Raw genomic sequence first — 57,671 nt, forward strand, 5'->3', positions numbered from 1 at the left:
GGACTGCTTCTTTCTTTTTTTCTCTTTTTCTGTAGTTGCACCTACGACGTAATCGATGGTAACTCCCTCCTATCAAGTACGTATCTGAATACCTGCTCAGACACTCCCTAGTTGTTGTGCGGCTTGCTTTTACAAATTCATCTTATCAGAAAGCGCTTTCTCTTCGGAATGCCTCAAAATTAATCTCATAGCCACAATCTAAACTACTTTGTTATCGCTTACATTTTTTTGGCTGCTATTGCTTCTTCTTTTATTATTTTCGTTTTATGATAGAATGAAGCATCCAACCAGTTGATATTCCCTGAAAGCGAGGGTGTTATTGTGATAAGAAATGTTACGATGAAGCGGTTCATTTATTTTTTCAGCTTCTTCCTCCTTATTACGTTGAGCTTGTTCTATGTGATGAATAAGCTTAGCTCCAATACCGTTGAACAAAGCCTGATCAATGCTTCGAAAGGGCAAGTCCAATATACGAACAGTATCATTGAAGGCATTATTGCAGAAGCCAGCTTATACGGCACCCAATTCGCTGCCGATCATGATGTGCGCATTTATAAAAATCAAATACTGGAGCTTGACAACTACAATTATCAAATGAAAAAGAACAATATTCATGATCGCCTGGAGGATGTGCTCATTTCCAGTCAAGCCGTCAATTCAATCGGCATTTACTGGAAGGGCGACGGGACTTATATTACAACCTCGAACGATGCAGCGACTAAATCGATCTTTCAGGCCGTCAATGAGCGCGGCTGGCAGGTTATCGATCAATCGCTTTATTACTTTGCCGTTTATCCTTATATTCAGCAAGCCGGAGAAAGCAGTGTGCCGGAGTACATTGTCGGCGTTCAGTTGAAAACAGACTATATGAAAAACGTGCTGCTTAATGCGACCAATGGTGAAAACTCCAATGCATACCTTTGGGTGAACAAGGAGCAGCTATGGAGCAACCAAAAGGTTCATGAAAAAATAGCAGAGCTTGTGGAGCAAAATGTAGCGGAAAACAGCGAGACCGATATATTAAAATTTGATTATCATGCGCGATCGGGCGACTACTATATACTCGCCAAATATATTCCGCTCATCGATTCATATCTGGTTTCCTATACGCGAGCAAGCGATGTATTGCAGCCGCTTGAGCAAAATCGCCAGCTATTCGTTGTTAGCATCGCGGCAATTGTCATTTTGGGTCTGTACGTAATTTATATGTTTTACCGCAATTTTTACCGCAACGTTCATTTGCTGCAAAAAAAGTTTCATCATGTCGAAGAGGGTAACTACGGCACGCGCATTACCCATAAAACAAAAAATGAGTTTTCGAATTTATTCAATAGCTTTAACGGCATGGTCGCGAAAATTCAAGGGCTGTTCGCCTCGCTAAAAATTGAGACGGAGCTGCGCCACAATGCAGAATTGAAGCAATTGCAGGCGCAAATTAACCCGCATTTTTTATACAACAGTCTGTTCTTTATTACGACCGTAGCCAAAACCTCGCCTGATGCCGTTGTGCAAATGAGCAAGCATCTCGCGCAATATTATCGCTATATGACGAAGCTGGATAAGGACGAAGTTACGCTGCAAACCGAGCTTAAGCTGGCCGAGCATTATTTGGCGATAATGGCGCTTAGCAAGCAGCTTACATATCAGATTAAGCTGCCGCCTGAGCTGGAAAGCTTCATGATCAAGCCGCTAATGATCCAGCCAATCGTAGAAAATGCGATTCAACACGGGATTGAAGAACGGCAAGGCGCGCATCGTGTGACGATTGATGTAAAGCGCGTTGAGGCGGGTATTTTAATCACCGTTGCCGATGATGGCAAAGGGCTTGAGCCGCAGCAGCTTAGCCTGCTGGAGGGCAGAATTAATTATTCGACTGCCAGCGAGGGCTCACGAGGAATCGGCTTGTGGAACGTCAATCAGCGCCTTAAAAATATGTACAGCAAGGGCAGCTGCATCCGCTTTAGCAATAATGAATGGGGCGGCTTAACCGTAGAGGTTTTCATTGCATTGCAGTCAGAAGGAGGGCAACAGGATGAAGCTGTTAATCGTGGATGATGGACAATATGTAGTCGAATATCTTAAGCATTTGCTTGATTGGAGAAGCTTTGGAATCGAGCATGTGCTAACGAGCACCAACTCGATTGAAGCAAAGCACATTCTTGATGATAATGGCATCGATATTTTAATAACCGATATCCGGATGCCTGAGGTTTCTGGCATTGATTTGCTCGAGCATATCCATCAGTCAAAGCTGAAAACAAAGGTGATCTTTTTATCTGGTTATTCACAGTTCGACTATGCGCAAAAAGCAATTCGCCTCGGCATTTTGGATTATTTGCTTAAGCCGGTCGATAAAGAGGATATGGAAAAGGCGATTGCACAGGCGATAAAATCAATCGAGGCTATGCCGAAAGCAGCTGCTGTAAACTGGCAGCAATTCGACGGACTTGGTTTCTTGCTATCCCTGCTTTGTGAAACAATAGCCAAAGAAATGGCTTTCGAGCAATGTACCGGTTCACTGGACGCAAGCTCCTTCTGCTTCTTCAAGATCGCTGATTATAAAGAAATTGATGAAGCGACCATTCGTGACTATAACGGTGGGTTGAGCTGCTTTATTTGGCGCACTGACCAGCTGCTCGCTGGATTAGTGCGACATGAGGATTGTAAAGCGATTGCCGAGCGCATCGCAAATATCAAGCTCTCCGATGAGTTCCAGCTTTCACATACCAATCGCGTTCGGCATCAATTTTATTTATTTTTTCATAACGAGAATATGGGCTTTGCAGATTATGCCTCAATCCAGGACACAATACAGCTGCCAAGCATGCTCGAATCGGAAGGCTTGCGTAAAGCGATTATGAAAAGATATGCTCAGCTGGACAATAACAAGCTTAAGCTGCTATTCCTGATGGAGCTGATCGCCTCTCTGTACAAGAGCGACAGTGCGCTTTATGAGCTTAATAGTATAGATTGGATATTTAACGAGCTGCAACAGCCAGACGAAGTGCTGCAACAGATTTTGACTGCTATGAGCCAGCATGAAAAATGTAAAAAGCTATCCAATGAGCATACGATTCGCATGATTCACGATTATGTCGAAGCCCATCTCGGTGATGGATTAAGCTTGGAGGAGTTGGGCGAGCATGTCCATCTTCACCCCGTTTATTTATCCAAGCTGTATAAGCAGGAAACAGGAGAAAATTTGTCCGCCTATATCTCCATGAAGCGGCTGGAGAAGGCTTCACGACTTTTAATCGAGTCAAATCTGCATGTAGTAGATATTTCTCAAATGGTCGGCTACAAAAAAACACAGTATTTTATTAAGCTGTTCAAGGAAAAGTATGGTGTTACGCCGCAGCAGTATCGGAGGCAGCAGTTTAACGGCTAGGTTCTAAACTGGACTTTGATGACGTTGTGTTGCGTTGTAGCGTAGTCGGCGGCGAATATGGCGCGCTAGCGAAAACTGGGGTGCTCACGTAGCAACGTTCTACGCTGTACTCCTCGTTTTCTACTAGCGTGCCCTCTTCTTGGTCCTGCTATTTAAGCAGCTCCAAACTGATCAATTACCTTAAAAGTGCCAAACCTGACTGTTAGTATTGATTCGTCGATCCCATCTAATATTTGCTCTTTATGTTTTTCATACATTTCTTCAGATATGAGCAGTTCAATTCTGTTGTTTTCTGCAAACACCAACTGCACGCCCAAATCGCTTCTTTGCATTAATAGATCTTGAAACTCCCTAATTTCAGCCGCGCTATATTTAACATACTCAATTTTGGCTTCAGGATTCATTTCTTTGATTAGCTTCTCATCATTAGATCCTTTATGTTTCAATAAATATACATTCTCTCCTTTTTCATTTATGTAGATGCCGCCGAAATTGCTATTTGTTTCGGTCAAAATAGAGGCCAGTTTTTCAAGTTCTCCCATACCTTCGAGCTCATTTGCAATCCTTTCTTCTTCCTTAAATGGTTCTTCCACTTTCTCGGTTACTTTAGCCTCTTGATTGCTCAAGTTCTTCACATAAAGAAATCCACACATACCTGCTAGTATGACTGTTGAAGCTGCCAACAACGCCAGCTTTACGTTTAGTTTGCTTTTCATTTTCACACTCCGTTCTAAATTGTTTCGATACTTGTATAAACGCATGCAGCACTGGAAAATGTTGCATTTACATTGGTAAAACGAAAAAGAAGCAGACCATCATTTAGCTGATAGCCTGCTTCTTTTTTAGTTAAGGTGTCGCCCTAATAACTCTTCCGAACAAAGACATTCTTCATGGTTAACCTTCTATCTTCTAGTTCATCATCCGACTCGTCGGTTGCCCACTGGACAGCACGGCTTCAACCGCTTCCTGGATTTCCTCATAGCTGGTGCAGCGACAGATATTCGACTGCAGCCATTCGCGCACCGTAGCTTTGTCGGCTTTGGGGTGTAGGTGCGCAAGGGCGTGGCTGTTCATAATGAAGCCGGGCGTGCAGTAGCCGCATTGAAATGCAAATTTCTCTACAAACGCCCTCTGTACCGGTGAATCTTGCAGTCCTTCGATCGTCTCCACCGTTTTGTCCGCCGCCTCGACGGCAAGCATCAAGCACGACTTCATTGGCAAGCCGTCTACCGTGACCGTGCATGCCCCACAATCACCGTGGCGACAGCCGGGCTTGACGCCAGTGAGGCCGAGGTTTTCCCGCAGCACATCCAACAACAGCTCTGCCGGACGAACGTCTGCACTTCTTATTTCTCCGTTCACGTTCAATCGAAGCTTCATCACACTAACCTCATTTCCCCCAATGTTCCCTTCCATTAACCATTTGTGTCATTCAAGCTTGTATATGCTCAAGCTGCTCTAGCAGTTCAGGCTTCCATGTTTGCAAGTAAATCCTCAAGCGTCACCTGCCAGACAAGCCGGCGGTAGTTAGCGGACGCCAGCATATCGCTGCGGATCGGGGCAGGCAGACGGTCTTCAGCCTGACGAATCCTCTCCCCCACCGGAAGCTCGTGCTGATTTAATATTTTTTCAATTTCTTCCGAACGAAAAGGAAAGTCGCAAAGTCCGCTGAATGCGAAACGGCTGCCTGACTCAGTTGTGAGAGTGGCCACGGTTATGATAGGGTAGCCAATGGCAGACTGTTTCCGCTTCTTTACACTTGTATATGGCCGTAACCGATAGCTCGTATTCACTTTGAATTGAACGAGAAATTCGCCTTTAGCGAGCTGCATCGATCGTTGAAAAAGTTGGGCAATCGGCAATCGGCGAGCACCTGAGACGCCGGCGACAATAACATCGCTATCGGCAAGCAACAGCGGAAGGATTGCTTCCTTATAGATCAGCTCGCTGCATACGTTTCCGCCAAGTGTTATTTTGTTTCTTGATGTGCGGTCGGCAATACCGCTTCCCGTCGCCCCCAGCAAAGGAAAGATTTCCGAATCGTGAATTTCCGACAACGTAAGCGCAGAGCCCAATGTCATTTCCTGCTCCTCCACAGCGAGTGCTCTGCACTCCGGGATGCCCTTCAGATCGATAACGGCTTCGGTATAGATCTGATTCAGCCGGGCGAAGGTAGCGATCTCCGTGCCGCCCGACCAGTAGAGCGGCCACTTCCCTTTTTGGTCCAGCCTCATGTACAGGGCAACTGCTTCCTCAATCGTCGCTGGTCGGTAATAGTTGAAATCGAACGGTATCATACGCTGCCTCCATCCTTGGCTCTCCAGATTGTCTCAGGGAAGAGCGGCAGTACGTTCATCCGCACTCCTGCAGCTCGCGAAACAGCACTTGCAAGTGCTGCCGGGATCGAGATCAAACCGTACTCTCCCAGGGAACGGGCTCCGAACGGTGCATCCAGACACGGACTTTCGATAAATTCGACAATGTATTCCGGATTCTCCCCATAACGCAGCACAGAGTATGTTCGCAGCGTCGTATTGAGGAGTATGCCTTCATCGGTATAATCAAAGCCTTCATGGCTGGCGTAGCTGAGTCCCATCGCCATCGCCCCCATAACTTGCCCGAACGCTCCTTTCGGATTCAGTACCTTGCCCGCATCATTGACCGAGATTGCCTTGACAATCCGGTACGAATAGTCTCGTGTATCCATCTCGATTTCTACCGCCTGAGCACCAACATTCCATTCCGGTCCCAATTGCCCTTCGCCGGTTGCCGGGTCAAGCGGACTCATCCAGCGCTGAATGAAGTGGCCCCGTCCAATGATCTGTCCACCGATCGAGTTGCCGTTCGGATACCGGTAGCCGTAGCAAATGTCCTTGTATGGAATTTGAACTCGCGGGTCTGCCCTGACAAACACTTTCTCGTCACCGAGCTCCAGATCGTCAGGATCGGCGCGCAGCACAGTCGCAGCGATCGCAATTAATTGCTTGCTCGCATCATCTGCTGCCTTCAGTGCAGCTCGCCCTGCAAAGAACGTACTGCGGCTCGCAACCGTCTCCCAATGCTCAGGTGTGTCCAACGTGTTGACCTTGAATTTGACATGTACGCGGTCGACGCTCATGCGGAGCCGTTCCGCCACCATTTGAGCGAGCACCGTCTTTGAACCAGTACCAAGCTCGACGACACCCGTCTCCAGATTGACGCTTCCATCCTGATTAAACAATAGAATGACGCCGGATACGGCATTGGAGGCGAACGAGGAATTTTTCCAGAAGCAGGCGATGCCTTTGGCCCGTACGGTGTGGTCGTTAAGCTGCTGTACCTTCCAATCCTCCCAGCCGGACAGCTCGCGCATCCGCTCCAGACATGTTCGGAGGTCGCCCAGGTTGCTGGAATTAAGCATATTGCGCGTCGGTGTAGTATCACCCGGAACGATAGCGTTGCGCATGCGCAGCTCCCATGGGTCCATACCAAGCTCGTCGGCCAACGCATCGATCCCCCGCTCTATGGCGAACGTCATCTCGGTGTGTCCAAATCCGCGAAAAGCTGCGGGAAATACATGGTTCGTGTACACCGTCAAGCACTCGCAGTGCAGATTCTCTACGCTGTAAGGCCCCGTGCAGTCCGAAGCAGCTGAAAGCGCGATTGCACTCGACTTATCGTTGTAAGCTCCGCCATCAAAATGATAGACGATTTGCACTGCTTTAATTTTCCCGTCATGCGTGCTCCCCAGCTTGACTTTCGCCTGCAGGCCAATACGTACCGGCGATGTCGTAATGTCCTGTTCGCGCGTGTTAACGAGCTTGACCTTGCGCCCGCCAACTGCACGAGATGCTAAATAGACGATTGGTTCTAACTGAACCGATGACTTCCCTCCGTAGGCGCCGCCCACGAATAATGTGCGTACAATAACCCTGCCCGGTTCAAGGCCAAAATACCTTGCCATATACTTTTTAACAGCAAATGGAGCCTGCGACGACGTATCGATGAAGACACGCCCGTCTGGCATAATTTGTACGACTGCGCTGCGAGTCTCCATCGCCGCATGATCAGATGGTCCGAACGATACGGTGTTCTCTACAATCTTCTCGCACTCTGCCAACCCTCGTTCGATATCTCCTTTGATCACGTGAACGATGCTGGCTATATTCGTCCCAGGCACCGACACGACATCCTCGCTTTTTTCATACTCTTTCAATCTTTCATGAAGAATTGGCGCATCTGGATGCAGAGCCTCCGCAGGAGAATTGACAACAGGCAATGGCTCGTATTGGACCTGGACTAGATTGGCCGCCCACTGGGCCTGGGCCTCGGTTTCGGCGACAACAACGGCGACAGGCTCGCCGTAATAGCGTACCCGATCTCGCGCAAGGATCGGTCGGTCGCGGATTTCCTCGCCGACCAGCACTTCGCTTGCATCGCCAGTCAGAACTGCGAGAACACCCGGCGCGTTTTGGGCCGCGCTCGCATCAAGCGAGACAATCCGCGCATGCGCATATGGGCTGACCGCGAGCCTGGCATGAAGAATACTCGGTTCAATCCGGTCTGCCGTGTAAGTTGCGGCTCCCGTTACTTTGTCGAGAGATTCCTTCCTCGGCACACTTTTTCCGACTATTTCCACCTTGAACCCTCCAAACTGCTTTGTTTTTACGATTTGATTATCCAATTTGCCGCATTTTTTCTGCTTAGGTCGTGCTTCTCCAGCGCCAGGCTTTTAATCATACGACTTATTTATTCGATCATCAGGAGTCTTTACTAAATGTGCCTGCATCAGCCGCTGCAGCTTGTACAGATCGTCTGGAGTATCGACATCGCCAAATACAGCAGCTGAGTTGACATCGACCAACTTTCCGCGCCATGCCGCATCAGTCAGAAGCTTGCGTGCTCCCGCATCTCCAATCAGTGACTCTACTGCAGGGAACATCGCTGCACTAAGTAAAGCAGGCGGGTGAGGAGTACCGTTACAACTGCAGGCCACATAGTCGAGCGAACGATCCCGCGCAAATTCTTCTGCCAAGCTCCCCAACAGTTCTGACGTTATAAAAGGCTGATCGGCCAGCACAACCAACACAGCATCCGTTTTTGCTGCTCCCTTAAGCGCCTGCGCGAGTCCATAGCGCAGCGAATAAGCCATTCCCTGATCGGCGTCCGCATACGTAGCAATGCACAGCTTCGCCCGCCATTCATGTACATGCGTCTGGGAAGCCCAAGCCAGGTCATCGTCCTCCCGGACGACGGCGACGATCTCAGCAATTTCCCGACAGTGGAGCATAGCCTCCAGAGCGAACAACCCAAGCGCCTTACCTGCGGCAAGCTCCAAAGATAGCTTGTGTCTCCCCATCCTTCGGCTCTGTCCGGCAGCCAAGTAAATGCCTGTCAAGCGCATATGCACCATCCGCTCCTTTCCTGATCAAGCTGCGGCTGCGGACAGCAATGAGCTCAGCCACAATACTAACCGCGATCTCCTCAGGCCCTTCGCCCCCTATAGCCAGCCCGACCGGCGCATGCACGAACGATGGCCTGGGCAAGCCTTCGAACAGATGGGCGATTCGCTTGCGCGATCCGATCACACCAAGATAGATTGGCTCAATCGCCAGCAACAGCTCTAACATTTCCCGGTCTTTGCGAAGCTGATGGCTGCAGACGATAGCATAATCCGAAGATTGAATGCAAAGCGCAGCCACAATGTCCGCAGCCGATCCAACCGCCAGCTCAGCGTTAGGGAATCGCGCCGCATTTACAAGCTCTTCTCGCCAATCCGCTACTGCCATCCGGAAGCCGATACGACCTGCTAGTCTATACAGTGGATCAAGATCCTGCCCTGCTCCGAACAGCAGCAGACGCGGCTTGGGCAAAAACGTTTGCTCAAAGACAAGCTCTTCATCCTCGTGTCCGTTTTGAATGTTAGCCAACCCGTCAATCGACTTCAAATCGTAGCGCATGCCGTCGCCAAAACCGTAGCGGAGTAAACGAACCGTTTCACCTTTCTCAATCAAACTGTACGCAGTTCCTAACAGCTCTCGCAACAGCCCTGCAATCGGCTCAAGCAGAATACGCAGCTTGCCGCCACAGCCGATGGCATCTCCCCAGACAGCATCCTCTTCGGGAACCATATTATAGGTAATGATTTCGTAATCACCGCTCTTGAGTAAAGAAGACACTCTTAGCTGCAGATCAGTTTCGAGACAGCCTGGGCTCAAGCTGCCGATAGTCGCTCCACCTTCTGTAAGCAGCATCATTGCCCCCGTTTTGCGGTAGGCATGCCCCTCCACACCGACAATAGTCGCCAGCACTGTCGGCTCTGCCGAGGTTGAAGCCAAGCGCAGCACATCGTAAGCATCCATGTCTCGTTTTTCTCCTTATGTAAATTGTCAGATCTAATCGCATTGCTTATCAATATAGTATGAATTACCTTGGGAATCATGACTGTTAGTTACGACGGCAGGCTGCCATACTGCTTATTCAGCCCATGGAACTCTAGTTTAAAACGAAAAAGAAGCAGACCATCATTTAGCTGATAGCCTGCTTCTGCAACTTGCTTCGCTATTTCATATAGCGAAGCTATTTATTTCAATTACGACTGAACTTTAATAACTTTGCCTGTTGCTTGTGATTCAAATGCGTCAAGAATAACCTTCAGGGACGCTCTGCCTTCCTCGCCAGTTACGGCAGGCTCAGTATCATTGATGATAGAGTCTACAAATTTTTCAACGACAAAGCTTGAAAGCTGCTTCTCATTAGTGGAAATTTCGCCAGTTTGGTACTTGTTGATAGTGCCATCGCGCAGCTCGACAATAACTTGATCTACAGGATCAGTACCGATGCGCATTACGCCGTTTTCGCACCAAAGCACCGTGCTGTTATCCTCGCCCTTGTAGTACGTCCAGCTTGCTACAAGCGTACCAATTGCGCCAGATTGCATGCGAAGGATGCATGAAGCGTTGTCGTCGCTTTCTGTATCTTTCTTGTCGAGTGTGCCTACAAATGCTGCAACCTCGGAAACCTCATCGTCAAGCAGCCAGCGAATCAAATCTGATTTGTGAACGCCCAGATCGCCCATTGCGCCCATAATCGCTTCTTCCTTGCGGAAAAACCAGCTGTCAGCACCGTCAATGCTCCAAGCATCAGGGCCTGGATGTCCAAAGGAGGTGCGGAATGTCAATACTTTGCCCATTACACCCGTTTGCAAAATTTCTTTCGCTTTTTGATGCGGAGGCATAAAGCGCTGGTTGTGGCCAACCATCAGCTTTACATTGTTTGCTTTTGCTGCTTCGATCATGGCAGCTGCTTCTTCGTCAGTAACAGCCATTGGCTTTTCAACCAAAACATGCGCGCCTGCTTTTGCTGATTCAATTGTTTGTTCAGCGTGCAAGTAGTTTGGCGTACAAACGCTTACTGCATCCGGCTTTACAGCAGCCAGCATTTCCTTATAGTCGGCAAACGCTTGACCGCCGTGCTCGTTTGCATACTGCTGAGCACGCTCAATAACAGGGTCAACAAAAGCAACTAGCTCAACATTCGAATTTTCTGCATACTCTGGAATATGACGATGCTTTGCGATTGATCCGCATCCAATTACAGCAACTCTTAGCTTAGACATTAAATGATCTCTCCCTTTAATTATAAGTTCAACTTAAACATGAATTAAAATTGATTCAAGTAGTTCTGCTTCAGCCAATTCAAGCTTGTTTCAACAGCTTCAAGTGGCGGGTTGGTGCAGGAATCCTGCTCCACAATGATCCAATCGACATCTGCATCTGATGCTGCCTGAATGATGTCATTAAGCGCCAGGGAGCCTTCTCCCAATTCAACAGTGTCGATTGTTTTGCCAGGATCGCGGCTTTCCTTAAGGTAATCCTTAAGATGTACGATTGGCAGGCGTCCAGCGTATTTGGCAATATAGGCAACAGGGTCAATTCCTGAAAATTGAACCCAGCCAATATCCATCTCTACCTTCAAATTCTCAGCAGGAATGCGCTCGAACATCGCCTCAAATACCATTTGTCCGTCGATTTTAGTTGAGAATTCAAAGTCGTGGTTATGATACAGCAGTTCAATTCCTTGCTCTGTGCACGCTTTGCCGATTGCAGCCAAATCTACCAAATGCTGCTGCCAGGCCTCAGCACTGCGCAGCTCTTCCGGAAGCCATGGACAAACCGCATACTTGGAGCCAATCGTTTTCAAGTAATCAATTTCAGCCTGCAAATTGTCCTTCAAGCTGCTAAGCTGAATATGGCAGCCAATCGCTTTCAAGCCAAGCTCATCCAATAGCTCCTTCATGCGCGCTGCAGGAATATCGCCGTAATGAAAAAATTCCACACCTTCATAGCCTAATCCTGCTACATGACGCAGTGTTCCTTCAAAATCAGCCGCAAGCTGATCTCGGACCGTAAACAATTGCAGACCAATGCCCATTCTTTTCATTGCACCCGCGCTCCTTTATATCATCCTATATTTTGTTTGATTTTGCTTAACTGAATATAAGTATAGCGCATACATTGTTGAAAAAATATTATTTGAATTAGCATAATCTTATGCGATTTTGTCATCTCTGTATATTTAACTCTTCTTTTCTACTAAAAAAGCCAGCCAACCATTGCAGCAGCGGAAATACAACAAAATAAATAAACAGCAGCCTGAACATTTGAAATATCGTAACAACTGTCGCGTCAACCTTTAGTGCAGCTGCAATAAGGCTCATCTGATCCATTCCGCCCGCCGCTGTGCTTAAAAAACTGGTTACGATATCAAGTCCTAGCATGCGGCTAAGCAACATCGCACAGCAATAGCTGAAAGCTAGTAAAATGATTGAGCTTGTCAGCCCCGTAACGACAACCTTCCACGGCAGCTTGATCATATCCGGCTTAAGCATAAGGCCAATGTAAGCACCGATTGCCAGTTGGGCAGCATGCAGCAGGCTGTCTGGCACCGCAATCGGCTGAATGCCTGCGACATTGACAGCAATTCCTACTAATACTGGCGCTAAAAAATAGGCAACCGGGAATTTCAGCTTCTCCCCAATAACTGCAGCACCATAGGCCAGCAGCAAATAAACAGCAAGCAGCCACAAAGGAGTCGCTTCTATCTCAACTGGAGCAACATTAAGCTTGCCGCTAACGATAAACGGTACAATACTGACAATAGATAGCACGCGAATAATTTGAAAATAAGTAACCGAACCGAGCTCTATTCCTTTATGTTCCTCAGCAAAGGCAACCGATTGTGAAAGTCCGCCGGGAATACTGGCAGTCAAAGCGGTCATAAATGCCATGCCGGTCAGCTTCATCGTGATAAGAGCAAGTAGAATGCAAAATAATAGCAAAATAACATTGAGCAGCAGCATATAGAGCAAATAATGCCCCATGTTGGCAAATGCTGAAAGCGTAAAGGAGCTGCCGATCGCGGCGCCTAAAATGATGAGCGCAATATTTCTAAATGGTTTCGGCCAGCTCCATGACGTAGAAATAGTGAGCTGCGACAGCATGACCGAAAAAATAGGGCCTAGCAGCCAAGGCATAGGCAAATGCAGAAGGCTGAACAGTAATACGCCCAAGCTGGCTGATGCAAGCACCTTTAATGTAGAATACAATTGTGAAGTCACTTCCTTGCTATTTACGGTCTGTTTTTTTTCAGTATACCAGCTTAGCACCATTGTTTACCATCCAAGTAAAAAAAGGAGTTGCTCAAAAAGTCAGTGAAAGCTGACAATCTGAGCAAACCCCTCTCATTTGCTTGTGCTTGTTTATTGCTGCGGAGCAATGCACTCCTCCGCTAAAACCTTTAATAGCCGGTCGCGCTTACTTCACACGTTTATTTCAAACTCTTACGCAAGAGTGATGGTAAAGCTTGCATCGCCAACTGCGCCTAGTGAAATAACGCCGTCTTGAACTTGAGCGTCAATGCCCGCTACTGCTGCTGCAGATGCCTCGCCTTTAACTGCAATCGAAAGCGGCTTGCTTGCTCCTTTTAGCGTTACTGCAATGGTATTGCCAGTGCGCGCAGCTTCAACAGTAAGTGCTGCCTCGCCTTTTTCATTGCGCACTACCGTTTGTGCCGATGCGCCATCCTGCAAATTATGAAGCTGAAGCTGTACGCCATCAGCAAAGTCATAGTCAGGACGCTGATCATTGGCGCCGATTGGCAGAATGGTGTTTTCGCGAACGAACAACGGCAGACTCATAAAGTCATGCGTTTCAGTTCTCCAAGTTCCGCCTTGTACAGTTTCGCCTGTTAGCAAGCTGTTCCATTTTCCTGCTGGCAAGTAGTACGTAACCTCGCCTTCCTCGCTGAACACTGGCGCAACAAGCAAGGAGTCTCCCAGCATATATTGACGGTCCAATTGCTCTACCGCTGGATCGCCATGGAATTCAAGCACCATTGCTCGCATCGCTGGTACGCCATGCTCATGCGCTTGAACCGCAGTATTGTACAGGTATGGCATAAGCTTGCTTTTTAGCTTCGTAAATTTGCGTGTTACATCGACTGCCTCTTGATCATAATCCCAAGGCACTCGGTAAGATTTTGAACCGTGCAGACGGCTGTGGCTGGATAGCAAACCGAACTGCAGCCAGCGCTTGAACACATGGCTAGGTGCTGTATTTTCAAAGCCGCCGATATCATGGCTCCAGAAGCCGAAGCCTGACAAGCCTAGTGACAGCCCGCCGCGCAAGCTTTCTGCCATCGACTCATAATCCGCGTAGCAATCTCCGCCCCAGTGAACCGGGAACTGCTGACCGCCTGCTGTAGCAGAACGAGCGAATACCGCAGCTTCATTTTTGCCAAGCTTTTCTTCCAGGACGCCAAATACGCATTTATTGTATAGCTGGGTGTAGTAGTTATGCATTTTGTACGGATCAGAGCCATCAAAGTATACAACGTCTGTTGGAATACGCTCGCCGAAGTCCGTTTTGAAGCTGTCAACGCCCATATCAACCAGCTCGCGCAAATAAGACGCATACCATTCGCAGGCTGCTGGATTCGTAAAGTCAACCAGCGCCATGCCTGGCTGCCACAAATCCCATTGCCATACGTCGCCGTTTGGCTTTTTCACAAGATAACCGTTGGCTTTGCCTTCCTCAAACAAACGAGAGCGCTGGGCAATGTACGGATTAATCCATACGCAAATTCTTAAGCCGCGCTCCTTAAGACGAGCAAGCATGCCTTCCGGATCAGGGAATACAGATTCGTCCCATTTGAAGTCAGTCCAATGGAATTCCTTCATCCAGAAGCAATCGAAGTGGAATACATGCAGCGGCAAATCGCGCTCAACCATTCCATCTACGAAGGAGTTGACCGTTTGCTCATCATAATTTGTTGTAAAGGAGGTGCTGAGCCATAGACCAAACGTCCATGCTGGCGGCAGCGCTGGACGGCCAGTAAGCTGCGTATAGCGGTCAAGCACGCCTTTTAGATCCGGACCGTCGATGATGAAATATTCAAGAGATTCGCCAACTACGCTAAATTGAACCTTCTTCACTTTCTCAGAAGCTACCTCAAGCGAAACAAGCTCTGGCTGATTAATAAATACGCCGTAGCCTTTATTCGTCAAGTAGAACGGTATGTTTTTATAAGCTTGCTCGGAGCTTGTACCTCCGTCTTGATTCCAAATATCCACGGTTTGGCCATTTTTCACAAAAGCAGTAAAGCGCTCGCCCAAGCCGTAAACCCATTCGCCTACGCCAAGATCAAGCTCCTCGCGCACATAGGCGCGCTCTTTGCCTTCTGTAATATAAGCCATAGATTTTTGCTGGCTGCCTGTCAGACGTTTGCCATCCCGCAGGAAATCTACCTTCCATTCTGGACCTTTGGCGATGCGAACAGTCAAATTGCCGCTAGTCAAAGAGGCATATTGATCTGTTTCTTCAATAACAGCATGGCTTTCAGCAGAAGCAGCCAGCTCAAAGTGAGGGCCAACATCTTGTACGCCTGCATGGTGGATAATTTTAACGCCAATTACACCAGGAAGCGGAGAGTGAAACTGAATCGTTAAAAGCATCGTATCGAGCATATTGGCACGAGTCAAAATTGGTCGTGGTGCTGCATACGCTGTCAAAACGCCATCTTTCGCGATAAAATCATGTGCCTGAACAGCTCCTTGAACATTGAATTGCTCATGGATTAGCCAGTTTCCGTTTTGGAATTTCATCGTTTTCGCACAACCTTTCTATGTTCATTATTAATTTGGACAGTATAAAATGTGTTATACTTGCATTATAGTGAGCTTTTTTTATTTAATCTAACAAAATAATGCTTGAATATAGCACGATTTTGATGTTTGTAAAGGATGAAGCCAGTTATGGATCTAACAATTAAAACTAGTCTGAAAGAAAACCGCCAGCATGGCAGTCACTCGTTTCCACTCGCATCCTATTGGATCGATCAAAATATAGCAGGAGCGCCTGCACTTGAATGTCATTGGCATGATGAGGTTGAGTTTTTTTATGTAATCGAAGGGGAAGTGCTGTTCCAGCTGAACACCGATTACTTTCCTGTGAAGGCTGGAGAAGCCGTATTTATTGAGAGCGGTGAAATTCACGCGGGACATGCTTATCATGATGCGACATGCATGTATGGCGCGGTCGTTTTTGACAAGCAGCTGCTGTCCAGCTCCAGCTTTGACCATATTCAAGCCACTTTTATCGCACCATTTCTTGATCGTTCACGTACCTTTCCTGCTCATATTACAGGAGAGACACGCTGGGGAAAGCAATTACTGTTTCAGCTAAGAGAGCTGCTGTCGATTTGCGATCAGCAGGAATTCGGCTTTGAGCTTGCTGCCAAGCAGCAGCTGCTTGCAATGCTTCATACGATTATGACGCAAGGCAAGTCTGCTAACAGGAGTGCAAAGGCTAGTCAAAACAGTACAAAGGCGCTGCGGCTGAAGAAAGCGATCAGCTATATGCAGTCCAACTACAATCAGCCTTTGAAAATTTCGCAAATCGCCCAGCAAATCCCGATGAGTGAAGGACAATTTTGTCGTTTTTTCAAAAGCATGACTCGTCAAACACCAATCGAATATTTAAATTCATACCGTATTCGGCGCGCGGGCGAGCTTTTGCTTGATCCAAGCCATAAAATTTCTTCAGTCGCGCTTGATGTCGGCTTTGATCATATGAGCTATTTTGTTAAAGTATTTCGTCAGCAAATGAATTGCACACCTTCAGAATTTCGCAAACGAATGCTGCAAGGAAGTTCGGACTAGGGCGTGTCTGAGAACCCGCCCAGACAGCCCTTAACATTTAATGAGAAAATTTTCATGCAATTCAGCTAATTTTTATTTTATATTCGCTTAATGTTTTATATTTTTTAAGGTAATCTTAAGGTTAGGTGTTTACACTATAGCCATACTAACGTAGTGTTGGAGGGTGATTACATGACAACTACACTTGTATTCCAAAATAAAGCAATTCCTGTATATATGAGTGAACAAAATAAAAAAGCAATGCGCAAGCTGGAAGCAATCCTGAATCGCAAATGGGAAACCGGCAAGCAAGCACTTAAGCAGTGCCTGGCTACCTTGATCAGTATTGAAATTGTCGGCTCAGAAGCAACGCTTCATGCGCTGACTGAGCATCACAGCCTGACGATTTCGCTGTACTAGGCTTAAAGTGAATTGCTCTATACTTACGATTATCTCGCAATTTTTGACCCCACATATGAGGAGCTTTGTTCGCCACAGCTCAGGCGAACAAAGCTCCTTTTGGTATAGGTTGTTTAAAAATTGGACTTTGATGACGTTGCGTTGCTTCGTCGCGGATTCGACGGCGAATCTTGAACCTAGCGATGGATTATGCTTCCGAAGTATGTTTCCTGCGGAAACATTTTAGGTGCTCACGTAGGACTGTCTACGCTGCGCTCCTCGTTTTCTACTAGCGTCCATGCTTCTTGGTCCTGAAAGCCGAGTATTTTAAACTTTTATTGGAATGTTTTGTTCAAAAACTTAATGCTTTAATTGGATGACGTTGGTCTGCTCTGTGGCTCGTGCCTGTTTCCCCATATGAATATGATTGTCCCGAGACATGCAAATAGGGAGGCACAGATCAGTATTACGTCGATGTTGAGCCAGCTTGTTAAGGATGTGCCGAGGATTGGACCGATTGAGCCGCGAATGCCGAAGGCCATAAGATGTATACCAAATACAACTGCTTCACGACCCGGTGCTATCTTAAATATAAAGGCCATAATGCCAATGTCCCAAATCGCCTCGCCAACGCCTTGCATCGCGTTGCCAAGCAGTACAGCAGGATATGTTCCCCATAGGCTGTACAGCGCCGGTACGATCGCGTAAGCTCCTATTCCGGCCATTAAGGTGTACTTAATATCAAAGCGGTCAATCATTATGCCTCCCAGCCAAAAGGTGAGCAGCAGCGCTACATAGTAAGCAACGCGCGCATAGCCGATTTCGACATTGCTAAGCGCTAATATATCGACTTGAATGATCTGGTACAGCGGTACAGACACCATGTTGCCGAAGCCCGAAAGCGTTGTGCCAATAAGGAAAAAGGCGAGCAAGCGATTGTTTTTTACAAGCTGCAGCTGTTCAAGGAACTGCTGCTTGCGCCCTACCTTGGCGACTTCTCTGATCGCAGCATTGCGATTGGAGCCTTGCTTCGACACTTTAATCGAATTGAATATGCTAACCGAAATAAAACCTGCAATTGCAGCTGCAATAAGCGGACCGCGAGGCCCCATTACATCCGTCCAGCTTCCTACCAAATAAGCAAGCGGAATCATCAGCACGCCCATGCCGACACGGACGTAGCCCATTAAGCGACCGCGCAGGTTAGACGGGTATATGCGTGATACCAAAGCTGCATAAGCAGGCGCCTGAATGCCCATCAGCAGCTGAAATACGACAGCAGTAACCACATACACATTAGGGTCTGGAAATATCGCTGGCAAAAGCAGCAGCAAGCGCCCAACCATATTCGGGAAAATCGTAAATGGTTTGGGATTATCGCTTTTTTCAATCCATGACGCCCATAACGGAGAAAATACAAGTCCAATCGCTGGTGCTGCGGACAATATCCCTACCTGCAAATTGGATGCTCCTTGCTGAATCGCAAACACAATGTAAAACTGATTCATGACTACGTTAAACAAGCTGAAAAATAAAGTTGCAATAAAGTCAACTCTAACATTCCACCATACACGCGGAGGCATATGCATGCCTAAAGCATAATGATGATGTGGTTTATTACTGTGCGCCATCGTATCGTTACCTTCTTTTACTTGATGTAACATTTGCATACTGTCCGAGAAGTAACATACTATATCTACTGCTGTTTGTATAGAGGATAAATTTTTGGTAGACGAAAAACAGACCTCTGCACCGTGGTGCTGGAGGTCTGTTTGGTTAACAATCAGTATTTCATTAATTCAGCTATTCACCAAGCAAAATTTTCGCATAAGGCGATTCAATTGGAATCATAATGACAGGCTCGTTGCTCATCGTTACAACATAGCTTTCAAGCGTGCGATAGAAATTATAAAATTGCGGGTCTTTACCATACGCTTCATTGTAAATTCGCGCCGCTTCCTGCTCGCCCTCGGCTACTATTTTCTTGGCGTCTGCCTCTGCTTGCGCAATCAGCTCAAGCGCTGTACGATCGGCCTTGGAAGTAATTTTGCGCGATTCCTCATCACCCTCGGACAAGTAACGTGCTGCAATCGACTCGCGGTCTGAAATCATGCGATTATAGACGCTTTCCTTGTTGCTTTCTGGCAAGTCAGTGCGTTTGATTCGTACATCAACAATTTTAATGCCGTAATCATCCCGCTCCAGCGCTTTCGCAACATCTGCAGTTATTTCTTCGTTCAAATCGCCGCGCGCTGTATTCTCGCTAATAATTTCATCATAGTTTACTTCGGACAGCTTACGACGTACTGCGTTATATACTGCTTCATCGATCCGGCGTGTACCTGCAGTTACGGTATGATTCGTTTTAATAAACTTCTCTGGATTTTCAATGCGCCACACCGTGTAATTGTCAACAAAGATAATCTTTTTATCCTTGGTCATAATTTGAGTCGGCACATTTTCATAAGTCATCTGATATTTAGGCAATGTTGCAACGTTGTCGATAAATGGAAGCTTAACATACAAGCCAGGCTCACGCTTCGCTTCCATCGCTTCGCCAAAGCGCAAAATAATTTTATATTCGCCTTCCTTAACAACAAATAATGAACTTGAGGCGAGAATGACAAGTAATATAGCTATCGCTGCTAAACCGTACCATTTTTTTGCGTTCATAGTTTCCTCCTACGACGTTTAATGTGTTTCATGCCGCTTGCTTTGCACAGAAATGTGCTAGAGAAGCTTAAGCATTACTGTGTCGCTGCTTGACCTTCATTAGAATTTGTGGATGTGCTTGACTGTCCTGTTGTCCCTTTGCTTGAAGAAGACGATGAGCCAGAACGATTCATCAGATCATTCAGCGGCAAGTAATTGACAGTGTCGCTATTGGAATTCGTAACAAAGATCTTCGCATTAGGAAGAATCTTCTCCAACGTTTCTAATACTAATCGACTTTCAGTTATTTCCTTGTTATTGGCATATTCCTCGTAGATTGCATTGAACTTGGCAACATCACCTTGCGCATTCAAAATACGTGATGCCTTTTCAGCTTCAGCCTGCTCAATCAATGCTTGAGCCTCACCGCGCGCTTTCGGAATTCGATCATTTTCGTACTTCATTGCATTATTAATCTTTGTATTTTTTTGCTCACGCGCATTGGTAACCGCACGGAAAGCTTCCGATACTTCACCGTCTGGCGGCTCAATATCCTGGAACTTCAAGTCAATAATTTGAATTCCCGTATCATAATGATCCATTAGCTCAACTAGCTGAATGCGAGCCTGCTCTTGTATTTCGGTTTTACCATCAGTAATGACGTAATCAAGCTTTTGCGCTCCGATTACAGAGCGGATCGAAGCAATGGCAGAGTTGCGCAGAAATGTTTCCGGATTTTCAATATTCGTTAAATAATTTTTGATATTATTAATTTTCCATGTAATAACAGCATCGGCTGCGACAATGTTCTCGTCGCCTGTTATCATCATCGCTTCTTCCTCTACAACCTGATCTCCGCCGGAGCTTTCACGGTAACCGATCGTAATCGTTTGCGTTAATTCCGCCGGCACAATTTCAACCTTTTGAATTGGATGCGGAAGCTTGAAGTGCAGCCCTGAGCCCTCCTCATGCGTAATTTTCCCAAATGTGTACACTACTGCTCTTTCCCGCTCTTCCACTGTATAAAAGGATGTTGAAGCAATGTAAATCAGTGCAATTACGACAATGGCTCCGATAATAAACTTGCGAACAGACTTCATATTTATTTCTGGCTTATTCGGTTTTGGAGCACCCGGTTCTGGGGAAAATTGTTGTGTGTTCAAATTCAGCTCTCCTCTCCTTAGTTATCTGATAAGTAATACGTGATCGTCAACAAATGGTCACAAATTTTTAATCTGATTTTAAGGTAGAGGAGATAAACGGGGCAAATCTCGAGGCTGCAAATCGTGATTGAGCGGTTTTATTGCTTAGGAAACTACAGAAGAATATATATAATAGCCGTTTTTTCCGCGATGCTTGATCATATTCATCGCATGCTCAGCATGCTGCAGCAAGCCTTCGGCATTATGCTCATAAGGCGGACTTAACGCTATGCCGATTGTAACGCAAACATAGTGGAATGGGGAGCAGTGATAGATCGTATGATGGACCGCTTCAATCATCGACTGCGCCCATACATCTACGTGCTCTCTTACTGAATCACCTGCAAGCACAACGATTAATCGTTCTTTATCGAAAGGAGAGCAGTAAACAAGAGTCGCTCTGTCCAGCATTTCCAGCTCCCATTTTATTTGCTCCATGATCGACGCACCAGAAAGTCTCATATCATCAAGCAGCGTTTGCAGCCCTTCAACGGATAGTAAAAAAAGTGCCAGCTGCCCCTGTGTAGTCGCTCCTGCCTGCAGCTCATTTTGCAAGCCATGCAAATCAACCTGATAGTCTTCATCCTCTTTTTGCTTTAACGTTAAGTAATACACTACTGTTTCCTGTCCTTCACGAATGGGAAACAACTGCCACCGAACTTGCTTTGTTGTCCCATTGAACTGCTGGATTGCAGTTTCAATAACGCCTTCCCCTTGATTAAGCAAGCGGTGAAGTCGCTTAATCGACACTAAACGCGTTTGCTCAGGAAACAAAATACCGAGGCTTTCGATTGACGTTTCATAAGGCTTGAATTCCTGAAGGCCAGTCAATAAATGAAAGGAGCCATTTGCCCCTATTAGCTTCATATCTGCTGTTAGCAGCAGCACCGCATCTTCACTTTCTCCCTGTATTTTAACTGGAGGGGAAGCACTCTCAAGCGGGCTGCGCTTTGCGCGAATTGCTTTCATATGCTGTCTCATATCGCGCACAATAAAAAAGACTAAAACAGCTATTCCGCATAGAACTAATAAATACCACCAAATATCCGCAACAATTCTTTCAATTATGCCATGCAGCACGTGAACTACCCCTTATTGTTTTTTATAAGGAGTATACTGCAATTATCTGAACTTTTTTTGAAATAAAACGACAAACAGGCAGCCTACCCATATTGTTTATATGGAAAGCTGCCTATTAAAAAATGAACGACTATTCTTTTGTATTGAACAATGTTAACAGCACTACAATACCGCCTTCATCATCGCTGAAAGCTGTAATGGAAATTTCAGTGTAGCCAACCTGCCATGCCGTTGTCAATTCGGCTTTCCCAGCGGCGATGCTGTCAGCAAAGCGATTAACGTCCTCATGGTAATCTTTAGCGTCATAGAAATAAAGCTCGTCATGGAATGGTTCGCCAAACAGCTCTTCCACGGCGTTATAAAGCGTGCCAATTGCGACTAAGTAATCATAATTGCTTTCTGCCTCAACAGCCACATCATATTCGATCATGAACAGCTTATCATTATCGAAATAGTAGGTTGGAAACGTTGCATAGCCTCCAAGATCAACGGCTTCATACGCCAAGTAATCCTCAGATTTGGAATACAGCGTAGCAGTCTCAAGGGTTGAAACAGTAGCCGCTGTATCGTTCCATTTGGTTTCTCTCATCACAAGCGGCAGCTCATTTCGCTCAGGAGCAGACGTAATCGTAACCGTACGTTTTTTACCGTCCCATACCACTTTCGCTCCCGTTGCTTCACTAATAAATCTTAGCGGTACCAGCGTTCTGCCATTTAAAGTACGAGCAGGCACTGTCAGCTCAACCTTTTTGTTGTTAACAGTAGATACTCTGCTGCCAATCGTCAAATTCATTAATACATAATCATTATAGCCAGTTACTGTTTTTGATTTTTGATCCCAGGAATAGTCCATGCCGAGAGCCTTAAATACAGTAGTGTATTGCACAAGTGTAGTGTTGTTTGCCATAATAGGATCGACATCAAACTTTAATTGTTTGCCGTCGACAAATACTTTGATTGGATCATTTGCCGCTGCGGACAGTACTCCAGCTGGCATTAGCAGTGCAAAAACAAGCAAAATTGACAACCATTTTTTCATTAATAATGTGCTTCCCTTCTTTAATTGTATGATGGAGCTACTAAATTAACCCAAATCAGTATATCATGTAACTATCAATTAATAAATCGTTCCAAAAACCTATAGGCTTGTTTTTGTTTGTTTAATAAGGAGGAGATCAACATCGACTGGAACAAAAAAATGATGGAGCTTGAGCAAAGGCTGGCAAGCGTTGAGCATGAGCTCAAACAATTGAAGCATACCGCTCAGCAGCCGGAGCAAACAAGGCGACAGCATGGTCAGGCAGAGCAGCAGCGACCGCCTCAATCAAATGCTAATGCGTATGCTCCGCCTCATGGTCCAGCCAGCAATCAGCAGACCAATCGCCCTAATCAGGGCAGCTATACGGGAATGCCAGCTCAGCAGCCTGTATCTGCACCTGCTCCGCTTCCGACACAGCAGTCAGCCTACACGGCAAATCAGGCGCAGTCTCATGCTTTCCCTGCTAACCAAGCGCAGCATCAGCAGAGCCAATGGGATAATCGAAACGTCCCGCCTTTTCAGCAACCGCTGCAGCAAAATCAATGGGACAATCGAAATGTTCCGCCTTTTCAGGTGCCGCCACAGCAGCTTGCTGCAGGAGCACTTCAAGCTAAGGATGCGAGCAGCATGGAAAGCATTCTTGTCAAATATATATTGCCAATTGTCTTCATTATCATATTGCTTGTCGGTATTTTGCTGCTGTTTATTGCAGGCGTCGCCTATGGCTTAATTACTGAGCCTGTACGCTGCTTGCTGGGAGTTTTCCTTGCCGCTTGCATGTATATCGTCGGGCTGGTGCAGCAGCGGCATAAACGGCCAATTTGGGGCAAGGTATTGCTAGGTGGGGCACACGGCACCTTTATTATTACGGTATCTGTTGCGCATTTGGCATATGAATTGATTGGCGTCATTTGGGCAGCGCTGCTTTATGCAGCTGCATTTGGTCTTATTATCTTTTCAGCGGTACGCTGGCGCTCGCAATTGCTCGTTACAATCGCCGTCATCTCGGGCTATTTATGTATGTTTTTAATTGATTTTAACAGTATTCATACGATTTCATTTATTATTATACAGCTTGTCTTTTCGATCAGCATGATGCTGCTTGCAGCAAAGCTTAATTATCGCTATGCTTATGGCTTTGCCTATATGCTGCTGCATGTTTCGCTACTCATTACGAATGGCTTACAGGAATATTTCAGCTATAAATATTTACTGGCAGCACTTATCGTTCAGCATCTGGTCGTGTTCGTGCAATATATGAGACGCAAGCTTGTCTATACAGAGCATGTCGTAGCGCAGTTTATCGGCATCACCGCGATCATTAGCTGGTCAGCTTACTACTATAACAATCCTGGCGGAACCAGTATGATCTACTTGGCTGTTACGCTCATTATCGCAGTTGCCTATGCGATAGCGCTGCTCTATTTTGAACGCACCTTATCACAAGAGGAAGTTGCTCAGGATGTCAAACGCTCACTTATGCTGCGCACTGAAATTAGTGCGATTATTACATGCATAGCTTTGCTTTTCTTTTTCATAGAGCTGATTGGCGCTTCCTTTATTGGTCTTGTATTATTCCTGCTCGGCACATCACTTGTCCTTTATGGACTGCGAGACGAGCATCCTGTTTTGCGCTGGTTTGGCGCCTGCCTCGCTTTTTTAGGGGCAATCAGCATTATATTTGATGTACCGAGCAAGTTTGCCTCCTACGAGGTGCTTAGCTGGATCATTATGCTGATCAGCATTCCTGTCGTTTATCGCGAATGCCGCCATACCTTTACAGGTGAAAAGGCCCAGCCAAATCTGCTTGCAGGGATTCTGTGGACGGAAGCAGCACTCATTTTCATCTTTATGACGATCCTCGCCAATTTGTTAGGCGACGTTATCGGCAACACCGTCTCAACGGCTTATTTAGTATCCTTGTCATGGCTGCTATATGCGATTGCTGCCATTATTGTCGGTGCGGCTCGCAAGCTGAAAAAAGCAAGGCTGACAGGCATTATTTTGCTGCTCGTCATTGTGATCAAGGTTATCTTTATCGACATTACCTTCCTTAATCTTCTATCCAAATCGATTATGTTTACGGTTTTGGGCGGTGTCGGAATTCTTGTATCGTTCTTCCTGTACAACCGGACGGACGAGAAAAAAGAAGGGTAACATGCTAAAAAAGACTTCGATGCGTCGTAAGATGCGTCGAAGTCTTTTTTTGTTTGTTCCTGTTTACGAAACTATGGTAAAGTAGCAAGAAAACCTGTTACACAGAAAGGTTAAGGCTTCTAGCAGGGATATGTGGTCACACAATGTGGTCATTATGCGGTTATGTTAGAACAGGAATTATATTTAAAGATATAAAGAAGCCCTTAGTAAATAAGGACTCTGGAGATTATTATGTATGGTGCGGTAGAGAGGACTCGAACCTCCACGGGTATACACCCACCACCCCCTCAAGATGGCGCGTCTGCCATTCCGCCACTACCGCATATGAAAAAACTATCATCCAGCAACTTGCAAAGAAGAAAACTGGTGAGCCATGAAGGACTCGAACCTTCGACACCCTGATTAAAAGTCAGGTGCTCTACCAACTGAGCTAATGGCTCGCATGATTTTCGTTACTCATGTGAGCAGCTCTCATAAGAATAGTGGTGACCCGTAGGGGATTCGAACCCCTGTTACCTCCGTGAAAGGGAGGTGTCTTAACCCCTTGACCAACGGGCCGCATAGACTTGTTTCTGAGAAGCGACAAGATGTATATTAACACATCTAAAAACTCATTGCAACGATTTTTTTGAGAGAAATAAGCAAATAAAAAAGACCGATATTCGGTCCATTATCAGCATCTTTCCTGAAGAAAAACGATGGCGGAGAAGGTGGGATTCGAACCCACGCACCACTTACGCAGTCTAACCCCTTAGCAGAGGGTCCCCTTGAGCCACTTGGGTACTTCTCCGTACTGGCTCCCCGAACAGGACTCGAACCTGTGACAACTCGATTAACAGTCGAGTGCTCTACCGACTGAGCTATCAGGGAACAATAAAGATAAAGCGGACAATTAATAATCTATCATTATCGAGGTTCTTTGTCAAGGGGGACAAGCATTAATTTTCCATTGCATTTTCCACAACGATATTTTTGCACATCCATTTTGCGTTTGCGAAAATATTGATGCTTGCATGACAAGCAGTGCAATACATAACGATATGGATTTCCGCTTCGCTCGCTTCGTTCGGGAAGCGACTTGCAATAGCGTGAACCGCCAACATGCGCCAACAGCTGTTTAAAATCATGATCCCGATGTCGATAGCCACGGTTCAACAAATGCAAATGATAATGGCATAGCTCATGCTTAATAATTTTCTCCGTCTCCTCCACGCCGAAAGCTTCCAGTTGATGCGGACTAATTTCAATATCATGCGATTTCGTAAAATATCTGCCGCCTGTTGCCTTCAAACGAGCGTTAAAGCTTGCTTTATGGAGAAATGGTCTACCAAAATATTGCAGCGAAATTCGCTCTACCCATCGCTGCAGCTCTTCATTGTTCATTATAGTCACCTAATTTTACTCGCATATTTTGCGTCTCAACACATATAAGGCATAACAAAGACGCAACATAAATCTACTTGAATTGTAAGCGAACAATAGGCTAAACTGTCAAGTAGAAGTGCTTAATTTGAGGGGAGAGTTTTTATACATTATGGCTACTATGCGCTATGTCCTGCTACAGCAGGAAACTAAACTAACATTTGTGGAAATGCCCGCTTCTCACGCTTACCAGCTTAGCGCGTTAAACCTGCGTCTTCGCAAAGAAATCGATAAGCTGACCGCAGATGAAGTTCCAGTACTGCCGCTTGCTGTTGCTGAATGCGATGCAGTTGACGTTCACGCTGATTCTGTACATATTGTTTCAGGCCTGGATTACATTAATCAGCTTGAGGCTGATTTTGCAAGCATAAAAGAAAAATCCTACCCGCTAATTTCCCTTTTGACGGAAATTAGGGCGCTACAGGCGCAGCTAGAGCAATGGTACGAAGAAGAGATGTAGTCCAAAACGCACGACTTTGATGACGATGTATTGCGTTGGAGCGTAGTCGACGGCGAACATGTCACGCTACCGAAAACTGCGGTGCTCACGTAGCTCTGCTCTACGCTGCGCTCCTCGTTTTCTAGTATCGTGCCATCTTCTTGGTCCTGAAAGCCGAGCTTTTTGTACTTTTATTTGAAGATGTAGTTCAATTGGCTGGACTTTGATGACGATGTATTGCGTTGGAGCGTAGTCGACGGCGAATATGTCACGCTACCGAAGGCTCCGGTGCTCTCGTCACTTTTGCCTACGCTGCGCTCCTCATTTTCTACTAGCGTCCAACCTTCTTGGTCCTGCAATCAAAAAAGCTACAGCGGAGGAACAAAGCAATCCGTAAAACGGCAGTGGGTCGCCTTTAACATCGTAATGCAACCTTAAAAATTATAATAAGAGCATTACGATTTAAAAAGCGACTGAAGGATGTTTTGTTCCAGAGCGCTGAGGATGCTTTGCTCCGGAGCGCTGACTTGGATGATGATGTATTGCGTTGTAGGAATGCAAGACATGCACGATAGACGCCTATGGCTCATATGCTATACCACACCATTGACGGACTAAAGGGAGGTATTGCTATGCCGCATTGGCTAAAAAACCAGCTGATGAGGGCGTTCCAGCGCGGAGATGCTCGCAAGGTTCGCTTGCTTAATGATTGCTGGTATTTTTATCGTGCACAGGCTATTCATACAAGGGCAGATTTGGAGCATGATCATACGCTTCATTAATATGCAAAAAGAAGCCAGCTCCTTGCCTTAGATTGAGCATGGCTTCTTCCAGGGCGTGTCTGAGAACTGAGTTTTCAGACACGCCCTATGTTTATTGTGGTTTTTTCATGGTCAAGCCTACACGATTTCGCTTCAAATCTACATCGAGCACCCATACAGTGACTGTATCGCCAACTGAAACAACGTCCATAGGATGCTTGACGAAGCGGTCGCTCAGCTGGGAAATATGAACCAAGCCATCATTTTTCAAGCCGATATCGACAAATGCACCGAAGTCGATTACATTGCGCACCGTCCCTTTAAGCTCCATTCCCTTCGTCAAATCCTCTATATGCAGCACGCCAGTATGGAATATCGGCGGCGGCAGCTCCTCGCGCGGGTCGCGTCCAGGGCGTAGCAGGCTGTCTACGATATCCTTCAGTGTCGGTACGCCGACATCCAGCTTCTGCGCCATTTCCTCAATATTCAACGATTTTAACGCATTGTTGAGCGCTTCTGTACCAACCGCCTGCTCCGTCAACGATAGCCCCTTCAGCAGCGCCTGTACGACCTTGTATGACTCGGGATGAATAGGTGTATTGTCGAGTACCTGCTCACCATCCGCGATCCGCAAAAAGCCTACACATTGCTCGTACGACTTCGCGCCCAGGCGCGGCACCTTTTGCAGCTCGCTCCGTTTGGAGAAGCGGCCGTTTTGCTCGCGATAGGCGACGATGTTTTTGGCAATCGTGCTGTTGATGCCGGCAACATATGACAGCAGCGAGGACGAGGCAGTATTCACATCTACTCCGACATGGTTGACGGCAGATTCTACTACAGCACCCAGCGATTCCTCGAGTCGCTTCTGGGCGACATCATGCTGGTACTGTCCAACTCCTATTGCCTTGGGCTCAATCTTTACCAGCTCGGCAAGCGGGTCCTGCAGTCGCCGCGCAATCGACACAGCGCTGCGCTCGGCTACATCAAGCTCTGGAAACTCGGCAGCTGCAAGCGGAGATGCAGAATAAACGCTGGCTCCAGCTTCATTTACTATAATATATTTCACCTTGCTTGCCTGCGGTCGGCGCTGGATCATATCAGCTACAAATTGCTCTGTTTCACGCGAGGCTGTGCCATTGCCGATTACGATCAGCTCAACGCTGTACTTTTCAATAAGCTTGCAAATCAGCTTTTCAGCTTCCTCCGTTTTATGATGCGGCGCAGTAGGATAGCACACCCCAACCTCGAGCATTTTTCCGATATCATCGATTACAGCGAGCTTGCAGCCCGTACGGAATGCCGGATCGATGCCAAGCACAATTTTTCCACGAACAGGCGGCTGCAGCAGCAAATTGCGCAGATTGGCCGAGAAAATCGTAATCGCATGCGCTTCAGCCTTGTCTGTCAGCTCGCCTCGCACCTCACGTTCAATTGACGGGGCGATCAATCGCTTGTAAGCATCGGCAATCACCTCATCAAGCAGCGCTTGAATCGGAGCTGGAGCATGTGCCCGCACAAGTCCCTTCCTCATATATTGCTCTATTCGAGCCGTATCCAGCTCAAAGCCAACCTTCAAAAATTCCTCGCGCTCGCCACGATTAATGGCGAGAATACGATGCGGTGGCAGCTTGGCGATTGGCTCCTGATAATCATAGTACATTTCGTATACACTTTCAGCCTCGGCATCCTTGGCAGTTGTACGCAGCACGCCTTGACTAAAGGTAAAGCTGCGAATCCATGTGCGAATTTTCGCATCATCAGCAAGCTGCTCTGCGATAATATCCTTAGCTCCGGCAAGCGCCTCTTCTGCATTAGCTACACCTTTTTCTTCGTCCACATAACGAGCCGCTTCAGCGTACGGATCGTTCCCTTTTTGCTCAAGCAGCCATTGCGCCAGAGGCTCCAGCCCTTTTTCCTTGGCGACGCTCGCTCTTGTTTTGCGCTTTTGCCGATAAGGACGATATAAATCCTCAACCTCCTGCAGCTTCACACTTTGCTTAATAGCAGCGGCAAGCTCATCCGTCAGCTTGCCTTGCTCCTCGATCAAGCGCAGCACTTCCTCCTTGCGAGCCTGCAAATTACGCATATATTGCAATTTTTCTTCGATAGAACGCAGTTGAACCTCGTCCAGCTCACCTGTCATCTCCTTGCGGTAACGGGCGATGAACGGGATTGTATTGCCTTCATCCAGCAAATCAACTGCAGCCTGCACCTTTTTGGCTGGCAGCGCAAGCTGCTTGGCAATTTCTTCAATCATATTTAGTGCCATTGTAGCTCCCTCCTCGGCATATCGGTATAGGTACGTGTTCAAAGCATTCTCTGTAAATGATCAGCCTTTAGGCAACTGAAGCATCCCATGCCAAGCAGCAGGAATGCTTCAAATCGCGTCTATTTAACTCTAACGTAAGGGTTGTTTGCTTTTTCAAATCCAATTGTCGTTCTTGGTCCATGACCTGGGTAGACAATCGCTTCATCAGCGAGCTTGTACAGCTTGTTCTGGATTGAATCGTACAAGTCAGCCTCACGTCCGCCTGGAAGATCTGTACGCCCGATAGAAGCACGGAACAATACATCGCCAGAGAAAATATGCTGCCCGCATACATAGCTTACGCTGCCGGGTGAATGGCCAGGCGTATGCAGCACCTTAAAGCTGTGTCCGATCAGCTTAAGCTCCATTCCTTCCTCCAAGGCATACTCTGCCGGATCAGTCGCAAGCGGCTCGGTTACATCCTGCCAGCGCATCGAGCCGTTTTTGCGCGAATCGGTCAGCCAATCTGCCTCCAGATCATGCACATAAACAGGACAGTCTGCTGCCTTGCGCACTTGATCGACTCCGCCCATATGATCGAAATGGGCATGTGTCAGCAATATCGCTTCGATCTTGATTCCTCCAATGCTGTCCAGCAAAGCCTTTGGATTCATGCCCGGATCAATAATGATGCCGCTTGTTTGTTCAGCAGCTTCATCCTCAACGGTTAACAGGTAGCAGTTCGTTTGCAGCGGACCAAGCACAAAGCTTTTAATTTTAAAGCTGCTCATCTTAAACACTCTCCAATATTTCGCGCAGCTCGGCAACTACATATTGCTGATAGTCCGTACCTTCACCGTACTGGCGCAATATTTCAGCACGCACTTCTGCCATGCGCTCTGCATAATCGGGTGCTTGCGGATCCGGATTGGTCGCTTTAAATGCAGCCATCGGTGCTTGCACATGCTTCGGACGAGGTCCCCATTGACCTAGCACGGCTCCTCCTGTATCGGCGATAATTACAATCGGAATGGAGCGTCCGCCAAAGGTAAGAAATTGATCCATCGTATCCGTATGCTCTTCCATAATGAGCACATCAATCGGAATGCCGCTATTTTCCAACGCATTGAACACAACCGGAATGTTGCGTACAGCGTCGCCGCACCAGTCAGCCATTAAAATCAAGCAACGCAAATCATCGCGATTGTTCAGCGATTCAAAAAACTGCTGATCATCCTCGGATGGCCATTGAAACTGCTCCTTATAGGCAATAAACTGCTCCTTATTTTTGGTCATGCCTGCAATAAATTGCTCAGGTGTAATTCCTTTTCCAAGCTTGCTTGCTACATTTTTACTCATTTATGTAACCCTCTTTCATTTGTAATTTATTTTTTGCGAAATCTGCGTAAATATAAAATTAGTACAATAACGATAATGATGGCGATAATCGCATAGGCAATGTTGGAGTACACATCCATAAAAGCGACAATATCCTCCCAGCGGTCTCCAAGTGTGGTGCCCAGCATAACGAGAATCGTATTCCAAATAATTGTGCCCAGCGTTGTATAAATTAAAAATGGAGTAAGCTTCATGCCCGACATCCCGGCAGGAACCGAAATCAAGCTGCGAATTAAAGGAACCATGCGGCAGAAAAACACCGCTTTGTTGCCGTGCTTGTCAAACCAGGCATCGGCACGATGCAAATCCTCTTTTTTCACTCGCAAAACCTTGCCCCAACGATCTACAATCTTTTCGAGACGCTCTACATCAAGTATACGACCAATATAATACAAAATAATTGCGCCTATTACCGAGCCAAGCGTTGCAACTACAATTACACCCAATGGGGTTAAATCGGTGCGGGTCGTCATAAAACCGCCAAACGTTAAAATTACTTCGGACGGTATCGGAGGAAATAAATTTTCAATCGCAATTAATAGTAAAATCCCCAGATAACCAAACTGCTCCATCATTTCAATAATCCAATTCTCCATACATTACCCCCATCGAGTTTCAATAAAGAACTTGCTCTGCAAAAATGCTGTTCACACCATCATTTATTCTACCATATGTATAATCTCCCTTCCAATTCTACCTGCAACTTGCAGTGAAGAAAAGCTGAAGCAATCGTTGGGTTACATCGCAGTCGATAGTGACCAGCCTAGAGCGCAATGCATATACATAAAACGGAAAGGAGCTGATTGCAAATGAAGCACCAAGCGAAAAACCAACAGCCAGAGCTTCCGAAAGCCCGAAACATACGCAGAACATGCCAGTCAGAGCTATACCGTGCGATTAAACGTATGAAGGTTTGGATACCTGAGGATAAAGTGAAAGCGGCTGAAAAGCTCTATTTTCAGAAGGTAGCAGCGAATCTTGTGTGGATTCATGAAAATCGAAGCAATCGCCAAAAGCAATTGGAATGGTGGGAGGCCCATGTATGCGATGAGCTGGTCGCTATTTTGGAGGTGGACCGCCAACGCTTCGCCGACGCGTTTAAGGATGCCTATGGCGGATAAGATTATGTTTGATCAAGTCTTTATTAGCTAACGAAGCTGGATAACGTTATGTGTAACCAATGAAGCCTTTATTTTTCTAATGAATGCACAAGTCTTAATGGGCGGTATTCACTGTAAATAAAGCAGTTTTCCGCCCCTTAACGTTCTGCATATTCGTTAGATTTTCCATCGGTTTCTACGTACTCATTAACGTTACCCAGATTCTTTAAACCTCACTTTAAACTTGCTTTCTGGCTTAAACGACTGCCAGCCTTATTGCAGGCTGTCTGCAACGCCGTCCGACACGCCTGTCGTGTCTGTTGTTGTTTCTTCAATTAAGCCGTTATGCTCTGTAACTTGACCGCCACCTAGCCCCTCATTAATCATGCGATCAATATCCATCTCATATTGCTGACGCCCTTCATCATACAAATCAGGAGCCTCCGGATTCTTTTTATAGCGATCCGCCATAGCTATTCCCTCCTTTCTTTTCAAGCTCTTAGCCAGCCTTGCAAGCTGCCGATCTGGCCTCAAGCTATAGCCTTCCCTGCTGTCTGCTGCTCATGCATGATGATCATAAAACGGTAAATGACAAGCTAGTTGAACACGTATTTTTAGACAACTTTTTCATTTTTATGGCATGTTTTATAGCTTTTCAGAATACATAGTGATAGAACGTTCTATTGATAGGTAGGATTGAAGACGGAAGGAGTATGTGTGTGAAGCATAAACAGCGCTCAAATTGGTCGTTGTTGTTGATGCGTGGACCTGATCAGTCCGTGAAGCAATTTAACGTATCCAGGCGATCTGTAATTGCCGCACCAGTGGCTCTGATGACGATATTTAGCAGCGTCGTTGTCGGGCTGCAGCTTAAGGCTCATTCGGAGCTTCAACGTATTCAACTGGAACAGGAAGCCTTGCAGCTTCAATACAGCACTATGATTCATGAGCATAGTGATGAAGTTCAGGAGAAGGAGGAGACCATCACCAGTTTAGCTGCGCAGCTGACTGCCCTGCAGCAGCAGCAAAGCGCTGTCTCCGGCAAACTGCAAGAGCTTAAGGAGCTTGAAGCTCAGCTTCAGCAATTTATTCAAACCTATGGAGAAGAGATCCCTTTACATTTGGATAGAAGTATTGATCAGCCTTCAGACGATCATCCACATGCAGCAGCTGAAGCGAAAAGCGAATCGCAAAAAAGCCAGTATGAGAAAATTGCCACGATGGCCTACGTGCATGATGCTCCAATTTCTCATATGACTCAGTCGCTCGAGGATTTAAAAGCAGCAATGGAGCATACACTCGCGAGAGCGCAATATGTACGCGAGCAAATCGACAGCTATCCTAATTTCTGGCCAACTGAAGAGGTACATATTACATCCGGCTTTGGCTATCGCTCGGACCCTTTCACCGGGAGCATCACCTTTCATGCCGGGATTGACATAGCCGGCAAAGCTGGCGATGGAATATTTAGCGCGGCGGATGGTGTCGTGGTCGAAAGCGGCTTTGATGCGCAGTATGGAAATTATGTTGTCGTTGAGCATCTGCATCATTTGCGAACTATTTATATGCATCTGCAGACGATTGAAGCAGCAGCAGGCGATGAGGTCGTGCGCGGCGAAAAGCTTGGCACGATGGGCAGCAGCGGACGAAGCACAGGCCCTCATCTTCATTTTCAAATTATGCAGCATGATCAGGCCGTCTCGCCCTTGCCGTTTTTGCGCAATCAGAAAACGATAAAGGAGGATCAACAGCATGTTTAAAGAAGCAAAGCGACTTATTGCAACGGATACATTGATTGGTCAAGGAACAATGGTGGAAGGCAGTGTCGTAACAGAAGCCAATTTGCGAATCGAAGGCGAATTCCATGGCGAAATCGCCACCAAGGGAGAAATCGTCGTTGGCGAGTTCGGGATCGTCAAGGCTGAGCTGCAAGCAACGACGCTTACCATTGCCGGGCAGGTGCACGGCGACGTAACGGTAAGTGGCAGACTCATCATTACTCCATCCGGACAGCTGCATGGCAACGCGGTTGTACAAAGCATTATTGTACAGGAAGGCGGAGGCTTCAACGGACAGTGCAAAATGATGACTCCAAGCAAATCAGAGTTAAGCAAGGCTGCTAAAAATGGCGATGACAAGCAAGACAAACAGGATAAGCAGGATAAGGTGCGTGCTCGTCAAGCTGGCTAACCAACAAATGCTCCCTCCCTTTACTGAACAATAAAAAGGAAGCGAGTGTGCACGATGCACATTCGCTTCCTTTATTATTTCTGGACATCATAATTCTGGGTTTGCTTATTTCGCTGCCAGCAGCAATTCCTTTTTGCTGGATTCAAATGCTGCAAGCAGTGCGTCAGTGCCTTCATGGCCCGCTTGCTGCGCTGATTTGATATGCTGCAGCATTTTTTTGTAGTCTTTCGGAATGACTTTGACAAAATGGCTTAGCTCGCCTTCAAAGTTTTGCAAAATGCGTGCTGCTACTGTGCTTTCTGTATAGCGAACATGGTTGCTCAGCATTGTACGCAGCTCTTCAACATCCTCCTGCTCCTCCAGACGCTCAAGCAATATCATTTCCAGATTGCTGCGGCCAAGCAGCTTTTGGTTTGGATCGTATACATAAGCAATTCCGCCTGACATGCCGGCGCCGAAGTTGCGGCCAGTTTCACCAAGAATAACAACACGTCCGCCAGTCATATATTCGCAGCCATGATCGCCAACCCCTTCAACGACAACGTTGACGCCCGAGTTGCGCACTGCAAAGCGTTCGCCAGCGATCCCGCGAATATACGCTTCGCCGCTTGTTGCGCCGTACAAGACAGTGTTGCCCGTAATGACATTTTCCTCCGGCACAAAGGTGGATTTCGCAGAAGGCGCAACGATCAGCTTGCCGCCTGAAAGTCCTTTGCCGAAGTAGTCATTCGTATCGCCTTCAACGGAAAGCGTAATCCCTTTCGGAACAAATGCTCCAAATGACTGCCCAGCCGTACCGACAAAATGGTACCAAATTGTATCCTCTGGCAGTCCTTCAGCTCCATAGCGGCTAGTGACTTCATAGCCGAGCGTCGTGCCTACAACGCGATCCGTATTCAGGATCGGATACGTGCCGCGCACCTGCTGCTTCTGCTCCAGTGCCGCTTTCGCATTTGGAATTAGCTCGCGAGCGTCAAGGCTAAGCTCAAGCCCGTGGCTTTGCTGCTTGGAGTTGTAGCGCGTTGAGCCTGCTGCCGGTTGATGATCATGCAAAATCGCAGAAAGGTCAATGCCTTTAGCCTGCAAATGCTCTGCCAGCTCCTTTGTTTGCAGACGATCTACACGACCAACCATTTCTTCGATCGTGCGGAAGCCTAGCTCAGCCATAATTTCACGCAGCTCCTCTGCAATAAAGCGCAGGTAGTTTACGATATGAGCCGGGTCGCCTGTAAAGTTTTTGCGAAGCTCAGGGTTTTGCGTCGCTACGCCTACTGGACATGTATCCAGCTGGCAGACACGCATCATAACACAGCCTAGTACAATAAGCGGCGCGGTTGAGAAACCGAATTCTTCAGCGCCAAGCAAAGCTGCAATCGCGACATCGCGGCCTGTCATCATTTTACCGTCAGATTCCAGCACAACGCGATCACGCAAATTGTTCAGCATCAAGGTTTGATGCGTTTCAGCAAGACCAAGCTCCCACGGCAAGCCCGCATGTCGGATCGAGCCGATAGGCGATGCTCCCGTACCCCCGTCATAGCCGCTAATCATAATGAGGTCAGCGCGGCCTTTGGCAACGCCAGCTGCAATTGTTCCGACACCGGCGCCTGCTACAAGCTTGACGCTAATGCGTGCGCGCGGGTTGGCATTTTTCAAGTCGTGAATCAGCTCAGCCAAATCCTCGATCGAGTAAATATCATGATGCGGCGGCGGCGAAATTAGACCTACGCCTGGCGTAGAGCCGCGAACCTCGGCAACCCAAGGATATACCTTTTGTCCTGGCAGCTGTCCGCCTTCGCCCGGCTTAGCGCCCTGCGCCATTTTAATTTGAATTTCATCAGCATTGGCCAAATAGTGGCTCGTCACACCGAAGCGTCCAGATGCAACCTGCTTGATTGCGCTGCGGCGTAGGTCGCCATTGGCATCCGGCACAAAGCGCGATGGATGCTCGCCACCCTCGCCTGTATTGGATTTGCCGCCGAGGCGGTTCATCGCAATCGCCAAGCTTTCATGCGCCTCCTGGCTAATAGAGCCATAGGACATCGCACCTGTTTTGAACCGCTTCACGATTGAATCTACAGACTCAACCTCCTCAAGCGGGACCGAGCTTGCATCCTTTTTGAAATCAAGCAGCGAACGAAGCATGAGATGCTTTTTGTTTTCGCCTTGAATAAGCGCTGAAAACTTTTTGTACAGCTTGTAGTCATTTTTGCGAGCTGACTGCTGCAGCGTATGAATTGTTTGCGGCGTCAGCAGATGGTCTTCGCCATCGCGTCTCCATTGATATTCGCCGCCAGAATCCAGCTCGCGCTCTGCACCTTCCTGCTTGGAGAAAGCACGGTCATGAGCGAATTGCGCATCCTTGGCGATTTGCTCAAGCTTGATGCCGCCAATACGTGAAGGCGTCCATGTAAAGTATTGATCAATCAGGCTTTCATGCAAGCCGACAGCCTCGAAAATTTGCGCACCACGATACGATTGAATCGTTGAAATACCCATTTTGGACAAAACTTTAACGACGCCCTTCGTAGCCGCTTTAATGTAGTTTTTCACTGCTTTCTCATATGAAATGCCGCGCAGCGTGCCTTGCGCAATGCTGTGCTCAAACGTTTCGAATACGAGATAAGGATTGATAACATTAGCGCCATAGCCTAGCAATAGCGCAAAATGATGCACCTCTCTCGGCTCGCCTGATTCAAGCAAAATCGACACCTTCGTGCGGTTGCCGTTGCGAATCAAGTGATGATGCAGCGACGATACGGCAAGCAGCGCCGGAATCGCAGCATTTTCCTCATCAACGCCGCGGTCGGATAGAATGATTAGATTATGCCCTTTGGCAATTACGCGATCTGCTGCCGCGAACATTTCATCCAATGCTTTCTCCAGTCCAGAAGCTCCGCTGCCGGAAGGGAAGAAAATCGGGATCGTAATAGCTTTAAAGCCTTCACGACGAATATGGCGCAATTTGGCAAATTGTTCATTGGACAGAAACGGCCCATCCAGCTTCACATGACGGCAGCTTTCCGGCTCAGGATTTAACAGATTGCGCTCCGGACCAATCGTCGTAACGGTTGACGTAACAAGCTCCTCGCGAATCGCATCAATCGGCGGGTTGGTAACCTGCGCGAACAGCTGTTTAAAGTAGTTGTACAGCAGCTGCGGACGCTCGGACAGCACCGCCAATGGCGCATCATAGCCCATTGAGCTAAGCGGCTCTTGTCCGCCAAGCGCCATCGGCTCGATAATGCGATGAATTTCTTCATACGTATAGCCAAATGCTTGCTGTCTTTGCTGCAGGCTTTCCTGGCGAACCTCCGGCAAATGCGGAGCATCCGGCAGATCGCTCAAATCAACCAAATGCTCGTCAAGCCATTGGCGATATGGATGCTCAGCTGCGATCATCGCTTTAATTTCCTCGTCCGGCACAATGCGGCCTTTTTCTGTATCGACAAGCAGCATACGTCCTGGACGCAGACGATCCTTGTACAGAATTTGCTCAGGCTCAACAGGCACAGCACCTGCTTCAGAGCCTAAAATAATATGGTCATCCTTCGTTACATAATAGCGCGCAGGACGCAGACCGTTGCGGTCAAGCACGGCGCCAATTTGCACGCCATCGGTAAAGCCCATCGCAGCCGGGCCGTCCCACGGCTCCATCATCGTACTATGGTATTCATAGAACGCCTTGCGCTGATCGTCCATGCTTTCATGATTCGCCCAAGGCTCCGGCACCATCATCATCGCCACATGAGGCAGCGAGCGTCCAGCTAGGTACAAAAATTCGAATGTATTATCAAACATCGTAGTATCCGAGCCGTCTGGCGCAATGATCGGCTTGATTTTGTGCAAGTCGTCGCCGAACAGCTCGCTTGCAAACAATGTCTGGCGCGCATGCATCCAGTTCACATTACCGCGCAGTGTATTAATTTCGCCATTATGAATCATATAATGGAAAGGATGCGCTCTTTCCCAGCTTGGAAATGTATTGGTACTGAAGCGCGAATGAACAAGCGCCATCGCCGAAACGACCTGTGGATTGTTCAGTTCAATATAGAAAGAGCGAACCTGCTCAGTTGTCAGCATACCTTTATATACAATTTTGCGAGCGGACATGCTGGAGAAATAGAACATATCTCCTCCCTTTTGCTCGCCATAACGGATGGCAAGCTCAGCACGCTTGCGAATGACATAAAGCTTGCGTTCAAATGCCATCGTGTCAGCCAAGGCCGAGTTGCGGCGAATAAACACCTGCTCGACAAACGGCTTTACAGACAAGGCAGATTGTCCAAGCAGCTCATCATTGGTAGGAACCTCACGGAAAGCGATTAGCTCTTGTCCTTCTTCCTTTATAATAGTAGAAAGAATGCTTTCAATTTCCGCGCGCGCCTCTTGATCCTGCGGCATAAACATCATGCCTACAGCATATTGCTCCGGCTCAGGCAGCTCAATTGCTTGCTTGTTTAGCTCGGCTGCAAAAAATTGATGCGGGATTTGAATGAGAATCCCTGCGCCATCCCCTGTGTTCGGCTCGCTGCCCTGACCGCCGCGATGCTCCATATTTTCCAGCAAATGCAGCGCCTTGCTAATGACGTCATGAGATTTGACGCCTTTAATGCTGGCAATAAAGCCCATGCCGCAAGCATCCTTCTCAAATTGCGGGTCATATAGCCCTTGTTTAGGCGGTAAGCTTACTGATTGGTTTTTCATCGTATATTTCCCCTCTATCATAAAATTTCCTTGACTCTCTTCTGCTTTGAAACAACTTATAATAGAATAGGTACAAGAGATCCCTCACCCTCTCCCTTGTCCTATATTGTTCACCTTGTCTAAATTATTTCCGTTCTTTTTATGAACTTCTCACATTTGCAGCTCAGATTAATCCTGCACCCGAATCGGAATATAATGATTTTAGCACTTTTCGAACAATAAATATAGAGGGAAATTCACGAAAACCTTGATCTATAAGGAATTATCACAGAAAGGATTTGCATTATATGTACACTAATTTGGAGTATCAGAAGCGTAAAACGAGAGGGGCTATCGTGTGGATAGCGGCGATAGCTCTTATTTTTTCTGCATTTTCACCCATTTTTTCAGCGACTGACCAACCTATGAACAGTAGCGAAAAAATGCAAACAGAAAAAAATTTATTCAACATCGTTGCAATCGGTGATTCTTTGGCTGTTGGCTATGAAAAAGGCTTTACTGACCAATCCAAGCCCTTTGGAGTAGGCGAGCAGCTTCATGAGCAAGCTTTATTTCAAGGCTATCGTGCCTCCTATACAAACTTTGGCATCCTTGGACTGACATCAGACGGCTTGCTGCGCTGGCTAACCACGGCACAGCAAGGAAAAACGATATCGGCGGCTGATCTGCAGGCGGGATTGAAAGATCCTCGCGTGGATACACTACTGGCAAATACGTCCCAATTCAAGCAGCAGCTGGCCAGTGCTAATTTAATTGTACTTGCGATTGGCGGAAATGATTTTCTGCAAATTTTGACCAAGCTTGATCTCGATAAGCCATGGAGCTCATGGAGCGAGACAGAACGCGAGCAGCTGCAAGCCGACATTGCTGAAACAACGGCTCAATATGAAAGCAAGCTATCATCTATTCTTTCTATTATACATGAGTTAAATGCTAATGCCGTTGTTGTCACGCAAAACCAATACTTACCTTTACCCAAGCTTAACTTCAACGGAACAGAAGGATATATTGGGGTTGATTCCAATTTGGCCAAGCTGCTTTTAGAGGCTAGAGCGGAAATCAATCGCAAATTTGATGAAGTGGTCAGCACATATGAGGGGAAGGGTATGAGCATCCAATATATCGATGCTGCTAGTGTAATTGAAAGCAATTCGCTTGGCCTGACCGCCATAGCTTCCGGTGACATTCATCCGAATGCAGCAGGCTATAAAAAATTGTCCGAGCAGTACAGCAAGCTTATTTGGGGAGAGCATCGCCAGGTGCAGGAGCGCAGGGAAGGCATTCCGCTTTCCGTAGTTGTAAACGGCAAAGAGGTAATTAGCCAATATCCGACCAAGCTGATCAACGGCCGAACTTATTTAGTATTGAGCGATATTACGAAGGCTATCGGAGCCGGCTTGTCTTGGAGCAATAAAACAGAAACCGCGACAATAACAATTGGAGAGCGTGTTGTTGAATTGAAGATCGGCTCCAACACCTACAAGGTCAATGGTCAGACTTATAAGCTTAATGCGGAGCCGGCCTTCCTTGCCAAGGTCAATCATGAAAGCAAAACCTATGTCCCGGTTGCTGCACTGACAGAGGGTCTGGGCCTGTTCACCGAGTATTTTGCTCAAACAAAAACCGTTTTTGTAAATAAATAACTAACAAAGATATGCATATATGGTAATATTAGATTAATACGTTTCAATCAAGCCTTGTAAATTATTAATGCTTTTCGCAGCCCAGCGGTGCAGCTTATCAAGTCTAAGCAACTCTTGCTGGGCTGCTTTGACTAAAGATTGCTTGTAATCGGGAACCTCGCCGTTGTAGCGCTCTACATCCTTGAGCAGCACTGTTGTCTTTTCTGTATAGGCGAGCGCTCTACGCTCATGAAATAGCGGTACATCAGGGTCTTGAGGATGGTGAAGATCACCTTGCTCCGGATGCTTGATTACAGCCAAAATTTTAACAACGAGACGTGAACCGTATAACTCGTACACTTCACCAATATATATGCCAGTTCTTACCTTAGTGGTAACGAGCTCACCAATTTGAAAATCCATTACTTGCATCTTCCTGCCTCCTTGATTTTCGGGATCATTCAATTGAGCTTCCTGCTTAAAGTCTTGCAGAGGTAGCGTTAACTAAATTTACTGTAAATGATGAAGCTTTTATTGGCAAGTTGAATAAACTGGACTTGTGCAACGATGAAGAGCAAAGTAATATGGAAGATAAGAAGAAGGTGAATTCTATGAGCAAGAAAAGAGTATTGCTGCTATCAGAAGGCTTCGGTTCTGGGCATACACAAGCAGCGCATGCTCTTAGCGAGGGATTAAAACATATTAATCCTGACATTTCTACAAAGGTTTTGGAATTAGGCAGCTTCCTGAACCCTGTAATGGCTCCGCTTATTATTAACGCATATCGCAAAACAGTAAGCAAGCAGCCAAAAGTAGTTGGCATGATGTATCGAAGCAATTATCGCAAGCCAACAAACCGTATTACGAAAAGCGCCCTTCATCGTTTATTTTATACGCAAACGACAAAGGTGATTGAAAGATTGAACCCGCAAATTATCGTTTGCACGCATCCAGTTCCTAACATGATCATCGCCAAGCTGAAGGAGCATGGCTTGCCAATACCGCTGCTGACTGTCATTACCGATTACGATGCACACGGCTCATGGGTAAATGAAGAAATTAATCAATACTTGGTATCATCTGATGTTGTCAAGGATCGCCTTATGGATAAAGGCGTCGCTGAACATAAAATTGCTGTTACCGGCATCCCGATCAGACCGAAATTTTGGAAAATCTCGAATAAAGAAGAGGTTCGCGCCAAATTCAATTTGAAGGATATGCCTACCGTATTAATTATGGGCGGAGGCTGGGGCTTGCTGCATGAGGACAGCGCATTAACTTATATGACAACGTGGCGCGCCAATACGCAGCTTATTTATTGTGTCGGCACGAACCTGGAAATGAAGGAAAAGCTTGAAGCGGACCCACTCTTCAATCATCCTAATATACGAATAATCGGATTTACTAACCAGATCAATGAACTGATGGATGTTTGCGATCTTCTGGTCACCAAGCCGGGAGGCATGACCTGTACAGAAGGGCTAAGCAAAGCATTGCCAATGCTGTTTTACGAGCCGATCCCGGGCCAGGAGGAAGAAAACTGCGAGTACTTTATTAATATGGGCTTTGGCGATATGCTTTCCGATAATGACACCGTAGACCGCTGGTTCAAGCTCATTCATGATGAAGAGAAAATAAGCCAGCTGCGCAAGCTGCTCGTACAAAAACGTGATATGCACTACGACCCTTATAATTGCGTCAAAGCAGTGCTGCAACATTTGTAGCACTGCTTTTTTTGAAACCTTTCTCACTCGTATGCGTATTTACTTGTGGGGCTTTGGCCCTTTAAATTTGGAGTTTATGTTACACTGAGCTAAAATTTTATTTTTTTGTACTGCTGCTAGAGTACTTGAGACTATGTAAAGGGGCAAGCTATGATGGAACAATTCGTTGAATTTATGGGGAATTTCGGACCGCTCGGGTTAGCTATTCATTCTTTTCTCGACGCCATTATTTTTCCAATCCCCGCTTTCTTTACTCAGGTTTCGTTAAGCATGCTCAATCCTAATAATGCGATTTGGTTAGCTACTCTTGGATTTTTCGCTTGTCTTTTGGGAACGCCAATTGGCTACCTGATTGGCAAGGTGTTTGGCACAGGCATTCTTACACGTTTCGTTAAACCAGAGCTTACGAATAAAGCCACGAATTATTTCAAGGAAAAGGGATCTATCGCCATCTTGATTGGCGCCTTCACTCCAATTCCATTTAAAGTATTTACGATTTTATCTGGTGTTATGAAGTATCCGCTATGGCAGCTTATGGCGTATGCAGCAATCGGCAGAGCTACAAAGTTCTATGTAGTCGGCGTGTTGTTCTACTTGTTTGATCGCGCTGCTGCTACGATGGTTGATAGTGTGTCCTTGTATATTTTTATTACAGTCGTACCGGTTATCGTTATTTTTCTACTTGTACGGAAATGGCTGCGTAAGCGCAAGGAGCGCAAAGCATTAGCATTGCAGCAAGGCAATGAGCAGGAAGCTGAAATGTAAGTCTTCAGCTTCTACAGTAACAAGCATGAAATAAGAAATCCCCCTTATTATCAAGATGAGCTGTTGTTCATCTCGATAATCGAGGGGGATTTTTATCATTAAAATATCGTAGTGATGCTCGCGTTATTTAATCGCGCTGCCGCCATATAGGAAGCGGTATTCCCAATGCTTGCCTGTCACAGTATCGGTTCTTACACCACCGCTTGCATTGGAGTACGTATGAAGAATCTTTCCATCGCCCAGGTAAATACCAACATGCGTAATTCTTGCAGTTGATTTGTTCACGCCGCTGTAGCTCGATTTGCTGGAGCCTTTATAAGACATAAAGAACATAAGGTCGCCGCGCTGCAGCTGGCTGATGCTAGTTTTAGCGTTGCCAAGCTCCTTAACGTATGCACCTTGCTTTCTGGAGTCAGCCGGCAAAGTAACACCAAGCGCATCCTGGAATGCTCGTCTCACAAAAGCAGAGCAGTCAAAGGTAGCTGTTGAGTTGCGGTTAGAGCCATACTCGTAAGGCGTTCCCAAGTATTTCATTCCAGCTGCGATTACTTTCTCTACTGCTGCGCTCGAATTGGTAGTGGAACCTGAGTTGTTGTTCGATGAGCCTGAGTTATTATTGGAGTTGTTATTAGTATTATTATTGTTAGAGCTGTTATTAGAACCGCTAACAAGCTTGGTGTACTTGCTGCCATTGGAAATATAGCCTGTGTTGCCTCTTGAGTCTTTAACGCTATACCAGCCATTGGACGCTTGTCCAACAACAGTTACTCTTTCTCCTTTAGAGATCATTCTTATACTGGAGTAAGAAGTGCTTGGCCCTTGGCGCAAATTCACTCCCCAAGTAACCTCTCTCACCTGATCTACTACGCTTGCTTCAGCTGCGTATGTAGTAGGTGCCGTCGCAAATGTAGACAACCCTCCCACAACCAAGCTCACTGCTAGTGCAGCTTTTGCAACGCCGTATTTAATAGAATAGTTCATGTTTCTTTGTTCTCCTTCCTCTTGTTGCGAATTCGCTTCGTAAAGCGTTGATCACATTATAAGATTAGAAGGAAAGAACAGGCATCTGCCTACTTGCCTAAAAAAATGTGCGTGTTTTAGCGCAAAAATAGGTACTGCAAATGTGAGAGAAATCTAATAAAGGATGCCTCTTTGATGAGAGGCATCCTTTTCCAAAGTCGAAGCTCAACATTATCAAGTTTTGCAAAATGAGAAAAATGAAATCCCTCTCATCTACATTCATTTCAGCTCACTCATGAATATAGGCCCTTGGAATCATTTTACTAGGACTTTAAATTTATTTCCTGTAATTACCACAGCTAGCTTCTCAAACTATTATCCCAATTTCTAACGTTTTTTGAGATTAAATGTTATACTCCGAAGTCTTTTGCTCAGGCTCCAATGGCTCTACATGAACATTTACATTTAAAATGTTGTGCTTTTTAAATAGTCTGCGCTCAATCTCATCGCAAATTGTATGCCCTTCAATCAAGGATAGCTCAGGATCGACCTGAACGATAATTTCAACAAGCACATTATTGCCATGAACCCGCGCTTTAAGATCAGTAATGGCTCGAACACCTTTCGTATTGGCAACTGTGGTATGCAGCTTTTTCAGCACCTTTTCATCAATACCATCAGTAAGCGCATGCGTCGAGCTGTAGAAAATTTCCCAAGCTGTTTTGCATATAATAAGGCCAACTGCCAAAGCTGCAACAGGGTCGAGCCAAGTCCAGCCGAATTGTGCGCCTATAATGCCCACCGCAGCTCCGATACTAACTAGAGCGTCCGATAAATTATCCTTGGCAGCAGCATGAAGCGCAGCATTATTAATTTTTTTGGCTAGCCTGCTATTATAGCTGTACACGATCAGCATTACGATTGCTGCTCCAATTGCAACCCATGCTGTAAGTAAATTTGGCGCTTCAAAATCTCCGCCTATGAGCTTGCGCCCCGTATCGATGATAACTTGCAGGCCAACTGTCGCCATAATAAAAGACGCAATTAAGGCCGCAATTGTTTCAGCACGAAAATGACCGTAAGGATGGTCAACATCCGGCGGCTTCTGCGATATTTTCAAGCCGATTAAAACGGCTACCGAGGCTATAATATCGGTCAAATTGTTGTAGCCGTCAGCAACGAGTGCTCCTGATAAAAAGGTGTATCCGATCCATAGCTTAATCGAGGATAAAACGAGATAAGCAGCAATGCTTACCCAAGCGCCTTTCTCCCCTTTTTTAATCTCTTCATACTGTGTCAGCTTGAAAACCTCCCAACCCATCCTATGCCATTAAATCCACTTAACGTATCATACATGATAAAAGTGATGTGGGTCTACAGAAACAGTTTTTACCTAATGCGCTGTTTTGTGCGCTTGTCAACAAGTTATGACAGGCACTAAAAAATTTGAACCAGGGCAATTTTTTCTAGGGCGTGATCTGAGAACGCTGAGGACCGCTAGCTTCTCTTATTACTTATGCACCTTTATTGGCTTAGCCAAACATCGTAGAGGAAAGTTTCTCAAGTTTTGGGTCATATTATGTATGGAACGTTGCATGCTTGGAGAGAACAGCGAAATGCCGCGTACCTAGAGTAGCAATGCTGCGCTGACAAACCACTAGCGTTGGCATTTCACCTGGCGCTTTACTTTCCGACCGTCGTGCTTGTCTGCTCCGCTCGGAGCTTTTGTTGGCAAGCGCTTTGGTTGAGATAAAAAAGCCTTGAGCTTTTCCTGCTGCCAGCAAGGAATGCTCAAGGCTTTTAAGCTGCAATTATTTTAAGGCTCCATCATACATTTTTTCACGAAGCGCTTTAATTTCGGCACTTTCAAGATATTCATCATAGGTCATTAGACGATCTATTACACCATTAGGCGTAAATTCAATGATGCGGTTCGCTACTGTTTGCACAAATTGATGGTCATGCGAGGTGAACAAAACTGTGCAATCTGTTTCCATCATTCCGTTGTTGAGCGCCGTAATTGACTCAAGATCCAAGTGGTTGGTCGGCTCATCCATAATAAACACGTTGGCGCCTTCCAGCATCATTTTAGACAGCATACAGCGTACCTTTTCTCCCCCGGACAGAACACTTGCCTTCTTCAAGGCCTCATCGCCCGAGAATAGCATGCGACCTAAGAAGCCGCGCAAAAAGGTTTCGTCTGGATCTTTCGAGAATTGACGCAGCCATTCAACCAGATTGAGATCAACTCCGTCAAAATATTTGGAGTTGTCTTTCGGGAAATAAGAGCGTGTTGTCGTAATTCCCCAGGAATATGTGCCTGCGTCTGGCTCACGCTCGCCAGCAATTGTTTCAAAGAAGGCTGTTTTAGGCAGACCATTTGGTCCGACAAATGCAACCTTATCGCCTTTATTAATCGTTAGCGTCAAGTTGTTGATCAGCACTTCTCCTTCTACGGAAATCGTCAAGCCTTCCGTTAGCAGCAGCTGCTTGCCTGCCTCACGCTCGCCTTTGAACTGAATAAATGGATATTTGCGGTTCGAAGGGCGAATATCGTCAAGCGTAATTTTATCCAATAGCTTTTTACGCGAGGTTGCTTGTTTTGATTTAGATTTATTAGCACTAAAGCGCTGAATGAACGCTTGCAGCTCTTTAATTTTATCTTCTTTTTTCTTATTTTCTGAACGCATCAGCTGCAACGCAAGCTGGCTGGACTCGTACCAGAAATCATAGTTGCCGACATACATTTGGATTTTACCGAAATCGATATCCGCAATATGAGTACAAACGGTATTCAGGAAATGACGATCATGGCTGACTACAATTACAGTGCCTTCATAATCGGCAAGGAAATTTTCAAGCCAACGAATGGATTCAATGTCAAGATGGTTAGTCGGCTCATCGAGCAGCAAAATTTGCGGTGAACCAAACAACGCTTGGGCAAGCAGGACGCGAACCTTTTGATTGCCATCCAGCTCCGACATTTGCTTGTCATGCAAATCTGTGCCAATGCCCAGGCCATTCAACATCTCGGCAGCTTCTGATTCAGCTTCCCAGCCATTCATATCGGCAAACTCAGCTTCAAGCTCGCCAGCACGCATGCCATCCTCGTCTGTAAAATCAGCCTTGGCATACAGCGCATCCTTCTCTTTCATTACATCATACAGCTTTTTATGCCCCATAATGACAGTTTCCAGAACCTTGAACTCATCATATTCGTAATGGTTCTGCTTCAAAACCGCTAGCCGCTCACCAGGGGTAATATGAACCTCACCTTGCGAAGGCTCGATTTCGCCAGACAATATTTTAAGGAAAGTCGACTTCCCCGCACCGTTGGCACCAATTAAGCCATAGCAGTTGCCTGGAGTGAACTTAATATTTACATCTTCAAAGAGCGCACGCTTGCCAAAACGAAGCGTGATGCCACTTGTACTAATCATGTGTAAACCCCGTCCTTCTCTTCATACTCACTACCCCGACTATTATAGCATAGTCTTGATTATAAAACTTCCGTTTCCGTTGAAAATTTCTAATTCATGCTATAGTTTAGGCAAAATAATAAAGCTTAAGCTAAAATCATTTTGAAATTTTTTAAAATACTGATAAGCTTAAAGTATAAGTTAATCAAGATGCTGTATCCGTCGGCACCAAGAAGATGGCACGATACTAGAAGGCGAGGAGCGCAGCGTAGGCACTTGCTACGTGAGCACCGAAGCCTTCGGTAGCGTGACATATTCGCCGTCGAATCCACTACGAAGCGCCGCATCGTCATCAAAGTCGGATATTTTAAATTACACTTCAAATCAAGATTTAATTATTCGGCTTTCAGGACCAAGAAGCTTGGACGCTAGTAGAAAACGAGGAGCGCAGCGTAGAGCAAAGCTACGTGAGCACCTCCAATGTTTCCGCAGGAAACATACTTCGTAAGCACAATCTTTCGCTAGCGTTCAAGATTCGACGTCGACTAAGCTACAACGCAATTACATCGTCATCAAAGTCGAATAATTAAACTACACTTCAAATCAAGATTTAATTATTCGGCTTTCAGGACCAAGAAGATGGCACGATACTAGAAGGCGAGGAGCGCAGCGTAGGCACTTGCTACGTGAGCACCGAAGCCTTCGGTAGCGTGACATATTCGCCGCCGACTAAGCTACAATGCAACCGCATCGTCATCAAAGTCGAATAATTAAATTACACTTCAAATCAAGATTTAATTATTCGGCTTTCAGGACCAAGAAGATGGCGCGATACTAGAAGGCGAGGAGCGCAGCGTAGGCAAAATGCTACGTGAGCACCGCAGCCTTCGGTAGCGTGACATATTCGCCGTCGAATCCACTACGAAGCGCCGCATCGTCATCAAAGTCAAATAATTAAATACCCTTAAGGAGGATTGACATATGAAACTACTCTCAATAGAACCCACCCCAAGCCCCAACTCCATGAAGCTGAATTTGGACGAGACTTTGCCGCGCGGCCGCCGCTTGACCTATACCGTCAAGGAAGCAGCCGAGTCGCCAGAGCCTTACCGCAGCCTGCTTGCAATAACAGGAGTGAAAGGCTTGTTTCATACCGCAGATTTTATTGCCCTTGATCGCAAGCCTGGCTCAGACTGGGCAAGCATACTAGCAGAAGCGCGTACCGTTTTGCAGGCTGATCAAGAGCTTACAGCAGGCATTGGGCAATCGAGCACAAGCTTTGGTGAAGCCCAGGTGCTTGTTCAAATGTATCGCGGCATCCCGATTCAAGTCCGTGTACGCACGATTGATGGTGAAACGCGCGCTGCTCTGCCGCAAAAATTTATAGACGCTGTTACAAAGGCCGCTGGCTCTACGATGATCCGCGAGCGCAAGCTTGAGGAGTTTGGCGTTCGCTATGGCGCACCTGAGGATATCGCCAATGAAATCGTGCAGGAGCTTGAAGCCAGCTATACCAATGAGCGGCTTGATGAGCTGATTGCCGCTTCATTAGCATTGGGCGTCAACTCAGAAGCTGCACCGGAAATTGTCCGCCCTGCACCACTTAACGGACAGGCAGTGCTGCGCGAATTTGAAAATGAGGAATGGCAAAGCCGCTACGCCGCTCTCGATCGCTATGTGCTTGACGATGATGCAATCGCAGTGCTGCAGCGGGCGCTGCAGGACAGCAACGCTTCGATCCGACGACTCGCGGTTATATTTCTGGGAGACTTGCGGACAGCCGAAGCTATGCCGCTGCTTTATCAGGCGTTGGAGGATTCCTCTGCATCTGTGCGCCGCACAGCAGGCGATACGCTGTCCGACCTAGGAGACGCTGGGGCGATTGAACCAATGATTAAGGCGCTCGCTGATAAAAACAAGCTTGTACGCTGGAGAGCTGCCCGCTTCCTGTACGAGGTTGGCGATGAACGTGCATTGCCTGCATTAAAAATCGCTGCCGAGGATGTTGAGTTTGAAATTCAGTTGCAGGCCAAAATTGCAATTGAGCGCATCGAGCGCGGAGAAGAAGCAGCAGGTACAGTATGGCAGCAAATGACCGCTGCACGTCAAAAAGACAAACAGTAATTCACTTTGAAAGAGTCAAATAGCGGTCTTGCAGTCACGAACATGGGATTAGACTATGGACTTTAATGAAACTGAACAACGCTATTAGGTCGATGATTGCTGTATCGATTTTTAATGAAACTGTACAACGTAATTGGAGTAAACTTGCTTATTTCCAGCAAAAAGTGGATTAATAAGACACCATAGCTTCATTAGAGTTGTACATAGCCTAAATTGGCATTCATAGCGATCTCCAGATTCATTAGCTACAAACCACCTAACAAAACAAGCTCAAGCACGCGCCTATAAAGCGCCGCTTGAGCTTGTTTTGTAAAAAGCTTGTTATCATCATAATGTTAATTAATGCTCGCAATGGTTAATCGCTTGCGACAGCAGCGAGATGACATGGCTGTCATCACAGGAATAAATCATCGCTGTGCCTTCACGCCGGCTTTTTACTAGCCGCAGCATGCGTAAAAAGCTTAGTTGATGAGAAACAGCCGATTGGGACATCTCCAGTAACTCAGCAAGATGATTTACTGAACATTCCTCTTGAGACAGCATGTACAATATTTTTATTCTGGTCGGATCAGACAAAGCTTTAAATATTTGCGACACGTTCTCAACGGTTTCTGCGCTTAAAAAGGTATGATCCTTGGCATCCATTTGTCTTCCCACCTTTATTAAAGTACCAATCTTCCAAACATAGCTTCAAAAAGCTCGGCTTTCATAGAGCCCCGCCGTCGACTACGCTCCAACGCAATCACATCATCATCAAAGCCGTGCTTTTTGAACTACCTCTTCCAATATAAGTTCAAAAACTCGGCTTTCAGGACCAAGAAGCTTGGACGCTAGTAGAAAACGAGGAGCGCAGCGTAGAGCAGAGCTACGTGAGCACCGCAGTTTTCGCTAGCGTTCAAGATTCGCCGTCGACTAAGCTACAACGCAATCGCTTCGTCATCAAAGCCGTGCTTTTTGAACTACCTCTTCCAATATAAGTTCAAAACTCGGCTTTCAGGACCAAGAAGCTTGGACGCTAGTAGAAAACGAGGAGCGCAGCGTAGAGCAGAGCTACGTGAGCACCGCAGTTTTCGCTAGCGTTCAAGATTCGCCGTCGACTATGCTCCAACGCAATCGCATCGTCATCAAAGCCGTGCTTTTTGAACTACCTCTTCCAATATAAGTTCAAAAACTCGGCTTTCAGGACCAAGAAGCTTGGACGCTAGTAGAAAACGAGGAGCGCAGCGTAGGCCAATAGCTACGTGAACACCGCAGTTTTCGCTAGCGTTCAAGATTCGACGTCGAATATACTACGACGCAATACATCGTCATCAAAGCCGTGCTTTTTGAACCACCCATATCATTTGATTGTCAATCAGAATACCCTGGGTTGTCAAGCCTAAACCCCTTTAATAGCTGATGGTAAGATTAATTGCCATATCGCCGAGCTCGCTGAATTCATAGTAGCTCATTTGATAAGAAAGCGGCTTATTCAAAGAACGCAATGCCTGATCGATATCTTCCTTCACCCTGCTGCCATCACTATAAACAAACTGCACATTTGATTGACGCTCTGCGACAGCCTGCTTTAACCTGTCACGCAGCTGATCGTATGAATCGATTTGATTTTCTTCATCATACCAGTGGAAACCAAGCTCCTTGCGTAGAGCTTGCAGCTCCTCATATTCTGCTGTTCCGGGACTCATAGCGCTGGCTGCCTCCAGCAAGGTCTGCTTATAGCTGACAGGCGCGGTTGGATAATTGCCCTCCCAAGTATGATCCTTTGCCAGCTCCTCGTCGCTAACCAAATAATAGCGATAGCTGACTTGATCCTCTGCTTGGCCGATCGGGTCATCCCAGGTTAGATCGAGCTGATACCAACGATCATTTAGTAGAATCATATTCCAGGCATGCTCCTGCCCTTTGGCAACCCCTTCGACGATTCGTACATCAAAGCCTGCTTCCGTATACAGCATATAGCCAAGCATCGCATATCCTTGGCAGACTGCAAGTCCTTCCGTTATCGCTTCGTAAGCAGTGTAGCGCGTCAAGCTTTCATCATATTGAACATTCGTTACTACCCAATCATGAATCAGCTTCACCTGCTGCTCCTTCGTGTACTGCGACAAATTCATCTCAGCGACTAGCTTCTTGGCGAATGCAGCTACCTGCTCAGTCATTTCCTTGCTTTCACGGAAGGTCGTGTTCAGTTCAACCTCTGTATACAGCAGCTTATTGCTGATCGTATAGCTGTACGAGGACAGCGCATAACGAGAATATTCATTCAGTTCAAAGGCCTGCAGCAGCCAATCCTTTAGTTGGTCTGATACGGTATTATACGAGCCTGAAATGCGAAAGGTAACGCTTGGGCTTCGCTCATCCAATTGGCTGGCGATAAACTGCACGATGCCTTGCTCATCATCTGTCGTTAACTCCTTATCCGATTCGATCGCCTGGGCGGAGGTATTGTTCATAGAGAGCCCAGATTGTACGGCTTGCCGCTGCTCAATGCTGTCGAGCTCCTCCTTCAGTTTAACCCCCGTTTCCTGTACAGCATTCTGTACCGTTTGCTGAATGGTGTCGATAATGGCAGGCTTGGAATCGCTTTGCTCCAACCATTGATAGGCAAAGTAAATGGCAACGACTACGACGACCACACCAAATAATTTTCTCATAACTGCCTCCTAAAACGTATTGCCTCAGCTTAACTCGCTATATACTATGCGCCTCAAAAGCATACGCTTATCTTTGCAAGATGACATGTACAATCGAGCGCTCCATGTTCACCAGTTGTCTGTATAGTCTCTATTATCTACTATTTTTTCATAGATATACATATAGGTAGTTCAAAAACATGACTTTGATGACGATGCGTTGCTTCGTAGTGGATTCGACGGCGAATCTTGAACGCTAGCGAAAATTCCGGTGCTCACGTAGCTCTGCTCTACGCTGCGCTCCTCATTTTCTACTAGCGTCCAAGCTTCTTGGTCCTGAAAGCCCTGTTTTTGAACTTTTATTGAAATGGTAGTTCAAAAACATCGCCTTGATGACGATGTGCTGCTGCCTGGCATAATCGACGGCGAGTCCTGGATGCTTGCTGGAAGGCTGTTCAGATTGCTTAAAGCTTTGATACAGCTTGAACGTATTGGGCGATGGTTTCGCTTATTTGTTGGAATTTCCCTTCACGGGCGGCTTGCAAATCTACCAGTTTGCTGCCCATGCCTACTGCATTCGCACCCGCTTCAAAGTAGTCGTTTATATTGTCCAATCGAACGCCGCCGGTTGCGATAATCGGCAGGTCTGCAATTGGACCGCGAATTTCCCGTAAATAGTTTACGCCGAGCGTGCCCATTGGAAACAGCTTAACCGCGTCTACGCCGGCCTTCATTGCAGCAATGATTTCTGTTGGCGTCATGACTCCCGGCCAAATCGGAACGCCTTGCTGCTTGGCATAATCAATTACCTGCAAATCTAGGTTCGGCGAAATCATAAACTGGGCGCCTGCTGCAACTGCTCGCTTGGCATGCTCAAGATCAATAACTGTTCCCGCTCCAACATACGCCTGCTCGGAAAATTGCGCTCTCCACTGTGCAATCATTGCCTCCGCACCTGTCGTGTTCATCGTAATTTCCATAAATTTAACGCCGCCATCCAAAATCGCCTGCCCGACCTGCAACGCATACTCCGGCTCAACGCCTCTTAAAATCGCGATAATTTTACAGGAAAGCAGCTCCTCCAGCATCGTAGATCTCATATTAGGCTTCTCCCTTCGACTGCCAATATTTTTGCAAAATTTTTAGAAATAGATTAGGGAACGGCAGACTATCCATATCCTTCTGCGCTATGAAACGCAGCTCGTTTTTGCTTGACTGACGGTTTTCGTTCGCTGTGTAGTCCATTGGCTTCTCCGCCACCAGTGCGGCACTGCTAGGTGTGCCCTTCAAGCCATCTGCAGCCAAGCCAGCAGCTACTTCTTGCAAATTGCTTTCGTCTGCGTTTATACCTGCTAATGGCGAGCTCTCGTTGGAGCCAAATTCTAACGCTTCCAGACGGGTCAATTGCTCCGGATCGCTATCGGCAATGAAAAATCGCATATTCCAGCGAATATGGCTAAAGATGTGATCCTGGTCGCAAAACCATTGCCGCGGCCTAACTAGCAAACCATGCTGCGTATGCAGCTCCTCTGCAATCGCTCGGCCCAGCTCAGGCTGCTCCTTAAGCTCAGATTCATACAGCACAGCGGCCTGCTCATCAGCGACAAGCACATGTGGCAGCTCCCACATGCCGGCAAGCAAACCTTCAGCAGGACGCTGGCGGACAAGCACCTTGCCCGCATGCTCGCCTTGCCCTTCCACAATAGCCGCAACTCTATATTCTACTCGTGCTTTTTTGGCTTTAGACTTGATTGGCAGCTCATGCTCTCTACCCTGAAGTCTCGCCTCACAGTGCTCCATTACGGGACAAAGCAAGCAATTCGGCGACTTCGGCGTGCAAATTAAAGCGCCAAGCTCCATTAGCGCTTGATTGAAATAACGAGCCTGACCTTGCGGGATCATCGTCTCGACCAGCTTTTCCAGCTTAATACGCGTCGAAGGCTTGGCTATATCATCATCCAAAGCAAAGAAGCGGGAAATGACGCGCATCACATTGCCGTCAACGGCTGGAATTGGCTCGTTATAGGCGATGCTCATAATCGCGCCGCATGTGTAAGGACCAACCCCTTTTAATGCGGCAACCTCTTCCTTCGTCGTCGGCATTTGTCCATGATGCAGCTCCATGACCATTTTGGCACCGGCCTGCAAATTGCGTGCTCGCGAATAGTAGCCGAGCCCCTCCCAGCATTTCAGCACCTCCTCTTCTGGTGCCTCCGCCAATACCTTCACTGTAGGAAATTTGCTAATAAACGCATTGAAATACGGAATAACAGTATCAACTCTCGTTTGCTGGAGCATGATTTCCGACACCCAAATGCGATAAGGATCATGATTTTTTCTCCATGGCAAATCACGCTGGATGTGATGATACCATTCCAGCAGATTTTGACCATACATTTCTTTTTTCTGCTCCAAGCTCAATTGTGTCATATTCGTAAAACCGCCTTTAGTTTACTTGATATTGTAAATTTGTCATCTATAATGAAACTAATTGCTCTGCCTATTATATCATTTCTTGTCTATGAAGCAGGAGGTTCAGCCATGAAATCTAGCAAGCTTATGTTTGTGTTACTTTTTGCCGTTATATTGCTGTCCGCATGCGGCGATCAAAAGGAGCAAAAGCAAAGCGGCGATATCGTTACTCTAAAACAAGCTCCAGCCGATGTGGAAGCGATCTATAAAGCCAGATGCATAAGCTGTCACGCCATTGATTTGTCCGGCAAAATGGGGGAGCAAACGAATTTGCAGCAGGTGCATGTCCGGCTAAGCTACGACGAGATTGCCGCTAAAATCAGTATGGGCGGAAAGACGATGCCTGCCTTTGAGGAAAGCTTGTCTGCAGAGGAAATCAACGCTTTGGCAGCTTGGCTGTCCAAGCAATAAAAACGTGAGAGAGCAAAAAGACGACTGCACAGCCACCGCAATAGCAGCAGTGGAATGGAGTCGTCTTCAGCTTTTTCTATCTTCGGATACAGCTCTTAGGATACTCTCACCGACCTGTGAATTCAACGATGACATAAGCTGAGGCAAGCTGCTGCTCATGCGTAATCGATAAATGAATCGCGAATGGCTTGTCTGCAATACCAAGACGCTGCTGAGCGGCTTCGCTCAAGCTGCAACGCGGCTGCCCGGAGGGCTGCCTGACAATGTCAATATCTTGAAAGCCAAGCACCGCTCCTATGCCGCAGCCAAACGCCTTGCTCACCGCTTCTTTAGCTGCAAATCTGCCTGCGACATATTCAGCTCGCCGCTGCTGCCCTACATGCTGCTCCAAAAACGCTCGTTCCTGTTCAGTCAGTATTCGCTCGACAAATCTTTTACTAATCGCTCCCTGCAATATTTGCTCCATTCGAGCAATCGAGGTCAGATCATGACCGATGCCGATAATCATCTATCCGCTTCCTTCCTTTTCCTGGATGCTGTCAATATAGTGGCTGTGATTCAGCGCTACTCGATGAGGAAGAAATTTTGATACCTCATGCTCATTAATTGGCTTGCTAATATAATAGCCTTGAATAAATTGACAGCCAAGCTCATCCAGCAGCTCAAGCTGCGTGCTATCCTCTACCCCTTCTGCAACTATGCGCAGATCAAGGCTTTTGGCAATATTTATTATCGCATTTACAATTTTGTAGCCTTTCTCATCTGTTACCATTTCCCGCACAAAGCTTTTATCGATCTTTAATATTTCTATCGGAAAATTTTTCAGCACCGAAAGCGACGAGTAGCTAATGCCAAAGTCGTCAATCGCCACTGAAATTCCCAGCTTGCGAATTTCCTCAATTACGTGAAGAACGGTGTACGACTGATCAATAATCGTTGATTCTGTTATTTCGAAGGTTAAATTGGCAGGGTTCATGCCCGTTTCCTCAAGTATGTTTTTTACGCTGGACAAAAACTGAATCGATTTAAGCTGAAGACCGGAAATGTTGATCGAAATTTTAATCGGATCGTAGCCGCGCCTGATCCATTCCATGCCTTGCTCGCATGCTGCGCGTATGACCCAAGCGCCAATCGGCACGATTAGGCCAACAGACTCGGCTACAGGAATGAATTTGTCAGGGGTAAGCATTACGCCGCTTTCCGTGCGCAAGCGCAGCAGTACCTCGACGCCATAAAACCGCTTCGTGCCAGCATAAACCTGCGGCTGATAGAGCAGCACAAATTGCTCATTGACCAGTGCTTCACGCAATATTTTCTCCATTTTGCGCTTGTTTTGCTGAAAATTGACCATATGCGGCTCGAATTTGAGAAAGTTGTTTTTCCCGTTATGCTTCACCTGATACAAGGCCAGATCGGCTTTTTTCAGCAGCTCGTCGTAATCATGCCCATCGCTTGGATATAAGCTGATACCGATGCTTACCGACAAATTGATGTCATGATTAACATGATTTAAATGCTGCGTTATTGACTCGGCAAGCTGCGATGCGAATTGATCGACCTCTTCAACACGCTCATAATGAAACAGAATAACAAATTCGTCACCGCCAAAGCGCGACACATGATCCTGTTCTTTAATGCTGCGAATTAACACCTCTGATAGCTGTTCAATAATATCATCGCCAACATGATGGCCGAACAAATCATTGATGAGCTTAAAATTATCGATGTCGAGCACGCAAAGAGCAAACTCATTAGAGCCTGCCTGGATAACTGACTTAATCGCCTCGTAAAATCGCCGTCGATTGACGACACCGTGCATCGATTCGCCGGCGGCATGCTTGAGCGAGGATTTGGAAATGTCCCGCACTGTGCCAATCAGCTTATGAATATTTCCTGTATGATCACGCGTGCTTTCTGCGCTAACGTTTGCCAGATAGTACATGTCTCCGCCATCATTAATGCGCAGCTCGGTATAAAACGGTTTATTGTCCCGGTAATGCTCGTAGAAATGCTTGCGCAATAAAGGAATATCCTCCTGATGAACAAATTGTTCAAGCCCGAGCAGCGGTGAATCCTTTGCTTGAAACTTCAGCTTGCGATTGATCCAAACCCGCTTCTTATTGAAATCAAGCTCAAACAAAATATCTTCCGATAATCGGCTGTATACCTCGTGACGCTCCTT

Annotated in this window: 48 protein-coding genes and 5 tRNA genes (1 of these 53 running past the window's edge); 15 read left to right on the top strand and 38 right to left on the bottom strand. The window is 46.6% G+C overall.

Annotated elements, in window-relative coordinates; all coding sequences use genetic code 11:
• Positions 1 to 321: 321 nt before the first annotated feature.
• Both KJS52_RS06885 and KJS52_RS06890 read left to right on the top strand, forming a co-directional pair.
• The gene (locus KJS52_RS06885; RefSeq protein WP_213514017.1) at positions 322 to 2,055 is read left to right on the top strand and encodes a sensor histidine kinase; all 1,734 of its coding nucleotides are present in this window, start codon (positions 322 to 324) and stop codon (positions 2,053 to 2,055) included.
• A complete protein-coding gene (locus KJS52_RS06890; RefSeq protein WP_213514018.1) occupies positions 2,033 to 3,388 on the top strand; it encodes a response regulator in 1,356 nt (451 codons plus the stop codon). Before KJS52_RS06885 ends, KJS52_RS06890 begins: the two co-directional genes overlap by 23 nt.
• Positions 3,389 to 3,540: 152 nt before the next feature.
• On the opposite strand, the gene KJS52_RS06895 is transcribed toward KJS52_RS06890, so the two are convergent.
• From KJS52_RS06895 to yicI, 10 genes are all read right to left on the bottom strand, one after another.
• Positions 3,541 to 4,104 (bottom strand): hypothetical protein, encoded by a 564-nt coding sequence (locus KJS52_RS06895; RefSeq protein ID WP_213514019.1) that lies wholly within the window; start codon positions 4,102 to 4,104, stop codon positions 3,541 to 3,543.
• 193 nt (positions 4,105 to 4,297) lie between these two features.
• The gene (locus KJS52_RS06900; protein ID WP_213514020.1) at positions 4,298 to 4,768 is read right to left on the bottom strand and encodes a (2Fe-2S)-binding protein; all 471 of its coding nucleotides are present in this window, start codon (positions 4,766 to 4,768) and stop codon (positions 4,298 to 4,300) included.
• 86 nt (positions 4,769 to 4,854) lie between these two features.
• Complete coding sequence (locus KJS52_RS06905; RefSeq protein WP_213514021.1) at positions 4,855 to 5,685, bottom strand: FAD binding domain-containing protein; 831 nt, start codon at positions 5,683 to 5,685, stop codon at positions 4,855 to 4,857.
• Positions 5,682 to 8,051 (bottom strand): xanthine dehydrogenase family protein molybdopterin-binding subunit, encoded by a 2,370-nt coding sequence (locus tag KJS52_RS06910; RefSeq protein ID WP_246563264.1) that lies wholly within the window; start codon positions 8,049 to 8,051, stop codon positions 5,682 to 5,684. The genes KJS52_RS06905 and KJS52_RS06910 overlap by 4 nt, the downstream gene beginning before the upstream one ends.
• A gap of 48 nt (positions 8,052 to 8,099) precedes the next feature.
• Positions 8,100 to 8,726: a nucleotidyltransferase family protein gene (locus tag KJS52_RS06915; protein WP_213514022.1), complete on the bottom strand. Its 627-nt coding sequence runs from the start codon at positions 8,724 to 8,726 to the stop codon at positions 8,100 to 8,102.
• Positions 8,686 to 9,729, bottom strand: a complete 1,044-nt coding sequence (locus tag KJS52_RS06920) for an XdhC family protein (protein WP_213514023.1) — start codon at positions 9,727 to 9,729, stop codon at positions 8,686 to 8,688. The genes KJS52_RS06915 and KJS52_RS06920 overlap by 41 nt, the downstream gene beginning before the upstream one ends.
• Before the next feature lie 230 nt (positions 9,730 to 9,959).
• On the bottom strand, positions 9,960 to 10,985 hold the full coding sequence (locus KJS52_RS06925; RefSeq protein WP_213514024.1) for a Gfo/Idh/MocA family protein: 1,026 nt from the start codon (positions 10,983 to 10,985) through the stop codon (positions 9,960 to 9,962).
• Positions 10,986 to 11,029: 44 nt separating this feature from the next.
• The gene (locus KJS52_RS06930; RefSeq protein ID WP_213514025.1) at positions 11,030 to 11,809 is read right to left on the bottom strand and encodes a sugar phosphate isomerase/epimerase family protein; all 780 of its coding nucleotides are present in this window, start codon (positions 11,807 to 11,809) and stop codon (positions 11,030 to 11,032) included.
• 121 nt (positions 11,810 to 11,930) lie between these two features.
• Complete coding sequence (locus KJS52_RS06935) at positions 11,931 to 13,037, bottom strand: AbrB family transcriptional regulator (RefSeq protein WP_213514026.1); 1,107 nt, start codon at positions 13,035 to 13,037, stop codon at positions 11,931 to 11,933.
• 171 nt (positions 13,038 to 13,208) lie between these two features.
• Complete coding sequence (gene yicI, locus KJS52_RS06940; protein WP_213514027.1) at positions 13,209 to 15,530, bottom strand: alpha-xylosidase; 2,322 nt, start codon at positions 15,528 to 15,530, stop codon at positions 13,209 to 13,211.
• Between the two features lie 150 nt (positions 15,531 to 15,680).
• Between yicI and KJS52_RS06945 the strand changes: the two genes are divergently transcribed.
• Together KJS52_RS06945 and KJS52_RS06950 are read left to right on the top strand one after the other, a co-directional pair.
• The gene (locus KJS52_RS06945) at positions 15,681 to 16,586 is read left to right on the top strand and encodes an AraC family transcriptional regulator (protein ID WP_213514028.1); all 906 of its coding nucleotides are present in this window, start codon (positions 15,681 to 15,683) and stop codon (positions 16,584 to 16,586) included.
• Positions 16,587 to 16,757: 171 nt separating this feature from the next.
• On the top strand, positions 16,758 to 16,985 hold the full coding sequence (locus KJS52_RS06950; RefSeq protein ID WP_213514029.1) for a 3-dehydroquinate dehydratase: 228 nt from the start codon (positions 16,758 to 16,760) through the stop codon (positions 16,983 to 16,985).
• Positions 16,986 to 17,332: 347 nt separating this feature from the next.
• Here KJS52_RS06950 and KJS52_RS06955 read toward each other — a convergent pair whose 3' ends face one another.
• The 5 genes from KJS52_RS06955 to KJS52_RS06975 form a co-directional block, all read right to left on the bottom strand.
• Positions 17,333 to 18,628, bottom strand: coding sequence for an MFS transporter (locus tag KJS52_RS06955; RefSeq protein ID WP_246563266.1), 1,296 nt, complete (start codon positions 18,626 to 18,628; stop codon positions 17,333 to 17,335).
• A 139-nt stretch (positions 18,629 to 18,767) separates the two neighbouring features.
• Positions 18,768 to 19,637, bottom strand: a complete 870-nt coding sequence (hflC, locus tag KJS52_RS06960; RefSeq protein WP_213514030.1) for a protease modulator HflC — start codon at positions 19,635 to 19,637, stop codon at positions 18,768 to 18,770.
• Between the two features lie 74 nt (positions 19,638 to 19,711).
• Complete coding sequence (gene hflK, locus KJS52_RS06965) at positions 19,712 to 20,779, bottom strand: FtsH protease activity modulator HflK (RefSeq protein WP_246563268.1); 1,068 nt, start codon at positions 20,777 to 20,779, stop codon at positions 19,712 to 19,714.
• A 144-nt stretch (positions 20,780 to 20,923) separates the two neighbouring features.
• On the bottom strand, positions 20,924 to 21,898 hold the full coding sequence (locus KJS52_RS06970; protein ID WP_213514031.1) for a diguanylate cyclase domain-containing protein: 975 nt from the start codon (positions 21,896 to 21,898) through the stop codon (positions 20,924 to 20,926).
• 130 nt (positions 21,899 to 22,028) lie between these two features.
• Positions 22,029 to 22,937 carry a copper amine oxidase N-terminal domain-containing protein gene (locus tag KJS52_RS06975; RefSeq protein ID WP_213514032.1) on the bottom strand — a complete coding sequence of 303 codons (909 nt, stop codon included), beginning with the start codon at positions 22,935 to 22,937 and terminating at the stop codon, positions 22,029 to 22,031.
• 117 nt (positions 22,938 to 23,054) lie between these two features.
• On the opposite strand from KJS52_RS06975, the gene KJS52_RS06980 reads away from it, so the two are divergent.
• A complete protein-coding gene (locus tag KJS52_RS06980) occupies positions 23,055 to 25,094 on the top strand; it encodes a DUF2339 domain-containing protein (protein WP_213514033.1) in 2,040 nt (679 codons plus the stop codon).
• 236 nt (positions 25,095 to 25,330) lie between these two features.
• Here KJS52_RS06980 and KJS52_RS06985 read toward each other — a convergent pair.
• The 6 genes from KJS52_RS06985 to KJS52_RS07010 all read right to left on the bottom strand — a co-directional run bounded on the left by KJS52_RS06985 (position 25,331) and on the right by KJS52_RS07010 (position 26,477).
• Positions 25,331 to 25,416 (bottom strand) — tRNA-Leu (locus KJS52_RS06985).
• 42 nt (positions 25,417 to 25,458) lie between these two features.
• Positions 25,459 to 25,534 (bottom strand) — tRNA-Lys (locus tag KJS52_RS06990).
• 43 nt (positions 25,535 to 25,577) lie between these two features.
• Positions 25,578 to 25,652, bottom strand: a tRNA-Glu gene (locus KJS52_RS06995).
• Positions 25,653 to 25,793: 141 nt separating this feature from the next.
• A tRNA-Ser gene (locus KJS52_RS07000) sits at positions 25,794 to 25,884 on the bottom strand.
• Positions 25,885 to 25,888: 4 nt separating this feature from the next.
• A tRNA-Asn gene (locus KJS52_RS07005) sits at positions 25,889 to 25,964 on the bottom strand.
• 36 nt (positions 25,965 to 26,000) lie between these two features.
• Positions 26,001 to 26,477 (bottom strand): SprT family protein, encoded by a 477-nt coding sequence (locus tag KJS52_RS07010; RefSeq protein ID WP_213514034.1) that lies wholly within the window; start codon positions 26,475 to 26,477, stop codon positions 26,001 to 26,003.
• 151 nt (positions 26,478 to 26,628) lie between these two features.
• On the opposite strand from KJS52_RS07010, the gene KJS52_RS07015 reads away from it, so the two are divergent.
• Both KJS52_RS07015 and cmpA read left to right on the top strand, forming a co-directional pair.
• Positions 26,629 to 26,976 carry a hydrolase/acyltransferase gene (locus KJS52_RS07015; RefSeq protein WP_213514035.1) on the top strand — a complete coding sequence of 116 codons (348 nt, stop codon included), beginning with the start codon at positions 26,629 to 26,631 and terminating at the stop codon, positions 26,974 to 26,976.
• Between the two features lie 611 nt (positions 26,977 to 27,587).
• A complete protein-coding gene (cmpA, locus tag KJS52_RS07020) occupies positions 27,588 to 27,737 on the top strand; it encodes a cortex morphogenetic protein CmpA (protein ID WP_213514441.1) in 150 nt (49 codons plus the stop codon).
• Positions 27,738 to 27,828: 91 nt separating this feature from the next.
• On the opposite strand, the gene KJS52_RS07025 is transcribed toward cmpA, so the two are convergent.
• From KJS52_RS07025 to KJS52_RS07040, 4 genes are all read right to left on the bottom strand, one after another.
• Complete coding sequence (locus KJS52_RS07025; protein WP_246563271.1) at positions 27,829 to 29,985, bottom strand: Tex family protein; 2,157 nt, start codon at positions 29,983 to 29,985, stop codon at positions 27,829 to 27,831.
• Positions 29,986 to 30,104: 119 nt separating this feature from the next.
• Positions 30,105 to 30,755 (bottom strand): MBL fold metallo-hydrolase, encoded by a 651-nt coding sequence (locus KJS52_RS07030; protein ID WP_213514036.1) that lies wholly within the window; start codon positions 30,753 to 30,755, stop codon positions 30,105 to 30,107.
• 1 nt (position 30,756) lies between these two features.
• Entirely contained in the window at positions 30,757 to 31,323 is a 567-nt protein-coding gene (locus tag KJS52_RS07035) for a thioredoxin family protein (protein ID WP_213514037.1), read from the bottom strand.
• A 26-nt stretch (positions 31,324 to 31,349) separates the two neighbouring features.
• Complete coding sequence (locus KJS52_RS07040) at positions 31,350 to 31,958, bottom strand: DedA family protein (RefSeq protein ID WP_213514038.1); 609 nt, start codon at positions 31,956 to 31,958, stop codon at positions 31,350 to 31,352.
• Between the two features lie 213 nt (positions 31,959 to 32,171).
• Between KJS52_RS07040 and KJS52_RS07045 the strand changes: the two genes are divergently transcribed.
• The gene (locus tag KJS52_RS07045; protein WP_213514039.1) at positions 32,172 to 32,483 is read left to right on the top strand and encodes a dehydrogenase; all 312 of its coding nucleotides are present in this window, start codon (positions 32,172 to 32,174) and stop codon (positions 32,481 to 32,483) included.
• Positions 32,484 to 32,735: 252 nt separating this feature from the next.
• On the opposite strand, the gene KJS52_RS07050 is transcribed toward KJS52_RS07045, so the two are convergent.
• Complete coding sequence (locus tag KJS52_RS07050) at positions 32,736 to 32,933, bottom strand: hypothetical protein (protein WP_213514040.1); 198 nt, start codon at positions 32,931 to 32,933, stop codon at positions 32,736 to 32,738.
• Positions 32,934 to 33,181: 248 nt separating this feature from the next.
• On the opposite strand from KJS52_RS07050, the gene KJS52_RS07055 reads away from it, so the two are divergent.
• Positions 33,182 to 34,222: a M23 family metallopeptidase gene (locus KJS52_RS07055; RefSeq protein WP_213514041.1), complete on the top strand. Its 1,041-nt coding sequence runs from the start codon at positions 33,182 to 33,184 to the stop codon at positions 34,220 to 34,222.
• Positions 34,215 to 34,652 carry a bactofilin family protein gene (locus KJS52_RS07060; protein WP_213514042.1) on the top strand — a complete coding sequence of 146 codons (438 nt, stop codon included), beginning with the start codon at positions 34,215 to 34,217 and terminating at the stop codon, positions 34,650 to 34,652. The genes KJS52_RS07055 and KJS52_RS07060 overlap by 8 nt, the downstream gene beginning before the upstream one ends.
• A gap of 105 nt (positions 34,653 to 34,757) precedes the next feature.
• Here the strand turns inward: KJS52_RS07060 and gltB are convergent, their stop codons facing one another.
• Positions 34,758 to 39,359 carry a glutamate synthase large subunit gene (gltB, locus tag KJS52_RS07065; RefSeq protein WP_213514043.1) on the bottom strand — a complete coding sequence of 1,534 codons (4,602 nt, stop codon included), beginning with the start codon at positions 39,357 to 39,359 and terminating at the stop codon, positions 34,758 to 34,760.
• 422 nt (positions 39,360 to 39,781) lie between these two features.
• Between gltB and KJS52_RS07070 the strand changes: the two genes are divergently transcribed.
• Complete coding sequence (locus tag KJS52_RS07070) at positions 39,782 to 41,002, top strand: stalk domain-containing protein (protein WP_213514044.1); 1,221 nt, start codon at positions 39,782 to 39,784, stop codon at positions 41,000 to 41,002.
• A gap of 33 nt (positions 41,003 to 41,035) precedes the next feature.
• Here the strand turns inward: KJS52_RS07070 and kapB are convergent, their stop codons facing one another.
• A complete protein-coding gene (kapB, locus tag KJS52_RS07075; protein ID WP_246563273.1) occupies positions 41,036 to 41,413 on the bottom strand; it encodes a kinase-associated lipoprotein KapB in 378 nt (125 codons plus the stop codon).
• A gap of 179 nt (positions 41,414 to 41,592) precedes the next feature.
• Between kapB and KJS52_RS07080 the strand changes: the two genes are divergently transcribed.
• Both KJS52_RS07080 and KJS52_RS07085 read left to right on the top strand, forming a co-directional pair.
• On the top strand, positions 41,593 to 42,705 hold the full coding sequence (locus tag KJS52_RS07080) for an MGDG synthase family glycosyltransferase (protein WP_213514045.1): 1,113 nt from the start codon (positions 41,593 to 41,595) through the stop codon (positions 42,703 to 42,705).
• 153 nt (positions 42,706 to 42,858) lie between these two features.
• A complete protein-coding gene (locus KJS52_RS07085) occupies positions 42,859 to 43,470 on the top strand; it encodes a YqaA family protein (protein ID WP_306433573.1) in 612 nt (203 codons plus the stop codon).
• Between the two features lie 123 nt (positions 43,471 to 43,593).
• On the opposite strand, the gene KJS52_RS07090 is transcribed toward KJS52_RS07085, so the two are convergent.
• From KJS52_RS07090 to KJS52_RS07105, 4 genes are all read right to left on the bottom strand, one after another.
• Complete coding sequence (locus KJS52_RS07090) at positions 43,594 to 44,451, bottom strand: C40 family peptidase (RefSeq protein ID WP_213514047.1); 858 nt, start codon at positions 44,449 to 44,451, stop codon at positions 43,594 to 43,596.
• 382 nt (positions 44,452 to 44,833) lie between these two features.
• Positions 44,834 to 45,751 carry a cation diffusion facilitator family transporter gene (locus KJS52_RS07095; protein ID WP_281425567.1) on the bottom strand — a complete coding sequence of 306 codons (918 nt, stop codon included), beginning with the start codon at positions 45,749 to 45,751 and terminating at the stop codon, positions 44,834 to 44,836.
• A 256-nt stretch (positions 45,752 to 46,007) separates the two neighbouring features.
• Entirely contained in the window at positions 46,008 to 46,241 is a 234-nt protein-coding gene (locus tag KJS52_RS07100) for a hypothetical protein (RefSeq protein ID WP_213514048.1), read from the bottom strand.
• Positions 46,242 to 47,870 (bottom strand): ABC-F family ATP-binding cassette domain-containing protein, encoded by a 1,629-nt coding sequence (locus tag KJS52_RS07105; RefSeq protein ID WP_213514049.1) that lies wholly within the window; start codon positions 47,868 to 47,870, stop codon positions 46,242 to 46,244.
• Positions 47,871 to 48,830: 960 nt separating this feature from the next.
• Between KJS52_RS07105 and KJS52_RS07110 the strand changes: the two genes are divergently transcribed.
• Positions 48,831 to 49,973, top strand: coding sequence for a conserved virulence factor C family protein (locus tag KJS52_RS07110; RefSeq protein ID WP_213514050.1), 1,143 nt, complete (start codon positions 48,831 to 48,833; stop codon positions 49,971 to 49,973).
• A gap of 339 nt (positions 49,974 to 50,312) precedes the next feature.
• Here the strand turns inward: KJS52_RS07110 and KJS52_RS07115 are convergent, their stop codons facing one another.
• From KJS52_RS07115 to mutY, 4 genes are all read right to left on the bottom strand, one after another.
• Positions 50,313 to 50,618 carry an ArsR/SmtB family transcription factor gene (locus KJS52_RS07115; protein ID WP_213514051.1) on the bottom strand — a complete coding sequence of 102 codons (306 nt, stop codon included), beginning with the start codon at positions 50,616 to 50,618 and terminating at the stop codon, positions 50,313 to 50,315.
• A gap of 743 nt (positions 50,619 to 51,361) precedes the next feature.
• A complete protein-coding gene (locus KJS52_RS07120; RefSeq protein WP_213514052.1) occupies positions 51,362 to 52,627 on the bottom strand; it encodes a transglutaminase domain-containing protein in 1,266 nt (421 codons plus the stop codon).
• A 443-nt stretch (positions 52,628 to 53,070) separates the two neighbouring features.
• Positions 53,071 to 53,706, bottom strand: a complete 636-nt coding sequence (locus tag KJS52_RS07125; RefSeq protein ID WP_213514053.1) for a bifunctional 4-hydroxy-2-oxoglutarate aldolase/2-dehydro-3-deoxy-phosphogluconate aldolase — start codon at positions 53,704 to 53,706, stop codon at positions 53,071 to 53,073.
• A gap of 1 nt (position 53,707) precedes the next feature.
• Positions 53,708 to 55,036: an A/G-specific adenine glycosylase gene (gene mutY / locus KJS52_RS07130; protein WP_213514054.1), complete on the bottom strand. Its 1,329-nt coding sequence runs from the start codon at positions 55,034 to 55,036 to the stop codon at positions 53,708 to 53,710.
• Positions 55,037 to 55,147: 111 nt separating this feature from the next.
• Here mutY and KJS52_RS07135 point away from each other — a divergent pair, with 111 nt between their 5' ends.
• Entirely contained in the window at positions 55,148 to 55,489 is a 342-nt protein-coding gene (locus KJS52_RS07135) for a c-type cytochrome (RefSeq protein WP_213514055.1), read from the top strand.
• Between the two features lie 106 nt (positions 55,490 to 55,595).
• Here KJS52_RS07135 and acpS read toward each other — a convergent pair whose 3' ends face one another.
• Positions 55,596 to 55,997, bottom strand: a complete 402-nt coding sequence (gene acpS, locus KJS52_RS07140; RefSeq protein WP_213514056.1) for a holo-ACP synthase — start codon at positions 55,995 to 55,997, stop codon at positions 55,596 to 55,598.
• Positions 55,998 to 57,671 carry the 3' portion of an EAL domain-containing protein gene (locus tag KJS52_RS07145; protein ID WP_213514057.1) on the bottom strand. It continues 1,374 nt past the right edge of the window, so the window shows 1,674 of its 3,048 coding nt (coding positions 1,375-3,048); its start codon lies beyond the right edge, outside the window — the gene reads right to left on this strand; it ends in the stop codon at positions 55,998 to 56,000. It lies immediately after the preceding gene.

The organism is Paenibacillus montaniterrae (assembly GCF_018403185.1).
Lineage (GTDB): Bacteria > Bacillota > Bacilli > Paenibacillales > Paenibacillaceae > Pristimantibacillus > Pristimantibacillus montaniterrae.

What these genes read in the sequence shown, in the direction of transcription:
- KJS52_RS06890 (WP_213514018.1), top strand. Translation starts at nt 2,033, where the DNA reads ATGAAGCTGTTAATCGTGGATGATGGACAATATGTAGTCGAATATCTT.
- KJS52_RS06895 (WP_213514019.1), bottom strand. Translation starts at nt 4,104, where the DNA reads ATGAAAAGCAAACTAAACGTAAAGCTGGCGTTGTTGGCAGCTTCAACA.
- KJS52_RS06900 (WP_213514020.1), bottom strand. Translation starts at nt 4,768, where the DNA reads ATGAAGCTTCGATTGAACGTGAACGGAGAAATAAGAAGTGCAGACGTT.
- KJS52_RS06905 (WP_213514021.1), bottom strand. Translation starts at nt 5,685, where the DNA reads ATGATACCGTTCGATTTCAACTATTACCGACCAGCGACGATTGAGGAA.
- KJS52_RS06915 (WP_213514022.1), bottom strand. Translation starts at nt 8,726, where the DNA reads ATGGGGAGACACAAGCTATCTTTGGAGCTTGCCGCAGGTAAGGCGCTT.
- KJS52_RS06920 (WP_213514023.1), bottom strand. Translation starts at nt 9,729, where the DNA reads ATGGATGCTTACGATGTGCTGCGCTTGGCTTCAACCTCGGCAGAGCCG.
- KJS52_RS06925 (WP_213514024.1), bottom strand. Translation starts at nt 10,985, where the DNA reads ATGTCTAAGCTAAGAGTTGCTGTAATTGGATGCGGATCAATCGCAAAG.
- KJS52_RS06930 (WP_213514025.1), bottom strand. Translation starts at nt 11,809, where the DNA reads ATGAAAAGAATGGGCATTGGTCTGCAATTGTTTACGGTCCGAGATCAG.
- KJS52_RS06935 (WP_213514026.1), bottom strand. Translation starts at nt 13,037, where the DNA reads ATGGTGCTAAGCTGGTATACTGAAAAAAAACAGACCGTAAATAGCAAG.
- yicI (WP_213514027.1), bottom strand. Translation starts at nt 15,530, where the DNA reads ATGAAATTCCAAAACGGAAACTGGCTAATCCATGAGCAATTCAATGTT.
- KJS52_RS06945 (WP_213514028.1), top strand. Translation starts at nt 15,681, where the DNA reads ATGGATCTAACAATTAAAACTAGTCTGAAAGAAAACCGCCAGCATGGC.
- KJS52_RS06950 (WP_213514029.1), top strand. Translation starts at nt 16,758, where the DNA reads ATGACAACTACACTTGTATTCCAAAATAAAGCAATTCCTGTATATATG.
- KJS52_RS06955 (WP_246563266.1), bottom strand. Translation starts at nt 18,628, where the DNA reads ATGTTACATCAAGTAAAAGAAGGTAACGATACGATGGCGCACAGTAAT.
- hflC (WP_213514030.1), bottom strand. Translation starts at nt 19,637, where the DNA reads ATGAACGCAAAAAAATGGTACGGTTTAGCAGCGATAGCTATATTACTT.
- KJS52_RS06975 (WP_213514032.1), bottom strand. Translation starts at nt 22,937, where the DNA reads ATGAAAAAATGGTTGTCAATTTTGCTTGTTTTTGCACTGCTAATGCCA.
- KJS52_RS07010 (WP_213514034.1), bottom strand. Translation starts at nt 26,477, where the DNA reads ATGAACAATGAAGAGCTGCAGCGATGGGTAGAGCGAATTTCGCTGCAA.
- KJS52_RS07015 (WP_213514035.1), top strand. Translation starts at nt 26,629, where the DNA reads ATGGCTACTATGCGCTATGTCCTGCTACAGCAGGAAACTAAACTAACA.
- cmpA (WP_213514441.1), top strand. Translation starts at nt 27,588, where the DNA reads ATGCCGCATTGGCTAAAAAACCAGCTGATGAGGGCGTTCCAGCGCGGA.
- KJS52_RS07025 (WP_246563271.1), bottom strand. Translation starts at nt 29,985, where the DNA reads ATGGCACTAAATATGATTGAAGAAATTGCCAAGCAGCTTGCGCTGCCA.
- KJS52_RS07030 (WP_213514036.1), bottom strand. Translation starts at nt 30,755, where the DNA reads ATGAGCAGCTTTAAAATTAAAAGCTTTGTGCTTGGTCCGCTGCAAACG.
- KJS52_RS07035 (WP_213514037.1), bottom strand. Translation starts at nt 31,323, where the DNA reads ATGAGTAAAAATGTAGCAAGCAAGCTTGGAAAAGGAATTACACCTGAG.
- KJS52_RS07040 (WP_213514038.1), bottom strand. Translation starts at nt 31,958, where the DNA reads ATGGAGAATTGGATTATTGAAATGATGGAGCAGTTTGGTTATCTGGGG.
- KJS52_RS07045 (WP_213514039.1), top strand. Translation starts at nt 32,172, where the DNA reads ATGAAGCACCAAGCGAAAAACCAACAGCCAGAGCTTCCGAAAGCCCGA.
- KJS52_RS07050 (WP_213514040.1), bottom strand. Translation starts at nt 32,933, where the DNA reads ATGGCGGATCGCTATAAAAAGAATCCGGAGGCTCCTGATTTGTATGAT.
- KJS52_RS07060 (WP_213514042.1), top strand. Translation starts at nt 34,215, where the DNA reads ATGTTTAAAGAAGCAAAGCGACTTATTGCAACGGATACATTGATTGGT.
- gltB (WP_213514043.1), bottom strand. Translation starts at nt 39,359, where the DNA reads ATGAAAAACCAATCAGTAAGCTTACCGCCTAAACAAGGGCTATATGAC.
- KJS52_RS07070 (WP_213514044.1), top strand. Translation starts at nt 39,782, where the DNA reads ATGCAAACAGAAAAAAATTTATTCAACATCGTTGCAATCGGTGATTCT.
- kapB (WP_246563273.1), bottom strand. Translation starts at nt 41,413, where the DNA reads ATGCAAGTAATGGATTTTCAAATTGGTGAGCTCGTTACCACTAAGGTA.
- KJS52_RS07080 (WP_213514045.1), top strand. Translation starts at nt 41,593, where the DNA reads ATGAGCAAGAAAAGAGTATTGCTGCTATCAGAAGGCTTCGGTTCTGGG.
- KJS52_RS07085 (WP_306433573.1), top strand. Translation starts at nt 42,859, where the DNA reads ATGGAACAATTCGTTGAATTTATGGGGAATTTCGGACCGCTCGGGTTA.
- KJS52_RS07090 (WP_213514047.1), bottom strand. Translation starts at nt 44,451, where the DNA reads ATGAACTATTCTATTAAATACGGCGTTGCAAAAGCTGCACTAGCAGTG.
- KJS52_RS07095 (WP_281425567.1), bottom strand. Translation starts at nt 45,751, where the DNA reads ATGGGTTGGGAGGTTTTCAAGCTGACACAGTATGAAGAGATTAAAAAA.
- KJS52_RS07105 (WP_213514049.1), bottom strand. Translation starts at nt 47,870, where the DNA reads ATGATTAGTACAAGTGGCATCACGCTTCGTTTTGGCAAGCGTGCGCTC.
- KJS52_RS07110 (WP_213514050.1), top strand. Translation starts at nt 48,831, where the DNA reads ATGAAACTACTCTCAATAGAACCCACCCCAAGCCCCAACTCCATGAAG.
- KJS52_RS07115 (WP_213514051.1), bottom strand. Translation starts at nt 50,618, where the DNA reads ATGGATGCCAAGGATCATACCTTTTTAAGCGCAGAAACCGTTGAGAAC.
- KJS52_RS07120 (WP_213514052.1), bottom strand. Translation starts at nt 52,627, where the DNA reads ATGAGAAAATTATTTGGTGTGGTCGTCGTAGTCGTTGCCATTTACTTT.
- KJS52_RS07125 (WP_213514053.1), bottom strand. Translation starts at nt 53,706, where the DNA reads ATGAGATCTACGATGCTGGAGGAGCTGCTTTCCTGTAAAATTATCGCG.
- mutY (WP_213514054.1), bottom strand. Translation starts at nt 55,036, where the DNA reads ATGACACAATTGAGCTTGGAGCAGAAAAAAGAAATGTATGGTCAAAAT.
- KJS52_RS07135 (WP_213514055.1), top strand. Translation starts at nt 55,148, where the DNA reads ATGAAATCTAGCAAGCTTATGTTTGTGTTACTTTTTGCCGTTATATTG.
- acpS (WP_213514056.1), bottom strand. Translation starts at nt 55,997, where the DNA reads ATGATTATCGGCATCGGTCATGATCTGACCTCGATTGCTCGAATGGAG.